The 57,671-nt window shown below is 47.0% G+C and carries 54 protein-coding genes (1 of these 54 running past the window's edge); 21 read left to right on the top strand and 33 right to left on the bottom strand.

What is annotated here, in order from left to right:
- The 16 genes in view from BMZ28_RS15195 to BMZ28_RS15120 are tightly spaced (at most 15 nt apart) and all read right to left on the bottom strand, a layout consistent with a single transcriptional unit that may run on beyond the window.
- Positions 1–758, bottom strand: the 5' portion of a protein-coding gene (locus BMZ28_RS15195; RefSeq protein ID WP_047779442.1) for a beta-ketoacyl-ACP synthase. Its footprint begins 472 nt before the window's first position; 758 of the gene's 1,230 nt are visible here — the first part of the coding sequence; its start codon is at positions 756–758; its stop codon lies beyond the left edge, outside the window.
- Positions 755–1,486, bottom strand: coding sequence for a 3-ketoacyl-ACP reductase FabG2 (locus BMZ28_RS15190; protein ID WP_047779443.1), 732 nt, complete (start codon positions 1,484–1,486; stop codon positions 755–757). Before BMZ28_RS15190 ends, BMZ28_RS15195 begins: the two co-directional genes overlap by 4 nt.
- A complete protein-coding gene (locus BMZ28_RS15185) occupies positions 1,483–1,968 on the bottom strand; it encodes a hotdog family protein (RefSeq protein ID WP_074824502.1) in 486 nt (161 codons plus the stop codon). Before BMZ28_RS15185 ends, BMZ28_RS15190 begins: the two co-directional genes overlap by 4 nt.
- Positions 1,965–3,134 carry a beta-ketoacyl-[acyl-carrier-protein] synthase family protein gene (locus BMZ28_RS15180; RefSeq protein ID WP_074824499.1) on the bottom strand — a complete coding sequence of 390 codons (1,170 nt, stop codon included), beginning with the start codon at positions 3,132–3,134 and terminating at the stop codon, positions 1,965–1,967. The genes BMZ28_RS15185 and BMZ28_RS15180 overlap by 4 nt, the downstream gene beginning before the upstream one ends.
- The gene (locus BMZ28_RS15175) at positions 3,131–3,709 is read right to left on the bottom strand and encodes a DUF3261 domain-containing protein (protein ID WP_074824495.1); all 579 of its coding nucleotides are present in this window, start codon (positions 3,707–3,709) and stop codon (positions 3,131–3,133) included. The genes BMZ28_RS15180 and BMZ28_RS15175 overlap by 4 nt, the downstream gene beginning before the upstream one ends.
- The gene (locus BMZ28_RS15170) at positions 3,706–6,030 is read right to left on the bottom strand and encodes an MMPL family transporter (protein ID WP_074824492.1); all 2,325 of its coding nucleotides are present in this window, start codon (positions 6,028–6,030) and stop codon (positions 3,706–3,708) included. Before BMZ28_RS15170 ends, BMZ28_RS15175 begins: the two co-directional genes overlap by 4 nt.
- Entirely contained in the window at positions 6,005–6,631 is a 627-nt protein-coding gene (locus BMZ28_RS15165) for a LolA family protein (protein WP_074824489.1), read from the bottom strand. Before BMZ28_RS15165 ends, BMZ28_RS15170 begins: the two co-directional genes overlap by 26 nt.
- A complete protein-coding gene (locus BMZ28_RS15160) occupies positions 6,628–7,056 on the bottom strand; it encodes an acyl-CoA thioesterase (protein ID WP_047779449.1) in 429 nt (142 codons plus the stop codon). Before BMZ28_RS15160 ends, BMZ28_RS15165 begins: the two co-directional genes overlap by 4 nt.
- On the bottom strand, positions 7,046–8,779 hold the full coding sequence (locus BMZ28_RS15155; RefSeq protein WP_074824486.1) for a glycosyltransferase family 2 protein: 1,734 nt from the start codon (positions 8,777–8,779) through the stop codon (positions 7,046–7,048). Before BMZ28_RS15155 ends, BMZ28_RS15160 begins: the two co-directional genes overlap by 11 nt.
- Positions 8,770–9,114, bottom strand: coding sequence for an ApeI family dehydratase (locus BMZ28_RS15150; protein WP_047779451.1), 345 nt, complete (start codon positions 9,112–9,114; stop codon positions 8,770–8,772). The genes BMZ28_RS15155 and BMZ28_RS15150 overlap by 10 nt, the downstream gene beginning before the upstream one ends.
- The gene (locus BMZ28_RS15145; protein WP_074824482.1) at positions 9,111–10,490 is read right to left on the bottom strand and encodes an AMP-binding protein; all 1,380 of its coding nucleotides are present in this window, start codon (positions 10,488–10,490) and stop codon (positions 9,111–9,113) included. Before BMZ28_RS15145 ends, BMZ28_RS15150 begins: the two co-directional genes overlap by 4 nt.
- A complete protein-coding gene (locus tag BMZ28_RS15140) occupies positions 10,457–11,047 on the bottom strand; it encodes a COG4648 family protein (RefSeq protein ID WP_047779453.1) in 591 nt (196 codons plus the stop codon). Before BMZ28_RS15140 ends, BMZ28_RS15145 begins: the two co-directional genes overlap by 34 nt.
- 15 nt (positions 11,048–11,062) lie before the next feature.
- Positions 11,063–11,311, bottom strand: coding sequence for an acyl carrier protein (locus BMZ28_RS15135; protein ID WP_047779454.1), 249 nt, complete (start codon positions 11,309–11,311; stop codon positions 11,063–11,065).
- 15 nt (positions 11,312–11,326) lie between these two features.
- Positions 11,327–11,587 carry a phosphopantetheine-binding protein gene (locus BMZ28_RS15130; protein ID WP_047779455.1) on the bottom strand — a complete coding sequence of 87 codons (261 nt, stop codon included), beginning with the start codon at positions 11,585–11,587 and terminating at the stop codon, positions 11,327–11,329.
- Positions 11,587–12,402: a lysophospholipid acyltransferase family protein gene (locus BMZ28_RS15125; RefSeq protein WP_074824479.1), complete on the bottom strand. Its 816-nt coding sequence runs from the start codon at positions 12,400–12,402 to the stop codon at positions 11,587–11,589. The genes BMZ28_RS15130 and BMZ28_RS15125 overlap by 1 nt, the downstream gene beginning before the upstream one ends.
- Positions 12,390–13,115 carry a beta-ketoacyl synthase chain length factor gene (locus tag BMZ28_RS15120; RefSeq protein WP_074824476.1) on the bottom strand — a complete coding sequence of 242 codons (726 nt, stop codon included), beginning with the start codon at positions 13,113–13,115 and terminating at the stop codon, positions 12,390–12,392. The genes BMZ28_RS15125 and BMZ28_RS15120 overlap by 13 nt, the downstream gene beginning before the upstream one ends.
- A 364-nt stretch (positions 13,116–13,479) precedes the next feature.
- On the opposite strand from BMZ28_RS15120, the gene BMZ28_RS15115 reads away from it, so the two are divergent.
- The 3 genes from BMZ28_RS15115 to BMZ28_RS15105 all read left to right on the top strand — a co-directional run bounded on the left by BMZ28_RS15115 (position 13,480) and on the right by BMZ28_RS15105 (position 15,789).
- Positions 13,480–13,881 (top strand): hypothetical protein, encoded by a 402-nt coding sequence (locus BMZ28_RS15115; protein WP_053007461.1) that lies wholly within the window; start codon positions 13,480–13,482, stop codon positions 13,879–13,881.
- 79 nt (positions 13,882–13,960) lie between these two features.
- Complete coding sequence (locus tag BMZ28_RS15110; RefSeq protein WP_373876084.1) at positions 13,961–15,052, top strand: methyltransferase; 1,092 nt, start codon at positions 13,961–13,963, stop codon at positions 15,050–15,052.
- A 161-nt stretch (positions 15,053–15,213) separates the two neighbouring features.
- Positions 15,214–15,789, top strand: a complete 576-nt coding sequence (locus BMZ28_RS15105; protein ID WP_074824473.1) for a LemA family protein — start codon at positions 15,214–15,216, stop codon at positions 15,787–15,789.
- A 39-nt stretch (positions 15,790–15,828) separates the two neighbouring features.
- On the opposite strand, the gene BMZ28_RS15100 is transcribed toward BMZ28_RS15105, so the two are convergent.
- Positions 15,829–16,668 carry a tetratricopeptide repeat protein gene (locus BMZ28_RS15100; RefSeq protein ID WP_126468217.1) on the bottom strand — a complete coding sequence of 280 codons (840 nt, stop codon included), beginning with the start codon at positions 16,666–16,668 and terminating at the stop codon, positions 15,829–15,831.
- Positions 16,669–16,865: 197 nt separating this feature from the next.
- Between BMZ28_RS15100 and BMZ28_RS15095 the strand changes: the two genes are divergently transcribed.
- From BMZ28_RS15095 to BMZ28_RS15080, 4 genes are all read left to right on the top strand, one after another.
- The gene (locus tag BMZ28_RS15095) at positions 16,866–17,735 is read left to right on the top strand and encodes an AraC family transcriptional regulator (RefSeq protein WP_074824470.1); all 870 of its coding nucleotides are present in this window, start codon (positions 16,866–16,868) and stop codon (positions 17,733–17,735) included.
- Positions 17,736–17,915: 180 nt separating this feature from the next.
- Positions 17,916–19,076: a serine hydrolase domain-containing protein gene (locus tag BMZ28_RS15090; protein ID WP_074824468.1), complete on the top strand. Its 1,161-nt coding sequence runs from the start codon at positions 17,916–17,918 to the stop codon at positions 19,074–19,076.
- A 137-nt stretch (positions 19,077–19,213) separates the two neighbouring features.
- Positions 19,214–20,248, top strand: coding sequence for a hypothetical protein (locus BMZ28_RS15085; protein WP_126468218.1), 1,035 nt, complete (start codon positions 19,214–19,216; stop codon positions 20,246–20,248).
- Complete coding sequence (locus BMZ28_RS15080) at positions 20,248–20,820, top strand: LemA family protein (RefSeq protein WP_074824463.1); 573 nt, start codon at positions 20,248–20,250, stop codon at positions 20,818–20,820. Before BMZ28_RS15085 ends, BMZ28_RS15080 begins: the two co-directional genes overlap by 1 nt.
- 327 nt (positions 20,821–21,147) lie before the next feature.
- On the opposite strand, the gene ggt is transcribed toward BMZ28_RS15080, so the two are convergent.
- The 6 genes from ggt to BMZ28_RS15050 form a co-directional block, all read right to left on the bottom strand.
- Positions 21,148–22,857 (bottom strand): gamma-glutamyltransferase, encoded by a 1,710-nt coding sequence (ggt, locus tag BMZ28_RS15075; protein ID WP_232036624.1) that lies wholly within the window; start codon positions 22,855–22,857, stop codon positions 21,148–21,150.
- Between the two features lie 268 nt (positions 22,858–23,125).
- A complete protein-coding gene (locus BMZ28_RS15070) occupies positions 23,126–23,524 on the bottom strand; it encodes a GFA family protein (RefSeq protein WP_074824459.1) in 399 nt (132 codons plus the stop codon).
- Between the two features lie 102 nt (positions 23,525–23,626).
- Entirely contained in the window at positions 23,627–24,613 is a 987-nt protein-coding gene (gene rlmF / locus BMZ28_RS15065; protein WP_074824456.1) for a 23S rRNA (adenine(1618)-N(6))-methyltransferase RlmF, read from the bottom strand.
- 144 nt (positions 24,614–24,757) lie between these two features.
- Complete coding sequence (locus tag BMZ28_RS15060; protein WP_074824453.1) at positions 24,758–25,150, bottom strand: hypothetical protein; 393 nt, start codon at positions 25,148–25,150, stop codon at positions 24,758–24,760.
- Positions 25,131–25,691 carry a LemA family protein gene (locus BMZ28_RS15055; protein ID WP_074824450.1) on the bottom strand — a complete coding sequence of 187 codons (561 nt, stop codon included), beginning with the start codon at positions 25,689–25,691 and terminating at the stop codon, positions 25,131–25,133. The genes BMZ28_RS15060 and BMZ28_RS15055 overlap by 20 nt, the downstream gene beginning before the upstream one ends.
- A gap of 12 nt (positions 25,692–25,703) precedes the next feature.
- Positions 25,704–26,747: a hypothetical protein gene (locus tag BMZ28_RS15050; RefSeq protein WP_074824447.1), complete on the bottom strand. Its 1,044-nt coding sequence runs from the start codon at positions 26,745–26,747 to the stop codon at positions 25,704–25,706.
- 556 nt (positions 26,748–27,303) lie between these two features.
- On the opposite strand from BMZ28_RS15050, the gene BMZ28_RS15045 reads away from it, so the two are divergent.
- The 3 genes from BMZ28_RS15045 (at position 27,304) to BMZ28_RS15035 (ending at position 32,438) form a co-directional block, all read left to right on the top strand.
- Positions 27,304–28,470, top strand: a complete 1,167-nt coding sequence (locus BMZ28_RS15045) for a M20 aminoacylase family protein (RefSeq protein ID WP_047779467.1) — start codon at positions 27,304–27,306, stop codon at positions 28,468–28,470.
- A 68-nt stretch (positions 28,471–28,538) separates the two neighbouring features.
- Positions 28,539–29,885, top strand: a complete 1,347-nt coding sequence (locus tag BMZ28_RS15040; RefSeq protein ID WP_047779468.1) for an MFS transporter — start codon at positions 28,539–28,541, stop codon at positions 29,883–29,885.
- Between the two features lie 465 nt (positions 29,886–30,350).
- Positions 30,351–32,438, top strand: a complete 2,088-nt coding sequence (locus tag BMZ28_RS15035) for an OPT family oligopeptide transporter (RefSeq protein ID WP_047782424.1) — start codon at positions 30,351–30,353, stop codon at positions 32,436–32,438.
- A gap of 280 nt (positions 32,439–32,718) precedes the next feature.
- On the opposite strand, the gene BMZ28_RS15030 is transcribed toward BMZ28_RS15035, so the two are convergent.
- The 7 genes from BMZ28_RS15030 to rpmH form a co-directional block, all read right to left on the bottom strand.
- A complete protein-coding gene (locus BMZ28_RS15030) occupies positions 32,719–33,129 on the bottom strand; it encodes a DUF2628 domain-containing protein (protein WP_047779469.1) in 411 nt (136 codons plus the stop codon).
- 300 nt (positions 33,130–33,429) lie between these two features.
- Positions 33,430–34,011 (bottom strand): YdcF family protein, encoded by a 582-nt coding sequence (locus BMZ28_RS15025; protein WP_047779470.1) that lies wholly within the window; start codon positions 34,009–34,011, stop codon positions 33,430–33,432.
- A gap of 215 nt (positions 34,012–34,226) precedes the next feature.
- Positions 34,227–35,591: a tRNA uridine-5-carboxymethylaminomethyl(34) synthesis GTPase MnmE gene (mnmE, locus tag BMZ28_RS15020; protein ID WP_047779471.1), complete on the bottom strand. Its 1,365-nt coding sequence runs from the start codon at positions 35,589–35,591 to the stop codon at positions 34,227–34,229.
- Between the two features lie 105 nt (positions 35,592–35,696).
- Positions 35,697–37,343, bottom strand: coding sequence for a membrane protein insertase YidC (gene yidC, locus BMZ28_RS15015; RefSeq protein ID WP_074824445.1), 1,647 nt, complete (start codon positions 37,341–37,343; stop codon positions 35,697–35,699).
- A gap of 2 nt (positions 37,344–37,345) precedes the next feature.
- A complete protein-coding gene (yidD, locus tag BMZ28_RS15010) occupies positions 37,346–37,606 on the bottom strand; it encodes a membrane protein insertion efficiency factor YidD (RefSeq protein ID WP_071845422.1) in 261 nt (86 codons plus the stop codon).
- Positions 37,570–37,935 (bottom strand): ribonuclease P protein component, encoded by a 366-nt coding sequence (gene rnpA, locus BMZ28_RS15005; protein WP_071845425.1) that lies wholly within the window; start codon positions 37,933–37,935, stop codon positions 37,570–37,572. Before rnpA ends, yidD begins: the two co-directional genes overlap by 37 nt.
- A gap of 17 nt (positions 37,936–37,952) precedes the next feature.
- Positions 37,953–38,093, bottom strand: a complete 141-nt coding sequence (rpmH, locus tag BMZ28_RS15000; protein ID WP_047779474.1) for a 50S ribosomal protein L34 — start codon at positions 38,091–38,093, stop codon at positions 37,953–37,955.
- Between the two features lie 905 nt (positions 38,094–38,998).
- Between rpmH and dnaA the strand changes: the two genes are divergently transcribed.
- The 5 genes from dnaA (at position 38,999) to chrA (ending at position 46,735) form a co-directional block, all read left to right on the top strand.
- Positions 38,999–40,387 carry a chromosomal replication initiator protein DnaA gene (gene dnaA / locus BMZ28_RS14995; protein ID WP_074824443.1) on the top strand — a complete coding sequence of 463 codons (1,389 nt, stop codon included), beginning with the start codon at positions 38,999–39,001 and terminating at the stop codon, positions 40,385–40,387.
- A 5-nt stretch (positions 40,388–40,392) separates the two neighbouring features.
- A complete protein-coding gene (gene dnaN, locus BMZ28_RS14990; RefSeq protein ID WP_047779476.1) occupies positions 40,393–41,493 on the top strand; it encodes a DNA polymerase III subunit beta in 1,101 nt (366 codons plus the stop codon).
- A gap of 24 nt (positions 41,494–41,517) precedes the next feature.
- Positions 41,518–42,603 carry a DNA replication/repair protein RecF gene (recF, locus tag BMZ28_RS14985; RefSeq protein WP_047779477.1) on the top strand — a complete coding sequence of 362 codons (1,086 nt, stop codon included), beginning with the start codon at positions 41,518–41,520 and terminating at the stop codon, positions 42,601–42,603.
- Between the two features lie 19 nt (positions 42,604–42,622).
- Positions 42,623–45,043, top strand: coding sequence for a DNA topoisomerase (ATP-hydrolyzing) subunit B (gene gyrB / locus BMZ28_RS14980; RefSeq protein ID WP_074824440.1), 2,421 nt, complete (start codon positions 42,623–42,625; stop codon positions 45,041–45,043).
- 486 nt (positions 45,044–45,529) lie between these two features.
- Positions 45,530–46,735 (top strand): chromate efflux transporter, encoded by a 1,206-nt coding sequence (gene chrA / locus BMZ28_RS14970; protein ID WP_074824437.1) that lies wholly within the window; start codon positions 45,530–45,532, stop codon positions 46,733–46,735.
- Positions 46,736–46,990: 255 nt separating this feature from the next.
- On the opposite strand, the gene BMZ28_RS14965 is transcribed toward chrA, so the two are convergent.
- Positions 46,991–47,914 carry a LysR substrate-binding domain-containing protein gene (locus BMZ28_RS14965; protein ID WP_074824434.1) on the bottom strand — a complete coding sequence of 308 codons (924 nt, stop codon included), beginning with the start codon at positions 47,912–47,914 and terminating at the stop codon, positions 46,991–46,993.
- Positions 47,915–48,355: 441 nt separating this feature from the next.
- Here BMZ28_RS14965 and BMZ28_RS14960 point away from each other — a divergent pair, with 441 nt between their 5' ends.
- From BMZ28_RS14960 to BMZ28_RS14950, 3 genes are all read left to right on the top strand, one after another.
- The gene (locus BMZ28_RS14960; RefSeq protein WP_047779482.1) at positions 48,356–49,519 is read left to right on the top strand and encodes a M20 aminoacylase family protein; all 1,164 of its coding nucleotides are present in this window, start codon (positions 48,356–48,358) and stop codon (positions 49,517–49,519) included.
- A 2-nt stretch (positions 49,520–49,521) separates the two neighbouring features.
- Positions 49,522–50,865, top strand: a complete 1,344-nt coding sequence (locus BMZ28_RS14955) for an anaerobic C4-dicarboxylate transporter family protein (protein WP_074824432.1) — start codon at positions 49,522–49,524, stop codon at positions 50,863–50,865.
- Between the two features lie 71 nt (positions 50,866–50,936).
- Positions 50,937–52,484 (top strand): amidase, encoded by a 1,548-nt coding sequence (locus BMZ28_RS14950; protein ID WP_164720424.1) that lies wholly within the window; start codon positions 50,937–50,939, stop codon positions 52,482–52,484.
- Positions 52,485–52,529: 45 nt separating this feature from the next.
- Here the strand turns inward: BMZ28_RS14950 and dsdC are convergent, their stop codons facing one another.
- Complete coding sequence (gene dsdC / locus BMZ28_RS14945) at positions 52,530–53,474, bottom strand: DNA-binding transcriptional regulator DsdC (RefSeq protein ID WP_074824427.1); 945 nt, start codon at positions 53,472–53,474, stop codon at positions 52,530–52,532.
- Positions 53,475–53,702: 228 nt separating this feature from the next.
- On the opposite strand from dsdC, the gene dsdX reads away from it, so the two are divergent.
- The gene (gene dsdX, locus BMZ28_RS14940) at positions 53,703–55,040 is read left to right on the top strand and encodes a D-serine transporter DsdX (RefSeq protein WP_047779485.1); all 1,338 of its coding nucleotides are present in this window, start codon (positions 53,703–53,705) and stop codon (positions 55,038–55,040) included.
- An 81-nt stretch (positions 55,041–55,121) separates the two neighbouring features.
- Entirely contained in the window at positions 55,122–56,453 is a 1,332-nt protein-coding gene (dsdA, locus tag BMZ28_RS14935) for a D-serine ammonia-lyase (RefSeq protein WP_074824425.1), read from the top strand.
- 117 nt (positions 56,454–56,570) lie between these two features.
- Here the strand turns inward: dsdA and BMZ28_RS14930 are convergent, their stop codons facing one another.
- Complete coding sequence (locus tag BMZ28_RS14930; RefSeq protein WP_074824423.1) at positions 56,571–57,053, bottom strand: anti-virulence regulator CigR family protein; 483 nt, start codon at positions 57,051–57,053, stop codon at positions 56,571–56,573.
- A 422-nt stretch (positions 57,054–57,475) separates the two neighbouring features.
- Here BMZ28_RS14930 and BMZ28_RS14925 point away from each other — a divergent pair.
- Positions 57,476–57,671: helix-turn-helix domain-containing protein (locus tag BMZ28_RS14925; RefSeq protein WP_139211646.1), on the top strand; the 196-nt coding region annotated here is incomplete at its 3' end.

The following is a 57,671-nucleotide window of genomic DNA, read 5'->3' as shown; positions in this document are numbered from 1 at the left end:
GTCGCTCCGCGAGCCTGAGCATGTTCCAGCTCTTCCAGAATCAACGTTCCGGCCCCTTCACCGATTACCAGACCATCTCGCTTAGCATCAAAAGGGCGTGGTGATAGTTCCGGTGAATCGTTCATTTGGCTGGTGGCAAATAGCGTATCAAACACCGCGGCCTCAGAAGGACAAAGTTCTTCAGCCCCACCCGCCACCATGACGGTTTGGTAACCGTGACGGATGGCCTCATAAGCATAGCCTATGGCCTGACTACCAGAGGTACAGGCGCTGGAGGTTGGAATAACTCGGCCACGCAGGCCAAAGAACAGTCCGGTATTGACTGCGGAAGTATGCGGCATCATTTGTACATAGGTGGTGGCGGTGATGCTGTAGACGTTTTTATCATTTAGCATGGTACCGAATTCACCGACCTGTTTGGTGCTGCCGGTTGACGATCCGTAAGCGATGCCGGTACTGCCGTCGGTTAATACATCATTACCCAGCAGTCCTGATTGTTCTAGTGCCAGCTCGGTGGCACGAGTGGAAAGTAGAGACACCCGCCCCATTGAGCGAATTTTTTTGCGCGTGTAGTGTTCCGGCAGGGTGAAGTCACAAACTGGCGCACCGAGCAGGGTATTCAGCCCTTCAAACTCTTGCCAGGCTGGCATAAAACGAATCGCGTTTTTTTGCTGTTTCAGGTTGGCTGAAACCGTTGGCCAATCGTGCCCTAATGCGGTTACTCCGCCCATCCCTGTAATGACGACTCGACGAGTCATACCATACCTCCATTGATTGAAATAACCTGACGCGTGACATAGGCTGCGATATCAGACATTAAGTAGCTGGCTAATCCGGCGACCTCTTCGGTGTTCCCCATACGTTTTAGCGGAATCATGCGCATGGCTTCATCCAACGCGATCTGTTCCATATCGAGAATGCCGGTATCAATCAAGCCCGGAGCAATGCAATTTACCGTGATTTTACGTTTGGCTAACTCTATCGCCAACGCTTTAGTGGCACCAATGATACCGGCTTTGGCGGCGCTATAGTTAACCTGACCGCGGTTGCCGGTAATACCGGAAACAGATGATAGGGTAATAATACGCCCGCCTTTACGCAACCCGATCATCGGCATGATGCAGGGATGAATAACGTTATAGAAGCTATCAAGATTGGTATGGATCACGCCATCCCAGTCGCTATCCGTCAGGGCGGGAAACGCGCCGTCACGGATAATGCCAGCGTTATTAACTACGCCGTAGTATGCGCCGTGCTGCTCAATATCTTGTTCTATTTGTTGGCGGCACTGTTCGCGCTGACTAATATCGAAATTGATTAAACGGCCTGTGCCGCCTGCCGCTTCAATGTGTTGCAGAGTTTGCTCAGCCCCGGCTTTATCACTCAGATAATGAACAACAAGCGTAAATCCATCTTGCGCCAGACGGCAGGCAATGGCTTTGCCGATTCCTTTACTTGCACCGGTAACTAAAACGGAACGGGTCATAAGATAGCATCCTCAACGTTAGGTTGTTGTATTAACCGGGCGATTTCCTGATTATCTGGCTGATAAACGTTCAGCTTCGCCTGAGTAACGGTTTCTCCGTTTATCTCTAGTCGGCAGTCGAAGCTGGCAAGCTTATCATCCTGCAATAGCATAGTGGCATATACCCTGAGTAGGCTGCCATTAGGGTATTCATTCAGCGTTGATTTAAAGGCTCGGCTGCCTAATAACATGCCCAGTCGAGGAGTCTGGTTGTTTTGTATTCCATGCCAACCGCTCCAAACGCCAATCGCCTGAGCCATAATTTCAATAGCGAACCAGGCTGGCAGGGCATTTTGGCCGTTAAGATACGGGGATAAAATGCCGTCAGGGTTGACGCTGACTTCACAAATTGTGCTGTCATCGTCAACGGCACATACGGTCTCCAGAAAAACCATCGGAGACTCGTGGGGTAGATAATATGCGGCGGGGTGAAAGTTGTTCATCCGGCTTCTCCCAAAAGTACGCAGGCGTTATTACCGCCAAAAGCAAATGAGTTTGAAATAATCGTTTTTTTAGTTAGCTTTTCTGGGCTGGTGAGTAAATGAATATCGGCAATAGCCGCATCTTTGGCCGAGGTGGAAAAGTCCTGAACCGGCAAGGTCAGATCCCGGTTTAGGATTAACCAGCACAGAATAGCCTCGGTAATTCCGGCAGCCCCCAGCGTGTGCCCGGTCAGATGTTTGGTGGAGCTACAGGGTACCGTTGAGCCAAATACTCGGTTAACCGCCATTCCTTCGGCCAGATCGTTTAACTGCGTAGCGGTGCCGTGCAGATTGATATAACCAATGTGATGGGGTTCCAGCCCCGCCTGATCCAGCGCCATTCTCATGGCTCTCTCCGCTCCTTCTCCTTGAGGGTGAGGGGCTGACATATGCCAGGCATCGGATGATTCACCCATGCCTAATAGGGCAACTTTGGCCGGTTGGCGAGTTAATAGTACCAGACCCGCGCTTTCACCAATGTTAATGCCATTACGCCCTTCGGCAAACGGCACACAACGTTGGCTGGAAATCGACTCTAAACTGTCGAAGCCGTTAATCGCCATTCTGCACAGGCTATCGGCTCCGCCAACCAGCGCCGCATCGGCCAGTCCTGCCATGATTAACCGATAGCCGCTGATTATTGCCCGTACGCTGGAGGAGCAGGCCGTTGATAGGGTATAAGCCGGACCATTGAGCCCCAGTAGCGCGGCCAGAAACATGGCGGGATCGCCGAGTTCCTGCTGCTGATAGTGATAATGTTTGGGAAGTTGATCGCAAACTAATTGATGGTTCACCGCCAGTTCACCTTCATGGATACCTGAAGTACTGGTGCCCATAACCACAGCAATACGCTCTGGCCCAAATTGAACAATAGCTTCATCGAGCTGTGGTTGAATTTGGCTCAGAGCCGCCATCAGCAGGCGGTTGTTGCGTGAGTCATGGCGAGCTAACTCGGGTGGAACCTGTGGTAACGGGGTATTGACCTCCCCAACCCAGGTCGATTTTTGGTTTAATAGCCAGCTATCGCTTGGTTTCAGGCCTGAATTGCCCTGACTGAGGTTATCGCTGATTTGTTCCAGCGAGTCTCCCAGTGAATTAACCAGCCCAGCGGCGGAAAAGTAGATCATGACGGCGTATCCACATTTTGTATAGTAATTTGATAACCGAAATGGTGCTGAATGATAGCGACGGGCTCACGCTGTCCTTGGCTATTCTGGTAGTGAATTTCACTTATCGTCTGGTTTTTGGCATCGGTCAGAATCCGCTTATTATCTTGATCGGTTAGCTGCCACCCTTCAGGTAACTGGGCTTGCCAGTCGCTGATTGACCAGTAGCTTAGCATAATATCAGCTAATACCTGTTCGGCAGGGGGCAGTTGCGGTAGCGCAAGAGACTGTTCGGTGTGAATTCCACTGCCGTCATAAGTGACTTTAAACAGGCGAATCCCGACCGGTGACAGGGCGGCTAGGGTGATTTTTTCCCCATCTGCGTCCAGCATGACCAGTAAGGATTGCTGTTTACCATCGACGGTCGCCGTTAGCAGCTGTTGGTGGTGCAGCGGGGTTTTCAAGCTGGGGGCAGGTAGAGTGACTTTCGTCCCCCGTTTTAGCCATGCTTGAGGTTGGCTTTGATCCTGATTAAGCGTACAGCCACCAAGCAGCAGTATCAGAAAGGCGGCAATAATGCCGGTTTTTATTCTCATGATGATTTCCTGATTTCAGTACGTTTGGGTAGAGCCAGTGGCGATAGAACAAATGCGGCAAAAATACCGCCGCTGAGCACCAGACCAAATCCGGCAATTGCCTGTGTTCCGCTGGCGGCCAGCAGCCCAAAGCTTAATTCGGTGGTCAGTGCCGCCATCAAAATAGACAGCATCGAGGTGGACGGCGTACCGGCGGGATTGCTGAAAAACAACGTGTAGTCGATACCGATACCCAGCACTAATATCAGCGCCAGCAGTGAGAACAGATTTAGCGTTTGCCCGCTTAAGCTCAGCACCGCCAACCCAATACCCAGAGAGAGAACCGTTGGGATAATGCAGCGCAGCCCCTGTCTTAGGCCAAAGCGCCATAAGAACAGGGCGGCGATTACTAATACTGTTGCGGCTAACAGCGTGGTCAGGTGCTGACGATACACCGAGAACAGCGTCGAGAACTCGGTATGTTTATCTACCCAGTGTACGCCAGTACTGTTTAACGCCAACTGTTGTAATGCTGCTGGATTGGTTACGCCATTCACCGGCACCAACACCGCCGATTGACCATCGTCCAGACTAAGCCATAACAGGCGCCAGCCCTCGCTGGAGACGCTACTTAGCCACTGCTTAATCGTAACGGGTGATTGGTTAATCTGCGGTTCAGTAACGTTCAATCCGGCCTGTTGTAAACGGGCAATAGCTAAAGGTGCCTGCTGTTTTAGCAGATCGAGATTACGTTGCTGCCTTTGTTCAGATGGAAACGGAAACCATCGGTATCCGGCAATCCAGCCTGACTTTTGGGCGTTATCCAGACTGCTTTCCAGCGCTTCCAGCCGTTGTAGGGTTTGTTCTGCGGAGTCGCCGTAAACCATAAACCATTTTTGATCGCTGTGTTGCCCGGTGAGCGAAGCGATCTGCTGCTCCTGCTGCTGGAATTCAGGGGGAAGGGCTTGCAGCTTGCGGATATCATCATCCACTTTCAACAGGGAAAAGCCGATGATGGTGATCAGCACCGCCGCCAGTGGAATACCGATACGTACTCGGTTGTCATTTTGCCAGCGGAATAACCAACGGGTGATAAAGCCGATGCGGATATGACTGCGTACCGGCAAATGGCGTGATAACCACGGATACCAGCAAATCACGGTTAAGAAAGCACCGCTCAGGCCAGCAGCGGCAAAAATGGCTAACTGTTGTAAACCGGGGAATGGTGCGATAAACAGCAGCAGATAGGCGATAGAGCTGGAAATAACCGCTAATAATAGTGCGGGAAACAGCTTTTTCATACTGGCTAACGGCGATTCATCATTGCCGTGCATCATACGCTCGGTGAGATAATGCAGAGCGTAATCAATGGAAATACCCACGACGCTGGTGCTCATCACCAACGTCATCACATGGACTTCACCGAAAATTGCAAATACCGCGACGCTGCCGCTGATGGCGCCGATCGTGAGCGATAGCAGGGTTAGCCACAGCGGTTTCAGGGTGCGGAAAACGTAAAGGATCAGGATGATAATGCCTAAACCGGAGACGCTACCGATGGTGGAGATATCTTGCTGTGCCTGCTGACTGGCATAGTCGCTGTAAAATAATGTGCCACGTTGCAGGAGTTCGGCTCCCGGCCATTTTTGCTGTAGCTGTTGTTTGAGCTGTTGTAGTTTTTCCACCGTTTGGCGGGCGCTCTGAATATCGTAAGAAGAGGCACTTAGCTCACCATGCAGCAGATACCAGGTTCTTCCTTGTTTATCCTGACTGGTTAGCCAACCGTTATTCAGGCGCAATGGGCCGCTGTTTTGTTGCTGGCTCATCTGGGCTGAACGCATGGTTAGCAGCGGATCGCTGTTAAGTTCTTTGGCGCTGACTCCGGCAAACGGTGAGTAAACCTGGCTGAGCACCCAGTCAGACTGGGCGGATGCATCTCCACTCAGTCGCTGGCGGCTGGCGGTGTCCAACAGCGGGTAGCGGCGATCGAAAAAGAACTTACCCCATTCTTGCTGGCGCTGCTCGGTCATTTGGCCAGCCACTTCACGAAAGGCGGTTAGCTGTTCTAATTGTTGCTGCCACCAGATTGCTGGCGCACTGTCTTCTCCCTGTGGAGGGCTAACCAGCCAGACCATCTGCCGGTCAAGGCGTTGATTAAAGCCCTCTTCCAGCGCCGGAGGGATATCCTGGCTATGCTCTTTTGGCAGCAACGCCATCACGCTGCTGTTTAGCTTGCTGTGGGGTAAAATCAGCGCCAGCGTCAGCAGCAGCCCGATGACGCAAACCAGCCAACCCAGCGCGATGCGGCGATGTACTTCAGGACGAAAAATGGTGTTCTTCATCTGGCGTCAGCGTCGTAGGTTGAGTTTTTTGATCGAAGAAGCGAATGCGGGTGTTATCCCCCTGCATATCATCGATAGCAATGGTATTGAGGAACTGTTCCCCGTTAAGCGTAATTTGGCGGAACAGTTTGTTCAGCGGCATGGTGGTTGGTTGTAGCGTTAACTGCCAGCCGCCGTTGCCCAAATCGCTAAAATTGAGCCTGAAGTTTTGCTCTAAAGCCTGTCGATCGGCATGAAATAGCGCGGTCAAGATAGCGTTAAACTGAAACATCTGAGGATTGCTGTCGGCAGTGACCACCTGCGGCGGTTGACCGACCATGCTTTGTTCCATCCGGCTTTCATTCATCATCAGTTTCAGAGCAAACGGTTTGGTTTGATTCCATACCAAACCGTGCTGCTGTGCGATAAGCACATTACCGCTGGATTTCAGCGGTTGCGACATACCGTTAATGGTGCGCAATTGTTCAAACTGGGCGCGTAATACGGGTTGATGACTAAAGCGCTGTTGCAAGTCGTCGAGGGAAACTGCCTGAGCAGCCTGACAAATGAACAGAATCAGAGCACCAACCAGCAGGCGGGAGAAATGTATAACCTGACTCATGGCTGTATTCCCAGCTTATCAAACAGGATCTGTGGACTGACGAAACACATTTCGCCATTTTGTTCATTCACCGCTACCTGAATGGTATAGCCTTTAGTGGTTTTCTTGCCGCTGGCGCTATCAAACAGGGTGTAGTCAATACGTAGGCGGTTTTCATATTCGGTTAAACGGGCGTTAACGCGAACCTGCTGCTCAAAATGCAGTGGAGAGATGTATTTCACCCGGGTATCAATAATCGGCCACGCATAGCCGGAGTCGCGCATTTGTCGATAGCCATAGTCAAACTGCTTGAGTAAGGCCTCGCGGGCGACTTCAAAGTAGCGAAAATAGTTGCCGTGCCAAACCACACCCATAGCGTCCGCATCATGAAACGGAATGGTTAGCTCAATATCAACGGATAAACGGGGATCGGAATCAAGATTCATGCGTATCACTCGGTTGCTCTTCCGGCTTGCTGAGCTGCCAGAAATCATAAAAATTAAACCAGTCTAATGGGGACGTGAGACTATAGTGTTCCAGTCTGCTGGCGTAACGCTCAACGGTTTGCTGAATGGCCTGCTGACGATTTTCCCTCGGCAGAATCAACGGGTCGGCAAATTTTTCGAAATGAATGCGAAATTTGCCATCTGGTTTCAGGCCGAACATCAAATAGACCGGGCAGCGCAGCACCGACGCCAAGACAAACGGCCCCAGCGGAAATGGTGCGGGCTTACCGAGAAAATCAGCCCAAATAATACGCTGTTCATTTTGCCGATGATGGTTACTGATCGATGTTCGATCGCCGACGATGGCTACCCATTCTCCGTCATCCAACTTTTGCTTAAGTAGAATAGCGACTTCCGGGCCCCAGCTACTGACCTGAATCATATTAATATTGGAATCAGGATTAATTTCCTGCATAACCTGATTAAAACGTGCGGCATGTTGAGTAAACACCAACGCATTAATTTTTACATCAAAAGAGAGCTCACCCAGCGCGCGACAAACTTCCAGATCGCCTAAATGGGAACCGAGAATTAACGTGCCCTGTTGGCGCTCTAGTTGTTGTAGGCATTGGCCTTTGTCCGGGAAATCAACTTGATCGAGCTTAATATCTCCCAGCCAGCAGGCCAGCTTATCCAACATGGCTTCGCCAAAGCGCATAAAGTGGCGATAGCTGGTTAGGTTGGCTGGCAGCGTTAGCTTTTGGTCGGCGGCGTAGTTTTTCAATCGCTGGAGATAGTGTTCCGAAGCCTGACGCTGTCGGTTTCCCGTTAGCCAGTAAAAACCGATAACCGGATACAGCAGCAGATTAAACGCGCGGCGTCCGAACAGGCGATAGGTTTTGACCATTAACCGAATGCCCCACAGCCCTTTGCGTTCATGCGTTTGTGACCAATGCGTTTCATCTTTAAAGTGGCGCATAATTAGCGATGGCATACGGGGAAGCATGGCGAGAAACAGGCGAGTATGCATCCACGAGAGACGCAGATTATCGCGCCAGACATCAAAGTGCGACAGGCCATCTTCCGGGTAGATCACCTTCGTTGGAATAAAGCGTGACTGTGTACCCTGCCAGTAAAGGCGCACCATGATCTCGGTATCGAAATCCATATGTTGACCGAGGGGAACGCGATCGGCTAACTGCAGCGTAACGTCGATAGGATAAACGCGAAACCCGCACATGCTGTCGCGAATGGATAAAGACAGGGTTTCAATCCATACCCAGATATGGGTGATATAGCGCGAGTAGAGGCGAGATTTGGGCACGCTTTCATCATAAACCGGCTGGCCGGAAATAATATCATCAGGATACTGTTGTGCCTCTGCCAGTAAGCGGGGAATATCATCCAGAAAGTGCTGACCGTCGGCATCCACCTGAACGCCATGGCTGTAACCCTGACGCTGAGCCTCGCGTAGAGCGCTCAGTACCGCCCCGCCCTTTCCCTGATTCTGCCGGTGGCGAACCAGCGTTATCCAAGAGTAAACCGTAGTTAGCCGATCCAATTCATCAGCAGTTTCTTTACGGCTGCCATCATCCACAACGATACAGTTGAGCTGAAAAGCGGCCAACTGTTGCAATACGCTATCCATGGTTGAACCATGGTTATAACAAGGAATAACCAGACAGGGATTAAAGGCCTTATCCGTTGAGTGATTTAATGGCATAGGCTAATCCTGCCGCTGCTGGCGAGGATATCTCCGCAACGGTACTGGAAGCTCAGTTTGGACTTTGCTTCATCCCAGTTAAGGGTGAGGGTGATTTCTTCCGATGGAAATAATGGGCGCTGGAATTTCACTACGTCAAGCGCGCTAAATATTGGCGGTAGATTAAAGAGTTCAGCGCCATAATGCATAACCCAGTGAATTTGGGTTACGCCAGGCAACAGAGCCTGCTCAGGAAAATGGCCTTTAAACCAGAATAGTTCCGGCTGTAATTTAAAATAAAGGGTGGTACTGACGCCGTCGGTTATTTGGCGGGCGCTTTCCTGTGGCAACATCATAAAAACAGTTCCTGTAATTCACTGTAGGCTCGCTTACCTTGCGTATTGAGCGGAATTGCCGACACAATTCGCCAGCGTTTAGGTAAAGCAACCGGTTCAAGCCATTCTCTTAACTGTTGGCGTAAATGTTGGGTTAACGGGTGATCGCCCTGCTGGTGACGCTGTTGGCCGATATTGGTCAGAACAATAGCCGCCGCTAAGAGAGTTCTGCCATTTTGCGTAATGGGGATCACCGCCGCATCGCTGATTTCATCCAGCGAGATTAAACGCTGTTCTACATCCGCCAGAGATATGCGTTTCTCTTCGATTTTAATAATTTTGTCTTTACGTCCGAGCAGATGGAAACCATCGGGCTCAAGGCTAATCAGATCGCCGATGGTACTGCCAGCATCGTTGTTAAACAGCGGAGAAACGACGTTAATTTCACCGTCCGGCTGTCGTGTGATTTGGATACCGTTAAACGGCTGCCAGGGCTGTTGCAGATGCTCTTGACGGCGGTGAGCAATCACTCCGGTTTCACTGGTGCCGTAAATTTCTAGCGGTAGCACGGTCAGACACTGCTTTACCCGCCGGGCCTCGTCGAGGTTTAATGGCCCGCCGGCTGAAACGACCATCGCGCAATTCAACACCCGTAAGCTGCTATCCAAACGTTTTAAATAGGCCGGGCTGGCGATTAAGGCTAGTGGAGTGGTGGCCAGCGGCTGTAACTGCTCGTGGTATTCAGTGAGTTGAGCATTAAACGGCAGTCCCAGCACCAGCGGAAGCAAAATGCGGAAGGTTAAACCATAAAGATGCTGATGGGATACGGTGGCCGCGATCCGGGTGCCGGGTACCAAACTACGCCAATTGTTGGCCAGTAGTTCACTTTCGGCTTCCAGCAGTCGGATAAGTTTATGTACCGCTTTCGGTTGACCGGTGGAGCCGGAAGTAAACAGGATGAGCTCAGCGTTCTCCGGCCATTCAGGTAACTCGATGGCTAATTCTTCTCTATCGTGCGGTGTCGCGGATGACCAAATGGTTGGGCAGCCTATTTGTAATGGTAGATCGCTCAGCAATGCGTCAAAAGCGCCCTGCTGATACTGTTCTTTAAGCTGAGCCTGCCGCAGATGCCCGGGGATTACCGGCGTTTTACCACAATAAATTAAGGCCAGTAAGGCTGCGGAGAACAGATAACTGTCATTAAAGCAGATCGCCCATTGTTGTTCGGGACAGGACTGTAGCTGACGAATCAGTTTTTTTACCCGGAAACGGAATTTAGACAGGGTAAGGCGTTGCTCACCCCGCCAGGCAATCAGTGTATTATGAGGGCGGTTGGCGCTGAGAACATCTTTCAGGCGCAGCGTTATCCGTGGCGCAGCCGTTTTCTGATTATCCATTCCGTACCCATTAATATTCCCATTAAAAAATAGCTGATAGCGCCGTTATACAACGTCCATAGCTTGATGTCGTCATACAGGCAGGTAAAAAGCGCAATGCTGCCGTTGATGATAAAGAACAGGCACCAAACCTGAGTGACTCTGCGGGTATAGCGCACGCCTGCTGGTGGTAAATCAGGCTCGGTTAAACGCGCTAGCCTTTCGACAATGGACGGCGGTCTAAACAGCGACTGGCCAAATAACCCCAGCAGCAGCAAACTGACCACGACCGGATAGTAGAGCAACCAGTGATTCTGTTTCAGCAACCAACTCGCCAGGGCCAGCAAAATGCCCAATAGCGCAAAGGCTTTCATTAGCCAAGAAAGCTGTTTAATTTTTCCCCGGGCTAATACCAAGCGACTGGCAAAAAGCACCACCAGCAGCGGAGCCAGTACCGATGTGCCCCAATAGCTCAGGCCAAAATAGACAGCAAACGGATAGCCGATAACGGCCAGTGCCGTTAACCCCTGAATGATAAAGGCGAGGTGAAACCGAGGCCGCCCACTGCGGTTAATCATCGGCAGCCCCAGAAATTACTTATTCTGTAGCAGTTGATCGACGGCATTGACCACATCTTCTACCGTACGTACCGATTTAAACATTTCTGGATTAATTTTCTTACCGGTCATTTTTTGTAAGTAAACCACCAGATCAACGGCATCAATGCTATCCAGCTCCAGATCTTCGTACAGTTTGGCATCCAAAGTGATATCGTCGGCATTCGTTTCGAAAAGCTTCACCATGATCGCTTTGACTTCTTGATAAATTTGCTGTTTATCCATTATTCAATACCTTGATTATTTGTCGCGTTGTGAAGCGATCAGTTCGGAAAGTGAGGCGACGGAATAGAAATGTTTGCGGGTATCTTCACTTTCGGCGGAAAGAATCACGCCATAGCGATTTTTAATGGCTAAACCTAACTCTAATGCGTCAATCGAATCTAAACCCAAACCGTCACCAAACAGCGGTGCGGCGGTATCGATATCGTCCGGCGTCATGCCCTCTAAATTAAGGGCATCAATGATAAGGGCTTTAATTTCGTTATTTAAAACATCCATTATTTTTTCTCATTAGTTTGAACGGGCTCTGGTATGAGCTTTTGGTTTAAAGTTTGCGTCAAACGGCGAGCGGCGATAGCAGGCGATGAATCACCATCAGCGGTATAATCCTTTGCGCTAATCTTTTCTTTTACTACAATTTGAAACCGTGGTTTCACGGGGGGGATATTATACCACTTTCCCTGTTTCGTCAGCATTGGCTGGTCACAATGAATGGTGACTAACCGAATATCCGCATGGCAACGCAAAGCAATATTGGCCGCGCCTCGCTGTAGATGCATGGTTTGTCCCGGCGTTGTTCGTGTTCCTTCCGGGAAAATCAGGATCATGCCGTTAGAGTCCAGTATCTGTTGGCACTGCGGCAGCAAAATATCAGATTCTGAATTGGCAATATATCCGGCGGATTTAATCACGCCGCGCATAAAAATATTATCGAGCAATGACTGCTTAACGATGCAGTCACAGCGTGGCATACAGGAAGCCAGAAAGACGTAGTCCAGCAGACTTGGATGATTGGCGACCACAATGCAGCCGGCATCCTGATCGAGTTTGTCTATTCCATCGAAGCGATAGTCTAAAACGCGGAAAAAACGGGTAAGCCAGAGGAACAGCTTGAAGCTGTAGCGAATGCTGTTTTGCGTCAGGATGGTGCAGCGTTGGCGATCTTTGACCACAATACGCAGAGTAGAAAACCAGAAGGTCGACATCATCAGGCCGCCAATACCGAATAGCGTAAAGCAGAATCCGGTGGCAGCAATGCGCCAGAGTCGATTGAAAACGGAAGATTTCCCTTGGGGTTTAATTATTGACGCCATTGCCAGTCAGACCTTGTCCCTTTTAGGGTGAACTGTGGTGCTTTTGCCAGCCAGTGCCGCATAAAATCTATGCTTTGCGGCAACTCAGACGATTCGGTATCCGATAATGGTAGACAAGGCGTTTTACTTAATTGATGGCATTGCAGCTGATTACCGGGCGCTATCAGCAATCCTACTGCATAAGCTGGGATTTGATGGCAAATTTGCGCATGGTAGGCCTGTGGGATAGCACCGTCAAAATCCACCAGCAGCACCTTCTGTGCTCCGTTAGCTAACATCCCCTGAACTTCCAACATCCCCTGCTGAAAACCATCTGCGCCAGCAGCAATGGAGGAAATGGGTAATGGCGCTTTTCCACTGATGGTCAGCAGCCCTGAGGCAGTATTATGTACTGACATGGCAAAGTCGGTCGGGGAGATATCTTGATGCTGACAGAGGTCAGCAATAATTTTATAGGTGCGTTCCAGCTCGCCATGGCGACTAATAAACACCGCGGCATCTGGCTGTTCCTCTAATAGGGTTAATCCAACTTCAACGCTGAGTTGGCTGGGTATACTCATACGACGTGCGGTCATCATCGGAATACGCTGAGCTTTGGGTAGCGGTTCACTCCAGTCCGTATTCGGGCCGGTTGACCAAGCTAACCATTGTTCCGGGGTCGTTAATCCGGGCGCTAATGCACACCAGCTCAGAATATTAAATGAATACGTCATTAATGAAGAATACCTCTTAAAATTCGCCGGTATAATAATACAGATAAGAAACTTTTTACATTAACGGTCGGTAAATTAACGGAAATAATATATAAACGAATTAATATATTTTTGTCAGATATTTATTTATATATTGATATCTTCCAGGTAATTATTGAGGAGAACCCTCTAATATTTATGGCTAATACATAACAAATTCACTGATATATCATTTTTTGTTAGACTAGCGTGCTTTTTTGTTGGCGGTGGCTAAATCCCTCACTATTAGGGTATTATCTAGCCGGTTATAATCGGGACAGCGGAATAATTTGCGTCAGAATCATAGCGTGGTTAGTCCAGTAAAATTCAATGGAGAATAAATGAGATGAATATGAAAAGTTTAAAAATATTATTTGTTAGTATTATTGCCCTTATTTTTATTGCTGGCTGTAGCGGTAACCGTGTGGCGCGTAACCTCACTTCGGATATCAACGGTAGCTTCACGACACAGCAAATTGAAAAAGCGATCATGGACTCAGGTAAAGGCCGCGGCTGGGAAATGAAGAAAATGCGCACCGGTTTGATCACCGGTAAAATTGTGACTCGCGGTAATTCTGCGGAAATTCGCATTCCTTATACTTCATCTCAGTATTCTATTGAGTACGTTGGTAGCCAGAACTTGACGCCAGATACCGACAAAGTGCCGGGTAACTATAACCGTTGGGCAGCGAAGTTAGATCAAGATATTCAGAATAAGCTGTTAGAACAGCAGGCTTTATATAACTAATTTTTAACCATAATAATTTTAATATGTGATGCGGAGATGATTTTATCTCCGCATCTATTTTTTTTATAAGGGAATGTTTTTGGATACCAAAACAGAAGTTGGCTATGGCTATGATAAGGACCCGTTTTCTGCATTAGAAGCGATTACCGAAGCTCAAAAAATTGCTTTTGCCCCCATGTTGTTTCAGGCAGCGCTTAATCTTAGAGATAGCGGCATCCTGACTTTTCTCGACCAAGTGGGTACGCAAGGGGCAACCGCCGATGAAATTACCGATTCCGTACATATCAATCACTATGCTGTTCAACTGCTGCTGGACGTTGGCTTAAGTAGCCGTATCGTTTACCAGAATGAGCAACGCTTCTTTTTGGGCAAAGTAGGACATTTCTTGCTGCATGACAAGATGACACGGGTCAATATGGATTTCAGTCACGACGTTTGCTACCAAGGGATGTTCCATCTGAAAGAGGCGCTGGAGAATAGCCAGCCTTCCGGTCTGAAAGTATTTGGCGATTGGCCGACGATTTACCCTGCACTCAGCGAGTTACCTGAAGCGGCGCGAGAAAGCTGGTTTGCTTTTGACCATTTCTATTCTGATGCGGCATTTAATGCGGCGTTTAAACATATTTTTCCACTGCAGCCTGAGCATATTTATGATGTCGGCGGCAATACTGGAAAATGGGCGCTGTGCTGCGCCAAAAATGATGACAATGTTAAAGTCACGTTGCTCGATCTGCCGCAGCAGATTGCGTTGGCTGAGAAAAATATCGCTGAATCTGGCTATAGTGAGCGGATTAAAGGCTATGGCGTCGACCTGCTAACCGCAGAAAAACTGCCGAATGAAGCAGATGTTTGGTGGATGAGCCAGTTCCTTGACTGCTTTAGCGAAGAGCAGGTGGTGCACATTCTGACCCTGATTCACGATAATATGAAACCGGATGCACAGGTTTGTATTATGGAAGTGTTCTGGGATCGCCAGCCGTTTGAAGCTGGGGCATTGAGCCTGAATGCATCTTCACTTTACTTTACCTGCATGGCAAACGGTAACAGCCGTTTTTATCATTCCCGGGTACTGTATGACTGCTTACGTAAGGCTGGTTTCTACGTAGAGCAGGATATTGATAATTTAGGTTTAGGCCATACTCTGCTGATTTGTAAGAGAATGCCGGACTGATTATCTCTTCAGCTTTGCCGGATAGTTTGTTGTTAATGCGGCTATCCGGCAAATAAAGCCGATTAATACCTATCGTGATAACCGTTTGGCAGAACAGATTTGTTATAGTAGATGATTCTGTTTGAGCAGCGGTTGGCCTAATCGGTTATGGAGCAAGGAATATGGTTCTGATTGTTATTGCAGTCGCGGTTTTTATTGTTGTTGGTATTGGCATATGGGCTGTGAGTGTCTACAACCAGTTGGTGCTGCTGCGCAACAATGTTGATAAATCGTTTGCCAATATTGATGTGATTCTTAAGCAGCGTGCCGACCAGATACCTTCCCTGATTGAGATTACGTCTAAGGCGATGTCTCATGAGCGCGAAATTTTTACCGCTTTAAGTGATGCCCGGAGCGCCTATCTCAATGCTGGCTCTATGCAGAACAAAATTGATGCTTCTAATCAAATCGAAAAAGCATTGAAATCGGTAATTGCCATTGCAGAAAATTATCCGACGTTGATCTCCGGTGAAAGTTTTATTGAACTACAAAAATCGGTGAGTGACATTGAGGATAAAATTGCCCATCGTCGGGAGTCTTTTAATGATTCAGTTAACCTTTACAACATTGGGATTACCGTGTTTCCAGACGTATTGTGTGCCAGATTCTTGAACTATCAGCGGATGCCGCTATTAGCCATTAGCGCTCAAGAAGTCGCTTATGACGGGGTTAAATTTAATCATTCGTCAGGTATTTAATGTCGACCAGTCTGAGACCGGTCGACATCGCCGTCGAGATTATCCGTTGATATAACTCACGATGGCATCCATCAATACCTGAGGTTCCCCTCTGTTCCACGCCTCAATCAGTTCATTGATTTTTTCTTGCTGTGCCGACGTTAATTGGCCGGCGTTGTCGCTTTGCTCAAGCTCATGCGCTGCCATTTGATAGTGCGATAGCAGCAGCTGTTTGAGTTCACTGTCTTCGGTCTGTTCAGACTGTTGAAGTAAAAACTCGTTGCTTAATGTGAGAAGAGCGCAATGAAGTAGGCTGAGTTCAGCTTTACAGGCTGGGTCATCGGTGATGTCAGGATCGAACATATGTGCCATCGTTGAGGCGGCTTCCTGACTGCTTAACTGAAGCGCATTAAAGTATTGGCTCAGCATTTGCGGTATATCTTCTTGCGCTTGATAAAGCTGGGCCAGAGACAGGTAACAGAACGCTAACTGTTCACTGTGCTGCTCAATATTGTCATCCTGTGTATAACGTTCAATCAGCTGTTCAAACAGCTGCGCTGCTTTATCCAGATCTTGGTCGAAGTATTTGCCGTACATATACATCTGCGCTTGGGTGATATAGGCAGGCAGGTAATCGAGAGCCAGCATCTTATCCAGCCACAGCTTGGCATCTTGTGGTCGATCCAGCTCCAGTAAATAGAGGTCGGCCAGCGCCAGCATATAGGTTGGATCGTCAGTTTGTTCAACCATACTGAGAAACAGCTGCTCGCGCATTTCAGCGGGCATATCGTTGGGATCGTTAAATTCAATCGAGCCCAGTTCCGGTAGATTATCGACGTCCAGCGCTTCGATTTCTTCATCGCTTAGCAGGTGCATAGCGGGTGGTGAGGATTTTGTCATTTTGTTGATCTGATCAATTAAAGTTTTTCAGGAATAGCTGGCACCTTACCTGCTTCATATAAACTAAACAATATTCTTGGCTGTTTATCCCGGAATAGAATGCGAATGCCTTGCTAAAATAAAATGGAAAGTCAGCAAGATCGGTCAGGAAGTCTTTTTTGTTCTTATGCATAGTGATCGCCTTGGAGGATGCAGCGATGCACGATGATAAAACTGGCGCTTATGCTAAACGATTCAATCAGGTTTTCGATTATATCGAGCACCATTTGGATAGGACGATCTTGTTGGAACAGTTATGTGAAGTGGCGAAATTTTCGCCTTATCACTTCCACCGCCAGTTTTCCAGCTACTGCGGTATGCCCGTTGGGCGTTATATCCAACTGATGCGATTGAAGCATGCCTCATATCGGTTGGTCTTTAATCCATTGGAAAAAATCATCGATATTGCGTTGGATGTCGGTTTTCAAAATCCAGAATCGTTTAGTCGTGCCTTTAAGCAAGTATTTGGACTAACGCCCAGTCAGTTTCGTCAAAAACCGGCTTGGGTCGCTTGGTCCCAGTGCATTCCAGAACCGAAACGCATAAGGACACAAACGATGAAAGTCAGTATTGTTAATTTTCCCGCAATAGCCGTAGCGATGTTAGCTCATCGTGGGCAATCTGAGCGATTAAACGAAACCGCAGCCCGTTTTATTGAGTGGCGAAAAACCACCGGGCTTTCGCCGGTGAGAACTAGCCAAACCTACGGTATTGCTCCTCACGACCCGCTAACGACCAAGCCAGACGACTTCCGCTTCGATATTTGTGGTTCGGTTGATGCGCTGATTCCAGAGGATAATCCATTTGGCGTGATAAACGGCATAATACCTGCCGGACGTTGTGCGGTAGTGCGTCATCATGGATCACACTGTTCTTTAACCGAGAGTGCACGATATTTGTACCGTGATTGGCTACCGACAAGCGAGGAGGAGCTACGTGACTTCCCGATGTATTTTCATTATTTTAATTTTGTACATGAAGTCGCCATCCATGAACTGCTAACGGATATTTATCTGCCTTTGAAATAGCGCCTGTTTTATGTAAACGCATTTCCTCTTGGTGGGTAGGTTATTCTGCGGGCAGTTAATATATTAGGAAAAAGGTTATTTTTGTTTAGGGAATGATTAAGCAACGCCAGCATAGTTATCAGGAGTGACCTAATATAAATAAATCCCGTGGGATAAATACCGCGGCAGAGGAGACGATGAATGCAACGCTCTTTAGACAATGTCATTGATGATGCTATCAATCCGGGTGATGGTTTAACGCCAACTATCGTTGGTACCGTGGTGCTGGTTTCGCAGTGTGGAAAACGAGTATATCAGCGGGCGGCAGGCTATGCCGATTGGGAAAGTCAGATACCGGTGACGTTGGACACGCTATTTCGTCTGTCATCGGTGACTAAACTATTTACTACGCTGGCGGCTGGTGTATTGCTGGATCAAGGCAAATTAAAGTTGGAAGATAAGGTGACTCAATGGTTACCTTGGTTCACGCCGAAGCTGGCGGACGGTACAGCACCGGATATTACCATCGGTCATCTGTTGTGCCATTCTGCCGGTTTGAATTACGGTTTTTCCGAATCACCGGATGGCCCCTATCATCAGGCTGAAATTTCTGACGGACTGGATAATTCAGGTTTGACGTTGGAAGAAAATCTTAAGCGAATTGCGTCGGTACCGCTGTTGTATCCACCGGGCACGGCTATTCAATATTCAGTTGCTACCGATGTACTGGGCGGCGTGATTGCTGAAGTACATGGTACGGATCTGTCGCAAGCTATCCGTTCTCTGGTGACAGAGCCATTAGGTATTTCCCAGACTGACTTTACCGTTACCGATTCTGACAGGTTAGCAGAGCCTTATGTGAATGACTTCCCACGCCCAAGGCGAATGGGGGAAGATGAGCTGATGGTCGATGAACAAAGCGGTATGCCTGGCGGTATTCATTACTCTCCGGGTCGGGCTTTTGACTCGACAGCATTTCAGTCCGGTGGCGCGGGTATGGTCGGCATGGCTGAGGATGTTGAACGTCTTTTGCAGGTGTTACGCACCGATGGTTATCCGTTGTTCAGTCAAGCTACGCTTAACCAGCTATTGACCGATCGGGCAGGCACTCAGGAAATGAATCCGGGATGGGGATTTGCTTCCAGCTGGCAGGTGTTGAGAAACCCGATGATTGCCGATTCCCCACAGTCACCGGGTACGATTAGTTGGGGCGGGGTATACGGCCATAACTGGTTTATTGATTTTGAACAGAGCTTGAGCGTGGTTATTTTAACCAATACTGCGCCGGAGGGCTTGTTTGGCGAGTTTGTGCAGGATATCCGCGATAGGGTATATACCGCGCTATTGGCAAAAGCGTCGTAAGTTTGGTGAATATTAACGGCCAAAGGACTCCGCGTTCTGCGGCCGTTTTTAATGCGACATTGTTGTTCTAAACCTGACTGGGATAAGATGTCTGTAATATTTCACGTCTCCAGTACAACAGGGATGAATCAGTCAACATGGCAGAATCTAAAAACCGCAACCAAAGGATAGACGCGCTTTTAGCTTCAATAAAAGAAAGGTTGGATGTCGCACAGCATCAAGAGGATTTAGTTCAGGCTATTAAACTGGTTAAATCGTTTGATGGGCCGCTGAAGTTTAGCCATACCAAACCCTATATATGTGCCGTGCTGGCGGTTATCGCTGGGGTGATAATCGGTGGTTATCAGTATCTCTCCTATAACCACCTTAGTAGTCAGGTGGTTATTTTATTAGTGCTGTTGGGCATTGGGGCGATTGCTGCGCTGGTTTATGTTTGGCGTAAAAATAGTTCAATTAGCAAGTTGGCAGATCGGCTGTTTCAAATGGATTTACTGTTTGATAATGGGCTCAGTCAAATAGAGGTCGATCCGGTAGAGCAGGCTGGTGAACTGGCAAGCCGTTTTAATGAGTTTGACCGAGGTAACTACTCTCAGGAAATCCACGGACTATATCAGGGGCATTATCAGGGTAAAGAACATGCCTTTGATTATTACTTCTATCATTTTCACTATGTGGATAAGCGAGTTACGGTGACAACGGATAGTAAAGGACGAGTGAGAACCCGCACTACGTATGACCACTACGATCGTTATGGTATCTATCTGCCTTTTACCTTTATCCGTCATGTGGCTTTAATTGGCAAATCGGTTAGCGGTTTATCGGGGAGTACTTATAAACCCGCCTCGAATAAGTTTAACCGGTTGTACCGGGTGGTGGCCGATAGCGAAATGAACGCTGCTCGCTTTCTTAAACCAAGCGTGGTGATTGCTTGTGAAGAGATTGCTGCGGTGTTTAGTGAGCTAAACTTTGAATTTAACCCGCAGGCTGAGTTGTGTATGTCGTTTCGCGACGATGATGTGATCACCCTGCCAAGAAACAATGACTTTAACTCTCCCGATGGATTTATTCGCGAGGTTAGGCAGCACAATGCCTTGCCTAAGCTGCAAAAAGCGTTAGAGCATATTCATACTCTGATGATTTATTCAGACAGTAACTTCAGGAAAAATAGCTAATGTTAGAATTATGGATTCCCGTAGGTCTTGTAGCGCTGGTGATTATCATCGGCATTATGATTTATAACGGCATTGTTAGCCGAATGAACGCCGTTGCTCGTGCATGGGCTGATGTGGTGGTACAGGAACGTCAAAAGAACAATATCATCCCCGATCTGGAGAAAATTGCTGAGCAATATGGGCAATATGAGCGTTCTATCATGACTCAGGTTACCGAATTGAGATCGTCACTACAGCAGCTGAATGCAGACAATATGGATTTACAAACATTGTCGGATACTCGCACGAAAACCACTAATTTACTAAATGGCTTGTATGCGGTAGCGGAAAATTACCCCGATTTAAAAGCCTCTCAGCTATATAACAACCTAATGTCCGAAATTGCTGAACAACAGGAAAATATCGGTGCGGCGATTCGGATCTTTAACCAAAATGTGGAAGACTTTAATAACGGTATTGAGGTGTTCCCTAACTCATTGGTTAATGGCTGGTTTAATAAAAAACGTAAGTTAAGTACGTTTAGTGATTCGCAGGCGGAAAGTGCGTTTGAGTATAAGCCGGATATTCACTAGGTTAGGGGGTTGGTTAGGTCTTTCTGTAAATTTCGCTGCCAATAGTTCAATGGTTAAATCAGCAATTGCGCAAGCAGCGAGCAAGGGGCGTTGGGGCGAACGCCCCGGAATTTAGGTCGCCTTTGGCGACTTCCCTTCTACACTCGGCTTAAGAACGAGATCCCAGCTTTCGCTGGGATGACAATATAAATAATCGTCAGAAATTCATGCTTATTTTTCTGGGTAGCCTTCAATGTAGGAGGCGTTCGCCTTAACGCCTCCCACTCGCTGCTTGCGCTGTTGTTGATTTAACCACTACGCTATTAGCAGCGAGATTTACCGAGATATTTAATATCCCGCTGCTAAATCATCCTTCGATCTCGGGTCTGCTGCCCCAAATAGCCCTTCCGGCGTCACCACAATACTCTGGGTACTTCCCATCGTTGGTTTAACGCTGACTTTATGGCCTTTTTTCTCCAGCAGGTTAATGGTGTCGGTGCTGATGCCTTTTTCAATGCGGATCTCTTCCGGTAACCATTGGTGGTGAATACGCGGTGCGTTGGTGGCTTCAGCGATGTTCATATTAAACTCAATGGTATTCAGCACAATCTGTAATACCGTAGTGATAATACGGCTGCCGCCAGGACTACCGGTAACCAGAACCACTTTACCGTCTTTAGTGACAATTGTAGGTGACATAGACGAGAGAGGACGTTTGCCTGCTTGAACAGCGTTAGCTTCGCCACCAATCAAACCATAAACGTTAGGCACCCCAGGTTTAGCGGAGAAATCGTCCATTTGATTATTTAGCAAAATACCGCTTTTTCCAGCCACGATACCGCTGCCGAAGTTAGTATTTAAGGTATAGGTTACCGCCACCGCATTACCCTGTGAGTCCACGACAGAAAAGTGTGTGGTTTGGTCGCTTTCATATGGAGCCAGTTTGCCCGGTTTAATGTTGGCAGAAGGGTTCGCTTTATCCATAACGATCTGGCTGGCCAACTGCTTAGCATAGGCTTTACTGGTTAGTGCCTTAACCGGTACTTTGATAAAGTCCGGGTCGCCCAGATATTCTGAACGATCGGCATAGGCGTATTTCATGGCTTCAGACATCACATGAATAGCATCCGCGCTGTTTTGCCCCATGGATTTCAAATCAAAATTTTCCAGAATATTCATGATTTGCACAATATGAATACCGCCAGAAGATGGTGGAGGCATGGAGAAGATTTCATAGCCTTTGTAGGTGCCGGATACTGGCGTGCGTTCTACGGCTTTGTAGTTTGCCATATCTTCTTTGCTAATCAGGCCACCGTGTTGTGACATTTCGGCGACGATTTCATCGGCAATTTTCCCTTTATAGAACGCATCTGGCCCTTCTTTGGCAATCAAACTTAAGCTATGCGCCAGATTAGTCTGAACCAGCGTTTCTCCTTTTTTCCACGGTGTTCCATCGGGTTTAAAGAAGATAGCCCGGCTGGTGGGGTTATTTAGTAATACTTCACGGCCATACACATCCAGATCGTCCGCCAATGCCTCATTAACCGGGAAGCCATCTCTAGCCAGTCTGATAGCCGGTTTAATTAGTTCAGCCATGGGCATTGAGCCATATTCTTTATTGGCCAGAGCAAAACCCGCTACGGTACCCGGTACGCCGGAAGCTAAGTGGCTGGTCAGGGATTTTTTGGCGTCAGCATCGCCTTTTTCATCCAGAAACATATCTCTGGTGGCTTTTGACGGTGCCATTTCACGGAAATCGATGGCGGTAGTTTTACCTTCTTTGGTGCGCAGTAACATAAAGCCACCGCCGCCAATATTGCCCGCCTGTGGATGGGCTACTGCCAGTACATAACCGATAGCAACGGCAGCATCTACCGCGTTACCGCCCTTTTTTAGCACTTCTACACCGGCACGGGTAGCGGTACTGTTAACGGATGAGACCATCCCATTTTTGGCGTAAACCGGGTGGAAGATATCCTCTTCAACGCCGTAGGAAACCACTTTTGCCGCTAGCGAACCCTGCCAAAATAGCAGTAAAGCAATCATGAGATAACGCATGCTGCCTTTTCTTAACCTACTTAGCATAACCATTCCTCTGTCAGTGATGTAATGAGTCTGAAATGTAACAATTAATTTACATTAGTAGATAGTTCAGGCTTTGACCAGCATAGAAAGGGGGTTTATTGGCGGAAAACAGGGGGAATGTCACGTTTCTGAGGAAAATGTTGGTTTTTCCATGATAGCGATATTAAAAAGTAGCCCGACAGCGATCGGGCTAATATCAATTGCTTTAATGAACTGCCTTATGGATTAGGGGAGGCTGCTATTATGGGCGTTCTTCATACTTTGGATTACTGTCGCACAACTCAATCCATTCGGCTTTGGAACCGGTAAAAATATGTATTTTCTCCGTTGGAGAGATAGTGCTGTCCAAGGTTCCGATGCGCAGACGATAGGTTTCCGGTTGGCCATCTCTGGCGCTGTACAGTGGAGAACCACATTCACTACAGAAGAAACGGTGTACGCCCGGCGAAGAACTAAAGCTTTTTAGCTTATCTTTACCGGTGAGCAGGGTAAATTTATCGGAATGGATCGCGGTGGCTGAATTAAATGCCGTTCCGGTTGCTTTGCGACATTTGGAGCAATGGCAGAAGACGATTTGTTTAATCTCTTGATCCAACTGATAAGTTACCGCGCCGCATAAGCAGCTGCCTTTTAACATCATGACCTCCCGATTGCGCATCATTGCGAAACGTCAGAATACACGCTTAATTATTCCGAGAGCAATATGCCGTCGTGCAGTATATAACTCGCGGACGGCTGTCAGTTATGCCTTGTGCCAGTGGGTGGTTATCCATTTTTCCCGCTGCTCATCGGAGAGAAACGTCCAGGCTACAATACGGCTGGCTTTCTGGCCTTGAGCCATATTGATGGTTTTAATCTCGGTGGCGCCGGCATAGCGTAAAGCGTGATAAAGACCGGGTAGCGTGGTCTTTTTGGACACCAGCGTAGTGAACCAGAAACATTGTTGACCAAATTCGGCACTTTCTTGCGCCATTTTGCCGACAAATTGCTCTTCTCCACCCTCACACCACAGTTCATGGTGTTGACCACCAAAGTTCAGCACAGGCTTGGCTTCATCTTCCAGTCGGCCTAAATTACGCAGCTTTTTGCGGCTGACGGCGTCGGCTTCCTGTGCTGAGGCATGGAATGGTGGATTGCACAGAGTGATATCGAAGCGGTCGTTAGCTTTAATCACGCCGTTGAAAATATTCTCACTGTTTTTTTGCAGACGAGCATCGATGCTTTTTGCCAGTTGACGGTTGGCTTGAGCAATCAACTTAGCGCTGCTGACGGCGGTGGGATCGATATCGCTGCCGACAAATTTCCAGCCGTAGCTAACGTGACCAATAATCGGGTAGATGCAGTTGGCACCAACGCCAATATCCAGCGCATGAACCTGATAACCACGAGGGATTTCCCCGTGATTGCTTGCTGCCAGCAGATCAGCCAAGTAATGAATATAGTCGGCTCGACCTGGAATGGGCGGGCAAAGATAGCCGGCGGGTATATCCCACTGTTCTATATGATAGAAATGCTTCAGCAGAGCCTTGTTTAGCACTTTTACCGCCGCCGGATCGGCAAAGTTAACCGACAGATCGCCGTACTTATTGTCAGAAACAAACGGTGCAAGCTCTGCACAACTGGCAATCAGCGCCGGGAAGTCATAACGCTGACGATGCTGATTGCGCGCGTGTAGCTCCGACTTTTCATTGGCAAAGGGCTTTTTAGGGGGAGTATTGGATTGCGTCATAGTCAGGCCAGCTATTAAAAAAGAAAAAGGGTTGGAATAAGGCGCATTGTACGTGAATCTGAGGGAGACGGGCAGAAGAAATCTCAGCGTGACTTTTTCAGCCGGTTAACCCGAGAAATAGTGTGAAAACGGTTGAATAATGGTTTATTTCCTTCTTCTTTTTGGGCTCTGTTTAGATTTTGGCGCTTTTTCTGGTGTGGTTGCGGTAAAGTCGGTCATCCAATTGGCTAATCTGCGGTAATTGAAGGCAACAAATGAAATGCTGGTCAGTATAACAATCAGCCATGAAAGCAAAATATGGATACCGGAAATGCCGGAGAACACGAGAATCATTGACAGACCAAAGCCGGGAAATAGCCCTAATGCTAGACCTCCGCTGATGGTGGCAAAGATCGGTTTAACCAGTGGAAGACGCATAAATAGCCCGATCATGAATGCTGCCAGTAATACACCGAAGGAGGCAACAAAGGCCATCATTGCCGGTTCATTTTCAATATATTGGCTGAAGCCAAATAGCTCAAAGGGTAATGCCAGCATATTCTTTTTCTCCCACTGAAATGTTTAACAGTGACTTGGTGTGATAACCCAGCAGTTTGGCAAAAATAATATTGGGGAATGCCTGAATGCCAACGTTATACAACGTGATGCTCTCATTGAAAAACTCACGCCGATCGGCAATCTTATTTTCCAGTTGAGTGAGACGTTTTTGTAGTTCAGTCAGATTATGTAAGGCTGTTAATTCAGGATAGCCTTCGGCAATCATTAATATCTGTTTGAGTAAATGATCGGTTTGATTAGCCAGACGAACTTTTTGTTCTGACTGGCGGCTGTTTAGGTAACGGCTGCGCATTTGCGCCAGCTGTAAAAACAGTTCGCTTTGGTGTGCCATTGCCGTTTCGGCGATGTTAATCAGTTCGGGAATTTCATTTGCCCGTTGTTTCAGTAAAACGTCAATATTAGCAAAGGCTTTTTCAACATAGTTGTTGAGCATAACAATCTTGTTATAGATGCTAATCAGATAGCGGATTATCAGCAGCACCAGAACCGCAATAATAACAATCGATATTAGTAAATTCATAGCATCCTTTCCCTATCTAATTAGCCAACTGAGAAGGGGGGAGTGATTAAACATTAGCGTAAGCGTGTGGCCGTCGAAGGTATATGGCAGGCTTAATATAATGGCAATAATGAAGGCCGCAACGCCGCAGAAAGTCAGGGCAGATTGCACTAAGGGGCGATTTTTATTCCATTGTGAGACTTTAGTGAATGGTGAGATAGCCAGAATATTTTTAGTGGTGTCTTTCTCAATCACCACTTGATGGCCTTTTTCTGCGGCGGCACCAATCAGCATCATTTCCTCACCGCCAAATAAGGCGTATTCGGTGTAACTACGGTCACCCGATTCACGCTCTGCCGATGGAGAAAAGGAAACCAAAGTCAGCCCATCGGGGATGACCGTAACGCTGCCAGTTTCATCACGGATTTCAAATGGCTGGTAATTTTCTTCGGCAGAAATCAGACGGTACTGTTTTTTTCCTTCTGAATCGCGGCTGATTCGATGTTCGGTGTAGTAGTAGCCAATGCAGTTCTTTTTGCTTAGTGGTGCTTTGATTTGTTGCTTGGCGACAACGTTGCCTTTGATTTCCACCAGACCCATTGCCAGCGAGCGGATTTTTGAGGTAGGCAGAATTTGTTGCAGCTTAAAGAAAGTGCCTTGGGTGGATGGAGCAAGCCAAGAGGCCAGCATGATGAGGAAAAACAGGCCGAAAATGGCAATGGGGCCAAAAGAAAATATCGCAAAGGCGGTAACTAACAGCAGTGAAGAGAAGGCAAGCCAGAGGGAAATTTTAAAATTTGAGACGTTTTTTCTCTTTGCTTCGGCAATTTTTTCTTTTATATCACTCAATATGCGGTAAAAAAATCCCCCTAAAAAGAGCAAAACCAGTAGCCCAAACAGACCGAGGATGGCAAAAAAACCATAGGTTTCATCAATAACTGCCGCGCTAGCCGTAAATAAAGCGGTTAAGGTTGGAATAATCCATGCTCTCTTAAACGACTTGCTATAGACCAGATTAAGTATCAGTGAGAGAAATCCCCCCACGGCAGCACCGAAAAAAGCGATAAAAAATACCATAGGGAGTCCATTCTATTGTAATGGCTTGATTGTAACGTGTGCGGATATTGAAACAAGGGGCATTATTCACCGGGTTGACCTGAATACTATTATTCGTTGCAGTTTATGGATAAATATTCTGCATACGGAATGGTAACAATATATAGATAACGACTTTATGTAATTCTGTCTAATTTGAAAAAACTACTTAACTCGACTGATCAAACAAAAAATTATTTACATAAAATGTTGCGATAGCCTGATTCTGATTAATTATTGTTTTTTAACATTTAGCATAGATTGCTACTCAGTGCGTTATTCCTTCCTTTGATGAATGATATAAATCTGATATTGTCGAAAAAAGACCGGATTAACTGTGTTGTTTATATTTAGGGTATAACCCCGTCAGCGTGTTTTGAAACCACCTATTTTCTATCTTGTCTGAACACAAAAATTCTTTCGGATGATTAACCGTATTTAATCAGCTTATTGTTTGAGATAGCAATGAGACTAACTCATTTCCACTGCTTGTTTTTAGGATGAATTTAAATAGTGGATGTAAATAAAGGACACCATCATGATTGAACAAACCGTCAGGGAATATGAGTCCCTACTATGTGATATTCGCCACCAAATCCATGAACACCCTGAATTGGGATTGGAAGAGATTAAAACCAGTGAATTGGTTGCCCAGAAGTTGACTGAATGGGGTTACCAAGTCCACCGTGGGATGGCGAAAACAGGTGTTATTGGCACGCTAAAAGTAGGCGATGGCAAAAAGACGCTGGGTATTCGGGCTGATATGGATGCTTTACCGATTCATGAGGCCAGTGGTAAACCTTGGTCGAGTAAAATTCCTAATCGTATGCACGCCTGCGGACATGATGGTCACACCACGATGTTGCTGGGGGCGGCTAAATATTTAGCAGAAACCCGTAATTTTAACGGTACCCTGCATCTGATCTTCCAGCCAGCGGAAGAGATGATTAACGGCGGTGAAATGATGGTGCAAGAGGGGCTGTTTGAGCAGTTTCCCTGCGATGCGATTTTCGCTATGCACAATATGCCGGGTTTCCCAACCGGACAATTCCTGTTTCAACCGGGGGCGTTTATGGCCTCGATGGATCAATATCAGGTCGTAGTTCATGGCTGCGGTGGCCATGGTGCCATGCCGAGCAAAGCCATCGACCCGGTGATGGTGGCTTCTTATATCACCACTGCACTGCAAAGTATCGTTTCCCGTAATGTCGATCCATTAGAGGCGGCGGTGATTACCGTTGGCAGTATTATCGCTGGCGACGCCGCTAATGTGATTCCGGATAATGCGGTGATGAAACTTAGCGTCCGTTCGTTGAGCCGTGAAACCCGTGAACTGTTATTGAAACGAATTCCTGCTCTGATTAAGGCGCAGGCGGAGAGTTTTGGTGCGACAGCAGACGTTAATCATATTAACGGTACGCCCGTGTTAATTAACGATGAAGCGATGACCCAATTTGCCTGGCAGGTTGCTAAGCAGCAGTTTGGCGAAGAACGTGCTGTATATGGTGCCAAGCCATTAATGGGCAGTGAAGACTTCTCGTTTATGCTGGATGAGAATCCGAACGGCTGTTATCTGATTGTAGGTAACGGTGAGAAAGGGGAAGGTTCCTGTATGGTGCATAACCCGGGTTATGATTTTAACGATAAATGTCTGGTTCCAGGCAGTGCTTACTGGGGGGCGCTGACTGAAGCTTATTTAAAATAATAAAAACAAATAAATAATATTAAATACCAGCCAAACTCTGGCTGGTTTTTTTAGGAAAAGGAAAATCTATGGCAGATGCAATCTCGTCTACAGAGTCAGAAGCGCTAAAGGCTGATGTGCCGGTCAAGAAGGTTAGCGGGCGTCGCGTTATCTTTGCTTCGGCATTCGGTAATGCGCTAGAGTTTTTTGATTTTGGCGTTTATAACTTTTTTGTGGTGTATATCGGGGTACTGTTTTTCCCGCCGAGCAGCGATCCTAATATCGGTTTACTGTTGGCATTTGCCACCTTTGGCGTTAGCTTTTTTATGCGGCCGTTGGGCGGTATTTTAATCGGTGCCTATGCTGACCGCTTTGGCCGAAAACCGGCCATGGTGCTGACGATTTCATTAATGAGTTTAGGCACATTAATGATTGGTATTGCACCAACCTATGCCAGCGCAGGCTATTGGGGAACCATTACTTTAGTATTGGCTCGCCTGATTCAGGGGATTGCCGCCGGTGGTGAAGTGGGTGCTTCCATGTCAATGTTGGTGGAGTCTGCGCCCGCTAATCGCCGTGGTTTTTACAGCAGTTGGTCGCTGGCAACGCAAGGATTGGCAACCACCTTTGGTGGCTTAGTGGCCTTAAGTTTAAGCGCTTATTTACCGGTGATTACCGGCTCCCCTGATGTCATGTCGGAATGGGGATGGCGGGTTCCGTTCTTTATTGGTGTGGCCTTAGCGCCTATTGGCTGCTGGTTGCGTTTGGGGCTGGAAAACGATGTATTGCCTAAACACACCGGAGCAAAAGGTCAGGTTGAAGTGGTGCGTGAGAGCGCGACGAAATTGCTGGCACAACATAGCCGGGCCATTATTGTCGGTGTATTAATCACCATTGGTAGCACGGTAGCGACCTATATTTCCCTTTACTACTACGGTACTTATGCCGCTAAGTATCTGCATATGGACCAAAACTATGCTTATGCTGCCATGCTATTGGCCGGTGTATTGACGTTTGTCGGCGGTCTGTTGGTCGGTATATTGTGTGATAAGGTCGGGCGTAAAAAGCTGGTGGTAATTTCCCGCGTGGTTATTTTATTGCTGGCTTATCCCTCTTTCTGGTTGTTGGTGAATTACCCTAATCCGGTGCTCTTGCTGTCAGTGGTATTTGTGATGGTGTGCTTTACCACTCTGGGCTCGGTACCGGGGATGCTGGTGATCTCTGAACTGTTACCGAAGCGTATTCGCGCGCTGGGCTTTGCGCTGGTTTACAGCCTCGGCGTCGCCATCTTTGGTGGTTTTGCTCAGTTCTTTGCTACGCAGTCTATTGTCTGGTTGGATAGTCTGACCGCTCCGGCCTGGTATCTGGGAGGCGCAACGTTGCTCTCGATGCTGGCGCTACCATTCTTTAAAGATCCTAAGAATTTGGAAGATTGATGTTCTCCGACCGGGTATTTAGCGGTATCCGGTCGAGTTTTCTATAACTGCTTTCCTGTCCTGCTGTTTTCTCTATCTGAAAAGAGATATCGCCCGAGTTATAACCCGCTTGCTAAGGCTGTGATATCCCATCAAGAAAATAATAATATTATTTATTTTCATTTGGTTATGTTGATTTTGAATCGCGGTTTTCATTTGAAATACAGTCTCTGGAAACAAATGTTAGCTAGCCATATATTCTATTATTGAGATGGCTGTATTAATTATATCTCATAACATTTGTGCAAATATCCAGTAACTTATGCTTCATTAATGAAAATAAGTAGCAGTTCTTTGCGATTATTTCGTTATAATCCCCCCCAATAAAATATGTATGCTGCATTTTATGCTACATATTTATACAGCGTGCCGGTAAGCATCAGGTCGCGTAAAAATAATTTAAGCAAACCTAACAACATGAATGATATGAAAAATACATCACAGCTCCGTGAGCTTACGCTGCGCGGAATTATTATTGGTGCTTTGATTACCGTGGTATTCACCGCATCAAACGTTTATTTAGGGCTGAAAGTTGGATTAACGTTCTCATCAGCCATTCCTGCTGCCGTGATCTCCATGGCCGTGTTACGCCTGTTCTCGAACTCCAACATATTAGAAAATAATATGGTGCAGACTCAGGCTTCTGCCGCGGGTACGCTGTCATCGGTTATTTTTATTCTGCCCGGTTTATTGATGATTGGTTACTGGAATAGCTTCCCTTTCTGGCAAACGCTGCTGATCTGTTCAGCGGGCGGTATGCTGGGGGTGGTGTTCTCGATTCCTCTGCGTCATGCCATGGTGGTAAAGAGTAATCTGCCTTATCCGGAAGGGGTTGCCGCCGCTGAGATTCTGAAGGCGGGCTGTAGTGAGCATGTAGAAGATGGCGATCGGTCATCTAACGATGCGGTCCAGAAAGATGATGTAACAGCCGACAAAGATAGTGGTTTCCGTGACATTTTGTTTGGTGGTTTTATTGCTGCCGCGGTGAGTTTTGCCACTAACGGTTTACGGATTCTGGCTGACGGTGCCAGCTACTGGTTTACCCAAGGCCGGGCTATTTTCCAATTACCAATAGGCTTCTCGTTAGCGTTACTCAGTGCCGGTTATCTCATTGGTATTGCGGCAGGTATCGCTATTTTAATCGGTACACTGATCGCTTGGGGTGTGGCTATTCCGATTATCAGCTCCGGTATGGATGTGCCTGAAGGAAGCTCAATTGGCTCTTTCGCCATGGGATTGTGGAAAGACAATGTACGCTTTATTGGTGCCGGTACCTTAGCGATTGCCGCTATTTGGACCCTATTAACGCTGGTTAAGCCGATTATTGAAGGCATGAAGACCTCTCTACGTGCGCTGAATAAAAATAATACCGGTGACGTGATTCCGAGAACGGAGCTGGATTTGTCGCCGAAGATTGTATTGTTAATCAGTGCGGTGATGTTTCTGGTGCTGATTGGTACCTTCTATTCTTTTGTTGCTGACAGTGGCTTACCTCTGACAACGGCTTGGGGACTGGTGTTAGGTTCCGTTATTTTTGCTTTTGCTATCGGTTTTCTAGTGGCGGCAGCCTGTGGTTATATGGCTGGTTTAGTTGGTTCTTCCGCTAGCCCGATTTCCGGCATTGGTATTATTGCGATCACCGTTATTTCCCTGCTGCTGCTGGTGATGGGCGAGATGAATGGCATGCTGGAAACCGAGAAAGGCACTAATTTTGCCACCGCATTAGCTATCTTTACCACCAGTGCGGTCTTGGCCATTGCGACTATTTCTAACGATAACCTACAGGATTTAAAAACCGGTTATTTAGTTAAAGCCACGCCATGGCGTCAGCAGGTGGCGCTATTAATCGGTTGTATTGTGGGTGCTGCGGTTATTTCTCCGGTGCTTGAGCTGCTATATAACGCTTACGGCTTTACGGGTGCAACACCACGTCCAGATATGGATCCAAGTCAGGTTCTGGCGGCTCCTCAGGCAACCTTAATGACCACGATTGCTAAGGGAATCTTCTCCCATAAGCTGGAATGGACGATGATTAACATCGGTCTGGCTGTCGGGGTTGTTGTGATTATCATTGACGCTTTGCTGGCTAAAAAAGGCAGCAAATTACGCATTCCAGCGCTGGCCGTCGGTATGGGTATCTACTTGCCACCTGCGATCACCGCGCCATTGATTATTGGTTCAGTGTTGTCATGGATTATTACTTCTCAGGTCAAGAAGCGTGCTAAAGCGCAGAATGAGGATTTCAAAACGCTGTTTAAACCGGTTGAACGTAAAGGGGCGCTGATTGCTTCAGGTTTGATTGTCGGCGAGAGTCTGGTTGGGGTGTCATTGGCGGTACTGATTGTTATCAGTATTAGTAATGGCGGCAGTGATGCGCCTCTGGCGCTAACCTCATGGCTGGGGCCGATTTTTGGTGGCTCGGGTATTGTTGAGCAGCTACTGGGGCTGACGGTATTTGTGGTTGTTTGTGTTCTGTTCACCAGACGTGTGCTGGGTGTACTTAAGAGCAAATAAGCCCGCTTGATTTGATGAAAGTTAAGCCCACCCATGATTCATGCGGTGGGCTTTTTTATTGCCCAATGAGCAGAGGGGATAGATTCCCTGAGCTTATGACATATTAGCCGTTGCTGTTAGCCAGTAAGGCTTATTGAATCACCAGGTTGAGCTCTATGACTTAATAATGAATATTATGCTATTGAAATATATTGAAGAGCTGAATGCCTAATTTGGAAAAAATAAAAAACCCACTAATTATTTAGCGGGTTTTTTATTATAACAAATCAGTTTTTCAGTATTAAACTAAACGCATACCTTCAAACGGGTTCCAGCTATCGCTGCCTTTTACTTCTTTTAGATAGTAGGCATAGTTAGCGGTCATTGACCACATCATGGCGCAGGCAATATTAATACCCATATCTACACCGCGTGGTAGATAGAAACCGGTGGCGACTTCTATAATGGCAAGTACAATACCGATACCGATGGTGATACCCAATAACACCAAATTCTTTTTCCATAGGCCCAGTACGAAAAAATAAATAAAGCCAAAAAAGAAGGCGATGAAATTCATATTGAATAAAATGCGACGCATTGGTTTTTCAGCTTTAATAGCGGCTTTATGTTCTGGAGTATCTGGCGCGCCATATTGGTCGAAGAAAGCAAAACGAGTTTGCCATTTTTCTGAATATTTACTTTTGTTATCCATGTTTTAATCCTTGCTTCCTGGGGTATGTAGTCGAACTTAATTTTCTAATCTATATCCATCCAATATGGATACAGGATGGATAATCCTATATTTGAATGAAAAGAGATTCAAGTATAAAAATTAATAATCCTCTTATTTTTATACTATTGAGACACCGGTTTGTTATGGATGTGATTTTTTATTTTTAATAGGTTAATTAAGCATTTTATTAGTGTTAAATAATAAAAATCATCGGTAATTTAGTTATATAAAATGAGTCACAATTAAAAATAATTTATCTTATTATCCATCAGTAAGTTGTTATTGTATGGGATGATCAAATAAAAATGAATTAAGTAAGGCTAATGGTTCTCGGAATAGTGCGCGTCTCTTATCACGGTTTCCTTTGCCTAACGCTGCCGGTAGCCCTGACACGTCCTCAATTCCTGAGCGTTTCGCCAGCATCAGTGAGCGCAGCATATGGAAATCGCTGGTCACAATAACCGTTTTGCCCAGTTCAACCAGCGAACGTGAATAGGTAAACTGATGAGCGGTCCGGGTAGAGCGATCCTCTTCATAAATACGCTGGCTATCAATACCGTGAGTGATTAAGTAGTTTTTCATCACGCTGGATTCTGTGGCGGTTTCTCTTCCCCCTTGGCCACCGCAGACCACCACTCTGGTATTGGGGTTTTCTTTGAGGTAAGGAATCGCCGCATCTAAACGCTCTCGCAGTGTTCGGCTGGGTCTGGCCGGTTCACCAATAACCTGTGCACCAAGAATAATCATAGAATCGGCATTTGGCTCCGGTTCTATAGTTTTATAGCTGGAAATCATCATATTACCGACGACAAAAAGTAACGTCAGTATCAGCAAATTATATTTTATTAATTTTTTAAGCATCGGTTCTGTCCATGAAGAAATGCGAGAACCTGAATGTTAAAGCGATTATGTGAAGTGATGATGAAGCCGGGGGAATAGATATCGATTTGTATTCTTTATGGTTTTTAAATTAAAGACCGAAGAGTATTAATGGCACCATAAATATCAAAAAAACCGATATTGCCACGATGTACTGTGGCTATATCGGCTAATTGTTTTATTGAGTACTGAAAATGTTACTTCCCAATACAAAAACTTGAGAAAATTCGCCCCAGTAAATCATCGGAGGTAAACTCACCGGTAATTTCGCTTAATACCTGCTGCGCCTGACGTAACTCTTCAGCCAACAGTTCTCCGGCACGGGCTTCAACCAATTGCTCCAGACCTTGATCGAGGTGCTGAGACGCGGTTTCCAGCGCCTGTAAATGGCGACGGCGGGCCAGAAATCCCCCTTCGGTATTACTGGTAAATCCCATACTCTCTTTTAAATGGTCGCGTAATACTTGAATACCTTCACCGGTACGGGCTGACAGGCGAATAAGTGAGTGACCATTTACTTCACTGATACCCAGCGACTCTCCGGTCAGATCGGCCTTATTGCGCACCACCGTAATGGGTAATTCCGCCGGTAGCCGCGCCATAAATTCTGGCCAGATCTGTTCCGGTTCGGTGGCATCGGTAGTGGTGCCATCCACCATAAATAGTACCCGATCGGCCTGTTCGATTTCATGCCATGCACGCTCAATACCGATGCGTTCTACTTCATCTCCGGCTTCACGCAGGCCAGCGGTATCGATAATATGCAGAGGCATACCATCAATATGAATATGTTCACGCAGCACGTCACGGGTGGTACCGGCGATATCGGTAACAATCGCGGCTTCTCGGCCAGCCAGCGCATTGAGCAGGCTGGATTTACCGGCGTTGGGACGACCGGCAATCACCACTTTCATCCCTTCCCGTAGTAAGCTGCCCTGACGGGCTTCGGCTCTGACGCCGCTCAGTTCTGCGATAACCTGATGTAGCTGCGCCTCAATTTTTCCATCAGACAGAAAGTCGATTTCTTCATCGGGAAAGTCGATGGCAGCTTCCACATAGATGCGTAAGTGAGTGAGTGCTTCCACTAACTGATGAACGCGGTTGGAGAAGACCCCTTGCAAAGAATTGACGGCAGAGCGCGCTGCTTGTTCGGAGCTGGCATCAATCAGGTCGGCAATGGCCTCGGCCTGTGCCAGATCCAGCTTATCATTCAGAAAGGCGCGTTCGGAGAATTCACCGGGACGTGCAATGCGTATATCCGGCAGTGCCAGAATGCGCTTGAGTATCAGGTCAAGAATGACCGGACCACCGTGGCCCTGAAGCTCCAACACGTCTTCCCCGGTAAAGGAGTTGGGGCCGGGAAAATAGAGGGCAATACCTTGGTCGAGCACGGTGCCGTCTGCGTCACGAAAGGGTAAGTAGTCGGCATAGCGAGGTTGAGGAACTTTCCCCAATAGCTGGATAGCCACTTCACAGGCCTGCTTACCTGAAACCCGTAGAATGCCGACGCCGCCGCGTCCCGGTGGCGTTGCTTGGGCTACGATGGTATCGGTTGTATTCATGTCTGGGCTCTCTGTTTACGTCAAATAACGGAATTTAAAATATTATATAAAAAAGGCGGTCATTATGACCGCCTTTTGTAAAGCATAATACTACGTCAGTGCGGATTAAGAGGCTTTCTTCTCTTTCTTATCGCGACTGTGTAGACCTCTCTTCTCCAGGCCACGGTAGATCAGTTTCTGTTGGATAATGGTAACCAAGTTACTCACGATATAGTACAGAACCAGACCTGATGGGAACCACAGGAAGAACACGGTGAAGATAACCGGCATATAGGTCATGATTTTCTGCTGCATTGGATCTGTCACCGGCGTCGGTGACATCTTCTGGATCAGGAACATGGTTCCGCCCATCAATAACGGCAGAATGTAGTACGGATCCTGTGCAGATAAGTCATGAATCCACAGGGCAAACGGCGCCTGACGCAGTTCAACCGATCCCATCAGCATATAGTACAGTGCCAGGAAGATTGGCATCTGAATGATTAATGGAAGGCAGCCACCCAGTGGGTTAACTTTCTCTTCTTTGTACAGCGCCATCATTTCCTGACTCATGCGCTGTTTGTCATCACCAATACGCTCACGCATCGCCTGTAGTTTCGGCTGTAGCAGCTTCATCTTGGCCATTGAGGTGTACTGTGCTTTAGTCAGCGGATACATGATACCGCGCACAATAAAGGTGATAACAATAATGGAGAAGCCCCAGTTACCGACAAAGCTCTGGATAAACTTCAGCAGTTTGAACAGTGGCTGAGAGATAAACCATAACCAACCGTAATCTACGGTTAAATCAAGATGGTTAGCAACTTCGGCCATTTTGTTCTGAATTTCAGGACCCACCCACAACTGTGCACCCAGTTCTTGAGTCGCACCCGGTTGGATAACCACCGGCGTGTTTCTGAAACTGATAGATGACTGACCATCATCACCGTGAGTCGTAAAGAATGTGCTCTGGCTGTCTTTATTCGGGATCCATGCGGTAGCAAAGTATTGTTGCAACATGGCAACCCAGCCGCCTTTGGTGTCGAGCTTCAGATTTTCATCATTGATGTCATCAAAACTGTATTTCTTGTATTTGTTGTCATCTGAAGAGTAAGCGGCACCGCGGTAGGTGTGCAGCGCAAAGTTGCTGCTACCGTTGTCACGGGATTTTGGCAGTTTAGCGGTTTGCTTTAACTGACCAAACAGCACGACATCCAGCGGTTGCTGACTGGCGTTGTTAACTTGGTAGTCAACGGCAATCACGTACTCACCGCGCTTAAAGACAAACGTTTTGGTGTATTTAACGCCGTTGCTATCGGTGAACGTCATTGGAACGCTCAGTTCCTTTTGACCATCAGCCAGCTCGAATACGTCTTGTGCCGTGGTATATAAAGGACGCGGGCCGTTAGCCGGGTTATCCGGACCATTTTTACCCACCAGGCCACTTAATGCCTGATAAGAAAAGTCTGAGGCTTTTTCCAGCAGTTTAAATGGCTGTGTTGAGCCTAACGTTTCTGGGTAAGCTAACAGATCAGCCGTCTGAATATCGCCACCGCGGGTGTTGATAGTCAGGGATAGCACATCTGTTTTAACGGTAATCAGACTACCTTCACCAGCAGCCAATTCTGACTGGGTTGAGGCAGAACCAGCAGGCGCAGCACTTTGTTGTGCAGTAGGTGCAGGCTGTGGTGCATTATCCGTTTCCCAAGCCTGCCATATTAAAAATGTTACGAACAGCAGGGCGATAAGAAGAAGATTACGTTGAGAATCCATTATTAATGTTCTCTATTATTGTCAGTGTTGTTAGGCGGAACTGGATCATCACCACCCTTGTTTAAAGGATGGCATTTTAATACGCGTTTGATTGTCAACCAACTACCTTTCACTACGCCAAACCTGCGCAATGCCTCAATTCCGTATTGAGAGCAGGTTGGACGGAACCGGCAATGTGGCCCAAGTAAAGGGCTGATTACCAGTTGATAGCCTCGTATCAACATAATCAAGATACGGGTACCTGCCGACAATGACGACGCCATAACTTATCCAATGTTTCTGTCAGCAAGCCATTATCCAGATCGGCAATACCTTTTTTGGCAATCACAATAAAATCCATGGGAGGAAGGTCATGCTGACGCAAACGAAAGCTCTCGCGGGTTAGGCGTTTGATTCGATTACGTTCATGAGCTCGCTTCACGTATTTTTTTGCGACGGTAAGACCAAGACGGGGATGACCCAGCGAGTTCTGTCTGCCAAGAATGGTGATTTGAGGACTACCGGCTCTTTGCGGCTGCTGAAAAACAAATGTGAAAGTACTGGGAGTTAACAAACGTAACTCCCTGGGGAATGCTAGCTTAAGCTTAACCACACAGATGGTTAACTCGATTAACTAGAAACAGTTAAACGAGTACGGCCTTTAGCACGACGACGAGCCAGAACCTGGCGGCCGTTCTTGGTGGCCATACGAGCGCGGAAACCGTGGCTACGGTTACGCTTTAATACGGACGGTTGAAAAGTGCGTTTCATGGCGATCTCTACCTAAATCTTAATTATTACTAATTAGTACAATGCGTTTAGCTACTCGAGGTAAAACCATCGACGCCTCAGTCACAAAGTACAAAGAGGCGGGATTGTAATAATTGTACAGCCCCGAGTCAATTCCGAACGCTTATCTCTGCTTAAAAACTCGTAGTTACCACTACAACCCTCAGTTTTCTCCTGTTTTTTTGATTATCAGGCAGACAAAATGCCGGATAACGCTAAAACCGGATGACTGAGGAGCGAGAAGCGCCACAAGTAGGGCTGAGGATTATACTTGCTCCTTGAAAAATCGCAAGGATCGTGAATAGATCCTTTTCATATATATGCATCATTATCCGAATGCTGCGGATCATCTCTCTCAGTTGGGGTGTGGATCAAATAAGGTGGGTCAAGATCGACGATCTATGGATGGGATCGAAACCGCGATTTGAGAGGAAAGATCAACCGATGAGGCTATCCTGATGAGATTATATTTATCCACAGTAAAAATAGTTACACACTGGTTTTCAACGACTTTTCAACAACGTATTGCAAAATAAGCATAAATTTTACAATATATTATCAATAGTTTTTGATCTAAGTAGCCACTTACCCTCTTTATTCAGGTAAACTCCGCCCTGCCTGTGGATAAAGTTAAGATCTTCTTCATGGAAAGGAAGATCTCTTTGGCGCTTTGCGCTATTATCTATGGGCGCGGATTGCGATCCCTTTGTTGGCGGATCGATTGCGGCAGGATGCTAATACCAGATGACTTTATTCATTATCGGTTTATACATTTCTGGCGCGAATTTCTATATATAAAGCCAAGTTGTACGTGGTAAGGGATAAGACTAAAACCATATCATTCCCTTTTACCTTTTTATTGATCTTTTGTCCGAGTGGAGTTCGCCGTGTCACTTTCTCTTTGGCAGCAGTGCCTTGCCCGATTGCAAGATGAGTTACCTGCCACAGAATTCAGTATGTGGATCCGTCCATTACAGGCGGAGTTGAGTGATGATACGCTCGCTCTTTACGCGCCTAATCGTTTCGTTCTTGATTGGGTTCGTGACAAATATTTAAATAATATCAATGCATTGCTCAATGATTTTTGTGGTGCAGAAGTCCCACAGCTGCGTTTTGAAGTCGGCACCAAGCCGCTAGCACAGATTAATCGCCCGGCTAAAGCCAGCGTTAGTGATAGCAGTCAGAGTAGAACCGGACGCCCGGCGGCGATTCGTCCTAGCTGGGAAAATACCTCAGCGCAGCCTGAGTTGTCTTACCGTTCTGGCGTTAACCCCAAGCATCAGTTTGATAACTTTGTTGAGGGTAAATCTAACCAGCTTGCCAGAGCAGCCGCTCGTCAGGTGGCCGATAACCCTGGTGGAGCCTATAACCCGCTGTTTTTATACGGTGGAACCGGTTTAGGTAAAACGCATTTATTACATGCGGTAGGTAACGGGATTATTGAACGTAAGCCCAATGCCAAAGTGGTGTATATGCATTCTGAACGCTTTGTTCAGGATATGGTTAAAGCGCTGCAAAACAATGCGATTGAAGAGTTTAAACGTTATTATCGCTCTGTCGACGCGTTGTTAATTGATGATATTCAATTCTTTGCCAATAAAGAGCGTTCACAGGAAGAATTCTTTCATACTTTCAATGCCTTACTGGAAGGGAATCAGCAAATTATTCTTACCTCTGACCGTTATCCGAAAGAGATTAACGGCGTTGAAGATCGTTTGAAGTCCCGTTTTGGTTGGGGGCTGACAGTGGCAATTGAACCACCTGAGTTAGAAACTCGGGTAGCGATATTGATGAAAAAAGCCGATGAAAATGATATTCGTCTGCCAGCAGAAGTGGCCTTTTTTATTGCTAAACGCCTGCGTTCCAACGTACGTGAGTTGGAAGGCGCATTAAATCGAGTGATCGCTAATGCCAATTTTACTGGCCGAGCGATTACCATTGATTTCGTACGGGAAGCCCTGCGCGATTTATTGGCGCTACAGGAAAAGCTGGTTACTATAGATAATATCCAGAAAACTGTGGCGGAATATTATAAAATTAAGATAGCTGACCTGTTATCTAAACGACGTTCTCGTTCCGTTGCCCGTCCGCGTCAGATGGCGATGGCGTTGGCAAAAGAGTTGACTAACCATAGTTTACCGGAAATTGGTGATGCGTTTGGTGGCCGAGATCATACCACCGTGCTTCATGCCTGTCGTAAAATTGAACAGTTACGAGAGGAAAGCCACGACATCAAAGAAGATTTCTCTAACTTAATCAGAACACTATCCTCATAAAGCTTATGAAATTTATCATTGACCGTGAACATTTAATTAAGCCGCTGCAGCAAGTTAGCAGCCCGCTGGGTGGTCGCCCTACACTGCCTATTCTCGGTAACCTTCTGATTCAAGTGACGGAAGGCTACTTACTGCTTACCGGTACCGATCTGGAAATGGAGATGGTCGCGCGCGTTACGTTGACCCAGCCCCATGAACCGGGCGCGATTACCGTACCGGCTCGTAAGTTTCTTGATATCTGCCGCGGTTTACCCGATGGCGCAGAGATTAGTATTACTCAGGAAAACGACCGTATTTTGGTACGTTCCGGCCGCAGCCGTTTTTCTCTTTCTACTTTGCCTGCTTCTGATTATCCGAATCTGGATGACTGGAAGAGTGAAGTTGAATTTACTCTGCCCCAGGCAACCTTAAAGCGACTGATTGAAGCCACCCAGTTCTCTATGGCTCATCAGGATGTGCGTTATTACCTGAACGGTATGATGTTTGAAACCGAAGGTGAAGAGTTACGTACTGTTGCAACGGATGGCCACCGCTTGGCGGTTTGCTCAATGTCCGTTGGTCAGAAACTGCCTCCGCATGACGTGATTGTGCCGCGTAAAGGGGTGCTGGAACTGGTTCGCTTGCTGGATAGCAGCAATGGCGATCTGCGTTTACAAATTGGTAGTAATAATATCCGCGCTCACGTTGGCGACTTTATTTTTACCTCTAAACTGGTTGATGGACGTTTCCCTGATTATCGCCGCGTATTGCCGAAAAATCCGGATAAAACGTTGGAAGCCAACTGTGATGAGCTTAAGCAAGCCTTTTCTCGTGCGGCTATTCTCTCTAATGAGAAGTTCCGCGGTGTGCGTCTATATCTGAACCAGAATCAGTTAAAGATTACGGCAAATAACCCGGAGCAGGAAGAAGCTGAAGAGATCCTCGACGTCATTTATGGCGGTACTGATTTGGAAATCGGCTTTAACGTTAGCTATGTGTTGGATGTGCTGAATACACTGAAGTGCGAAGATGTGCGTATGTTACTGACGGACTCTGTTTCCAGCGTACAGCTGGAAGATAGTGCTAACTCCAGTGCGGCTTATGTTGTTATGCCAATGCGTTTATAACAAGCGGAGCATCAGTATCACTGAATGGCTTTAACTCGTTTATTGATTAATGATTTCCGCAATATCGAAATGGCGGACCTTGCCCCGTCCGCCGGCTTCAACTTTTTTGTTGGCCCCAACGGTAGTGGTAAAACCAGCGTACTGGAAGCAGTTTATACGCTCGGTCATGGTCGCGCCTTTCGTAGTTTGCAAACCGGCCGTGTTGTTCGTCATGAGCAGCAAGAATTCGTATTACATGGTAGAATAGCCGGTAATGAACGGGAATTGTCGGTTGGATTACGTAAAAGTCGTCTTGGTGATACTAAAGTTCGTATCGACGGCGGTGATGACCATAAAGTCTCAGAGTTAGCCCAACTATTACCCATTCAGTTAATTACGCCGGAAGGGTTTACCCTGCTAAACGGTGGTCCGAAATATCGACGGGCGTTTTTAGATTGGGGCTGTTTTCATAGTGAACCCCATTTTTTTCATGGCTGGAGCAATCTTAAGCGGTTGCTGAAGCAGCGCAATGCGGCGCTGCGCCAAACTCATCGCTATTCACAAATTCGACCTTGGGATCAAGAGCTTATTCCATTGGCGATGCGTATTAGTGAGTGGCGTGCAGCCTATGCAGAAGCAATTGCACAGGATATTACCGCAACCTGTGCGGAATTTTTACCGGAGTTTAACCTGTCGTTCTCCTTCCAGCGCGGTTGGGATAAAGAGAGTGACTATGGTGAGCTTCTTGAGCGGCAGTTTGAACGCGATCGGGCACTGACTTATACATCTCAGGGCCCGCATAAGGCAGATTTTCGTATTCGTGCGGATGGAACGCCGGTCGAGGATTTGCTATCGCGTGGTCAGCTCAAATTATTGATGTGTGCACTGCGTTTAGCCCAGGGCGAGTTTCTAACCCGCCAGAGCGGACGTCGTTGCCTCTATCTTATCGATGATTTTGCTTCCGAGCTTGATGTTCATCGCCGCAGACTGTTAGCGGATCGTTTAAAAGCTACCGGCGCTCAGGTTTTTGTCAGCGCCGTTAGTGCTGAACAGATCGCTGATATGGTGGACAAAAATGGCAAGATGTTCTCTGTAGAACATGGCAAAATAGAGCATCAACCACAGGATTAATAGTGAGCGAGAAACGCTAATGTCGAATACATATGATTCCTCAAGTATCAAGGTTTTAAAAGGTCTGGATGCGGTACGTAAGCGCCCGGGCATGTATATCGGTGACACCGACGATGGCACCGGTCTGCACCACATGGTATTCGAGGTGGTCGATAACGCAATCGATGAGGCGCTGGCTGGCCACTGTAAAGATATCATTGTGACTATTCACAACGATAACTCAGTTTCAGTGCAGGATGATGGTCGTGGTATCCCTACCGGTATTCACGAAGAAGAAGGGGTATCCGCAGCAGAAGTTATCATGACGGTGTTACACGCCGGTGGTAAGTTCGATGATAACTCGTATAAAGTATCCGGCGGCCTGCACGGTGTAGGTGTGTCGGTGGTAAACGCCCTGTCAGACAAACTTGAGCTGATTATCGATCGCGATGGCAAAAATCATAAACAAATCTATCGCAATGGCGTACCTGAAGCTCCGCTAAAAATCATGGGTGATACCGAGAGAACCGGTACCCGCATTCGTTTTTGGCCAAGTCCAGATACCTTTACCTCTAATCTGGAGTTCCAGTATGAGATTCTGGCGAAACGCTTGCGCGAACTGTCATTCCTGAACTCTGGCGTATCGATCAAATTAAGTGATGAACGCGATGGCAAGAATGACCATTTCCATTATGAAGGTGGTATTAAAGCCTTTGTTGAGTATCTGAATCGCAATAAGACCCCGATTCATCCATCGGTGTTTTACTTCACGCATCAAAGCGAAAAAGATGGCATTAACGTAGAGATTTCTTTGCAGTGGAACGATGGTTTCCAGGAGAACATCTACTGCTTTACCAACAATATTCCACAGCGTGATGGCGGTACTCACTTAGCCGGTTTCCGTGCGGCGATGACCCGTACGCTGAACACCTATATGGAAAAAGAGGGTTACAGTAAAAAAGCCAAAGTCAGTGCTACCGGTGACGATGCCCGTGAAGGCCTGATTGCGGTGGTTTCGGTTAAAGTACCGGACCCTAAATTCTCTTCTCAGACTAAAGACAAGCTGGTTTCTTCAGAAGTGAAATCTGCCGTTGAATCTATCATGGCGGAAAAACTGTCTGAATACCTGTTAGAAAACCCAACCGATGCCAAAATCGTAGTGGGTAAAATTATTGATGCCGCCCGCGCTCGTGAAGCGGCGCGTAAAGCACGTGAAATGACCCGTCGTAAGGGTGCATTGGATCTAGGTGGCCTACCGGGCAAACTGGCTGACTGCCAAGAACGCGATCCGGCACTGTCTGAACTCTACTTAGTGGAAGGGGACTCGGCGGGTGGTTCTGCTAAACAGGGCCGTAACCGCAAGAATCAGGCAATCCTGCCGTTGAAGGGTAAAATCCTTAACGTTGAGAAAGCGCGTTTCGACAAGATGCTTTCTTCTCAAGAAGTAGCGACGCTGATTACCGCTCTGGGCTGTGGTATTGGCCGTGATGAGTACAATCCGGATAAATTGCGCTATCACAGCATTATCATCATGACCGATGCCGACGTCGATGGTTCACACATCCGTACTCTGCTGCTGACCTTCTTCTATCGTCAAATGCCAGAAGTGATTGAGCGTGGCTATATCTATATTGCTCAGCCACCGCTGTATAAAGTGAAAAAAGGGAAGCAGGAACAGTACATCAAAGATGATGAAGCGATGGATCAGTATCAGATTACTACCGCGCTGGACGGTGCTGCTCTGCACGTTAACCCACATGCGCCAGCCCTTGCCGGTGAGCCATTGGAGCGTTTAGTTGCCGAGTATTACAGCGTTCAGAAGATGCTTAGTCGTATGGAGCGTCGTACGCCGCTGGCATTGCTTAATCAACTGGTTTATCAACCAACTCTGTTGGAAGAGACGCTGGCCGATCAGACTAAGACTCAGGCATGGGTTGATTCATTAGTGAATACCCTGAATGAGAAAGAGCAGCACGGCAGTACCTATATCGCTCTGGTGCAGGAAAATACGGAACGCAGTATTTTTGAGCCAACCATTCGTATTCGTACTCACGGTGTTGATACCGATTACTGCCTGAATATCGATTTTGTTCTGGGCGGCGAATACCGCAAGATTTGCCATCTGGGTGAACAACTGCGCGGCCTGGTTGAAGAGGGTGCCTTTATTGAACGTGGAGAGCGTAATCAACCGATCTCCACCTTTGAACAAGCTATCGATTGGTTGGTGAAAGAATCCCGCCGTGGCTTATCTATCCAGCGCTATAAAGGTCTGGGAGAAATGAACCCAGAACAGTTATGGGAAACGACCATGGATCCTGAAGGCCGCCGTATGCTACAGGTAACGATTAAAGACGCCATTGCCGCAGACCAACTGTTCACCACCCTGATGGGCGATGAAGTTGAACCTCGTCGTGCCTTTATCGAAGAGAATGCGCTGAAGGTTGCGAATCTGGACGTGTAGTTTTGTGATCCCATCGACAATGAGATAAAAGGAGCCAATTGGCTCCTTTTGTTTGTTCTTCAATTATTCGTTCCTGAACTTCATTTAACTTGAACAGATGTTTGATGGCTATTCTCAGAGTTCCGGCGAACAACTTGATATAAAATCCAAGTAATTATCGAGTCTAAAGTGATACCAAGCCCAAACATAATGGCTATTCTCTCTAGCGAAGGTATAAAAACTCCACTTTGATAAAGAACAAACGCTGAACCATAAAAAAGCGTATTCACTATCAGTGATTGGTAAAGCATTAAATCAGTTCGACCTATACCATAAAAATAGCTATCAATAACATTATTCAACGCGAAGACAACGTAAAAGCCAACCATTAGCCAGATTAATTTGAGGATTGAGTGCGCATCGCGAGGTATTGTCTAAGCTTAATAATAGTTGAATATTGCTTATTATGTGATGGATCGATCCGTCGCAAATCATGAAGGCAAAAGTATGACCAATTCCCCTATCAATGACAGTAGACCATGGTCGGTATTTCTTGTTTTTTTGCGGCTTGGATTGACTTCTTTTGGTGGGCCCATTGCACATTTGGGCTACTTCCACGCTGAATTCGTTATACGGCGGCGCTGGCTTTCTGAGCGGAGTTATGCGGACTTAGTGGCGTTTTGCCAATTCCTGCCGGGGCCAGCCAGTAGCCAGGTCGGTATAGCTTTAGGACTGTCTCGGGCGGGATATTGCGGGGCGCTGGCTGCTTGGGCGGGTTTCACGCTGCCGTCTGCGATAGCCTTGATCCTTTTTGCGCTCGGTCTTTCCAGCTATGGTGATTACGTCTCGCAGGGCGCATTGCATGGCTTAAAAGTGGTGGCGGTTGCCGTGGTTGCTCAAGCGGTATGGGGTATGGCCCGCAACCTATGCACGGATGGGAAGCGAGTCACCATTATGGCAATTGCTACCTGTGTCGTTTTACTGGTGCCTTCCGCATGGGGGCAGATCGGCGTGATTGTGATGGCAGGCATTGCAGGCTGGTTATTGTTCAAACCCGCGCAAATTATTGAGCATGACCCATTACCTATTACGGTCAGTCTCCGGGCTGGCGTATTTTGGCTCTCGCTGTTCTTTATTTTGCTGATTGGCCTGCCAGTGTTAACTAAACTCATACCCAGTCAAACTATAGCGATGGTGGATTCCTTCTATCGTGCTGGATCGCTGGTATTTGGCGGTGGTCATGTTGTGCTGCCACTACTGCAGGCCGAGGTAGTCCGTTCTGGCTGGGTCAGTAATGAAGCTTTTCTCGCGGGATACGGCGCTGCTCAAGCGGTACCCGGTCCTTTGTTCACGTTCTCCGCATTTCTTGGTGCCTCCATGAATACGGCCTTATCGGGCTGGGTCAACGGCATTGTATGTCTGTTGGCTATCTTTACTCCCTCATTTTTACTGGTTGTTGGGGCACTGCCATTTTGGGAACGTTTACGTTGCAACCTAGGCATCCAAGCCGCTCTGGCCGGAATCAATGCTGCTGTAGTCGGTCTATTGATGGCTGCTCTCTATTACCCCGTATGGACTAGCGCCATCTTTCAACCGCAAGACTTTGGCTTGGCGTTAGTTGCTCTTGTCGCGCTGATGTTCTGGAAGCTCCCACCGTGGCTGGTTGTTATTAGTAGCGGAGTCGTTGGGTGGTTGTTGAGTTTCGCGCTATGAGCTATGAAAAATCGACGATTAACGCAAATCTATGTCGGTATCAGCGTTGAAAATCGAACATCATGATGCCAACGAATATTATTCGTCTCTCAATATGATAGGCCATCTATTTAAATGGTAGAGATGAACAGACTTGGGAGCGGAGTTATTGTTGAATTTATAACTCACCCAGTTGATATGGCCTACCACTAACTTGATTTCGGCCATTTTTTTTGAGCCCTCCTTCAGCACTTAAGCGCCAATGGCGCGAAGAACTCAACCTATAAGAGGCACAGCCTTAAGGGATGATGAACCACATTCCAGCCTAAAGAAATGGATCAACTTCTGTGCCAGAGGCAAAAGAGGGCTGTTTTTTCTGCTAAGAATATAATAGGTGGCGGCAGGAAGGCGAAGGTCAATATTGAGTGGCGTAATGGACAACCCACTTTGAGCGCATTGGTTTAGGTCATACGAAAGAATACTTAAACAATCGGTTTTTTTCAGTAATTCAACGGCGCCCGAGACATGATTAATATAGAAGGGAACTTCTGGATTCAGTCCATTCTTGGTGAGAATATCCAGAATTTTATGATGATATCCTGAACGCGTGATGGGCAGAACCCAGTGCTGATCTTTTAATTGATTAAGAGAGGTGGCGCCAGAAAGGGGATGCTCCTGCCGGGCAAAAATGGCGTAGTTAAGGGTCAGTAGTTCTTCAAAATCAAATTCGCCGTTGTGCATATCTGGATTGGCAGTATTGATGCAAAAATCCAGTTCTCCATTTCTCAAGCTATTCAGTAATGCATCAACCTGTTCTTCATAAATATACAGTTTTGCTTCGGGGTAGGTTTGTCTAAATCTGGCTGCTACTTCAGGAAGAATGCTGAGGGCGATGCTTCCCCCCATACCGATACTGACTGAACCATTAAATTTTTGTAATTGTTGTCGTATGCCATCCTGAGCCAACTCCAGTTCTTTTAGAATCAATTTGGCATGATTGAGGAAATACTCGCCATACACCGTCAGTCTGATACCGCTTGAGCTGCGTTCAATCAGCGACACGCCCATTTGGTCTTCAAGATCTTTAATATTGCGGGTAAGTGCCGGTTGAGAGATGCCCATCGAACGGCTGGCGGCACGAATACTGCCTCTTTCAGCGACTTCTTTAAATGCTTTAAGATGATTCATTTTTACCGACATCAGATACTTTCCTTTTAGATATTATTATTTAATACCTTTTATAATTATTGGAAATACAGTTAAATATCTTCAGAATGAAAAAAGCTCAGATCTGTTGACTACAATACCTTAAATAAATAAACGAATGACGCAACATAATAATATTATTAACTTATTCGTGATTTATATCACACAATGATTCTTTTAAAATAAGCTAACTGTGATTCCCCTCACGGCTGATATATCGACGTTATTTAATCATTTCATTTTAAATCATGCTGTTACTGTGATTTTTGTCTGCTTTTTTCTTTTTTTGCCGATACGGAATAGTTATATCCAAAAAGAAAAAAACATCTTATAGGAAAGAGATAATAAAAATAACATTGCGTTTTATTCCAATGATAAAAATAACGAATGGTCAATATTGGAAATAACCTTTTTATTTTAAATAAGGAAAATAATATGTATCAGGAATTAGACGATTGGTTCGACGATTTAAAAAAAATTCGCCACGATCTACATGCTCATCCGGAAATCGGTTTTGATACCGTTCGCACCAGCGATATTGTTGCCCGCTATTTAACCGAATGGGGCTATGACGTTCATCGCGGTATCGGTAAGACCGGGGTTGTCGGTCAACTTAAATGTGGGTCAGGCACTAAAACCATTGGTCTGCGCGCTGATATGGATGCGCTTCCTATGCAGGAGGTAACGGGGCTGTCTTATGCCAGTACGATCCCAGGAAGCAGCCATTCTTGTGGACATGACGGTAACACCACCATGCTATTGGCTGGTGCTCGCCTATTGGCCAAGCGTAAAAACTTTAATGGGACGCTCAATGTTATTTTTCAGCCGGCTGAAGAAGGACAAGGGGGTAGCGTCGCCATGATTAAGGATCGTCTGTTTGAGCGTTTTCCCTGTGATTATGTTTTTGCGTTGCACAGTATGCCGAATGCAGAAAATAATAAGCTGTTTTACGTACAGCCGGGTGCGGTCCTGTCTTCTTCCGATCGTATTACCATCACAATTAAAGGCTGTGGTGGCCATGGCGCAGAACCCCAGAACACGGTGGATCCGGTGTTAGTCGGCTCAGCAGTTGTTCAGGCACTCCAGAGTATTGTATCGCGCAATACGGCACCCAAAGAGCGGGCGGTGGTCACCGTGGCATCGTTCCTTGCCGGTCGTGAAGGCTCCTATAACATTATTCCTGAAACTGCCCGGCTTTTGCTGAGCGTTCGCTCTATGGATAACGTTGTCAGAACGATGATTCTGCAAAATATTCAACGGATAGCCACCGACGTGTGTCGCGCCTTTGGGGCGGAAGCTGAAGTGGAGCATCACGCCGTTGCCCCTGCCGTGATCAATGATGCATTTGCTGCCAATCTGGCGCGCGAAGCAGCCATCAGCGTTTTTTCTGAAGAAGACTGCCCAGCTTCTTTCCAACCATATATGAACAGTGAGGATTTCGCTTACATGCTGGAAGCGTGTCCGGGCGCCTACGCCATGCTGAATAACGGCAAAACGCCAAACTGCCATCAACCGGACTATGACTTTAATGATGATCTGATTTTACGTGGCGGTGCCTATTGGACAGCCCTGACGGAACGCTATCTTGAGGATAAATAGATATGCTGATGTTAATACTGGAAGTCCTGGTGATGGCCGTATTGGTGATTTATGGCCTGCGGATCGGTGGGGCCCTTGGGGTAGGAATATTATCCATATTGGGCCTGTTTATCATGATTTTTGTGTTTCAGGTGCCAATAGGTAAAGCACCGGTTGTGCCGGTCATGATTATTTTAGCCATTGGTATTGCGGGGGGGTTATTGGAGGCCAGTGGCGGTCTGGATTATTTGGTGCACTATGCAGGTAAGCTGATCGAGAAGAAACCGTCGGCCATTACGTTTGTTTCACCGCTGATTATTTTTGGTTTCGTGTTTGGTATCGGAACGGCCAATATCACGCTGTCTTTAGAGCCAATTATTGCGCGTACCGCCTTACGTGCAGGAATTCGTCCTGAACGTCCGCTGGTGGCCTGTGTTACTACAGCCAATATGGCGTTGGTTTGTTCTCCTGCCGCTTCATCGGCCATTGTGGCATTTGGCTTTTTGAACGGTTACGGCGGCTATACATTTGGTCAGTATCTGATGATTGTTCTACCGGCGGCGCTGATTTCAACGCTGGCCTTAAGCATTTTTATGTCTTTTCGCGGTAAGCCACTTGATAAGGATCCGGTATATCAGCAACGTCTGGCGGAAGGAAAGATTGATGATGATATGCTGCATGATAAATTTGCTGATTCTGAGGTGCCGGTGTTTACCCGCCAGCAAAAGTTGTCGGTACTGGCTTTTCTGGCCAGCGTGGCATTGATCTTGCTGTTGGGTACCAATGAGTCGCTGCTACATAAGCTCACTACGCCGGATGTGGTGAATGGCAAAGAAGTCTTTATGCCAGCAACATCAACCGTGCAGATTTTCATGTTCTTGGCTGCCGCAGCCATTATTTTTATCACTAAAAAGTCCCCGGCGGTTATCTATAAAACGCAAATCTTTACTGCCGCCGTCAGCGCCGCCATTGCCGTGCTTGGGCCCGGCTGGCTGGGGGCAACGATTTTCCAGTCTCCGGATAATGCGCTGGTGCTACAAGAGAGTGTTGGTAGTCTGATTGCCGTTGCGCCTTGGTTTATCGTGATTATTTGTGGCGTGGTGGCGACCTTTGTGATGTCTCAGACCGCCATCATATCCATTATTTATCCATTGGCGCTTGGCTTGGGGGTTCCTCCTGGTTTTATGGCCGCCATGATTCAGGCAGTCAACGTCAATTATTTTATTCCTGCTCAGCCGACGCTGCTGTTTGCCGAGGAAATTGATCCGACAGGCTCCACGCAGAAATACCGATTTTGGTTACCGGGCGTATTCTCGCTGCTGGTTTCCATTACGGTGGGCATGGCGATGTGGAAGTTGGTGCTGTGATATCGGCCAGTCGGTGTTTTTACTGACTGGCAGTCCTCATCTTTTGATTGAGTATAGGAATGGATAAGATTATGGATAAGCCCTCGTTAACGATAATTGGCGCCTTGGCTATGGGTTGTTTTTCAACCGGTGTGGCGGCATTTACCTGGTCTGAAGCAACTATTGAAGATTTACATCAGGCTCTGAATCAACAAGAAATAACCTGTGAAGACGTGGTGAAAGGGTATCTCAAACGTATCGATGCCTTTGATAAAACCGGCCCTGATATTAATAGCATCATTACGGTTAATCCGAAGGCGCTTTCTCTGGCCAGAGAGCGGGATAAACAGCAGGATAAGCATCAAGCATTATTCTGTGTTCCTGTGGTGGTAAAGGACAATATCAATACCAAAGATATGCCGACTTCGCTGGGCTCTTCAGCGTTAAAAGAGAGTCGCCCGCCAACGAATGCCGTAGTAGTTGATAACTTGATCAACGAAGGGGCGATTATTCTGGCTAAAGCCAATCTGGATGAGTTTGCTATTGCGATGTTAGGCCTCTCTTCTGCGGGGGGACAGACGCGAAATCCCTATATTCTGACCAACGGCCCCGGTGGTTCTTCTGGTGGCACTGGCTCAGCGGTATCTGCCAGCTTGGCGATGGTCGGATTGGGCACCGACACCGGTGGTTCTATTCGAATCCCTGCTGCGGTGGCTGGGCTGACCGGCATCCGCCCCAGCCGTGCATTGGCCGATTTACGTGGCGTAGCCCCGCTTTCCATCACTCAAGATACCGTTGGACCCATGTGCAGAAAAGTCGCTGACTGTGCGCGTATTCTGCAATTTACCGAGGCGTGGTCCACGCCTGAGCGTAAGCAGCAAATTAGGGATGCGCTGGCTCGAGATGGTCTGAAAGGCGCGAGAATTGCTTTAATTGCTGGAATGTTCCCTGAGAAAATCGATACCAATCAGCCGTATCATGATGTTATTGATAATGCCCTGAAAGCGATGCGTAGCGCCGGTGCAACCATTGATATTGTGGTGTTACCTGAGCAGGAGGAAATTCTCTCGGGGTTTAAAAGTCTGGCTGGCTATGAAATAAAAGAAGGATTAAACCATTATTTAACGGAATGGCCTTCTGATAAGGATGCTCATATAAGAAGCTACGAGCAGATATTTTCCAGTAAAGGCTATGCTCCAACAACGGAAGAATGGTTGACGCTGTACAATAAGCTGGGGAATAAACGGTATGACGATCCGGTATATAGAAAAAATATTCAGGGGCGACAGGGGTTTATTCGAGCACAGTTGAACCGAGTAATGAATGGCAACGTTCGTTATGATGCGGTGCTTTATCCAACGATTACTGAACTGAATGTTCCCATTGGTCAAAACACCGAAGGACGTAAAAATGTCAGTCTGAGTTCATTTTCTGGCTTGCCTGCCGTTTCATTTATCGCCGGTATGACAGCAGGCGACAATCCTCAGCCTGTGGCATTGGAGTTTTTGGGAAGAGAGTTTTCTGAGCCTGAGTTAATCAGCCTAGTATCAGGTTATGAACTTCATCATCCGGTTCGAGTTGCGCCAAAGAGTACGCCAGAATTGAAAACGTTTGAGATCATGGAAAATAAAGCGCCTTAACCGTGAGCGTTGGGATGTCAGGAGTCATTAAGCGCAGCTGTTTAATTACTCCTGCTTTTCCGCCATGGACTCCAGCCATTGAATAAAGGCATTAATTTTCGGATCCTGCCGTTCCGGTAGGGTTGAAATATAATAGCGTTGCGCGCACTGCACTTCCATTTCAGGAAACGGCATCACCAGTTCATTATTGTTTAACCGCTTATTGACCAGCTTTTTACGCCCCATGGCTACCCCAGCATGGTTGATGGCGGCAATGATGGCTAAATCAGAGCGATCGAATCCCATATTGTGTTGGCCGGCATCCAGAGAGATATCGAAATGCTTGGCCCATGAACTCCACTCATCGGTGTCTGAATCATTACTCCAGGCCTGTCGGTCGTGCAGCAGTGTGCACTGTTTCAGGTGGGTAATATTCCCCATTAGCTGATATTTTTCGGCATATTCCGGGCTGCATACCGGCACCATCGACTCATCCATCAAATGCTGACAGGCCAGTTTGTTGGAGGTCTTATCATCAAAGTAGATTGCCAGATCGATACCGTAGCCGCGAAAATTAACGTTCTCGTTACCGGTCAGAATGTTCAGATTGATCGAGGGATATTGCCGGATGAAGTCTGCCAGTTTGGGAACCAGCCAGCATTGGGCTATCGAAGGGCGGGAATAAACGGTCAGGCTACCGGAAAGTTCCTGATTCTTGATTTCCAGAATTTCCTGATTCAGATACTCAAGGGACGATTTTAACGCCCAGTAAACCCGCTGTCCTTCATCGGTTAATTCAATTTTGCGATGAAAACGCTGGAATAGTTTAAACCCTAGTTCTTCTTCCAGATGGTTAATCCGGTGACTGACCGCACTGGGGCTGAGAGAAAGTTCATCGGCGGCGAGTGCAAAAGAGCAATGGCGAGCGGCTGCCTCAAAAGTGTGAAGTTTTGAGAGTTGATAACCGTTTAGCCGTCGATTGCCAACGATATAGTGGTTTTCAGTATACATAGGTCCCACTCAATAATGTGCGTTTGCCTAGTATATCTGCATAAGCAGGACGATAGGCCTTTAGCATGAATTAATGTGATTCAAATTGCAGTATAAGGTGATTTTTTGACGCATATCACCATTTTGATTCAATCTAGCTCATGCCAAGGCGTGTTTTTATCGTTTGTCAGGCATCACCCTTTCTTATTCAATAGTCGCAGGGTTTACGCTTATAAAAAGAGGTCGGATATGGACTCACAACTCTGGATAATTGGTACGTTATTAACAAGTATTATATTGATTGTTTTCACTATTGTGAAAATGAAGATTCATCCGTTTTTGGCACTGTTACTGGCGAGTTTCTACGTTGGTGCTCTGATGGGCATGAACCCGTTGGATATGGTAAATGCCATTGAAGGCGGCATTGGCGGTACCCTTGGTTTTCTGGCGGCGGTGATTGGTTTAGGCACCATTCTGGGTAAGATGATGGAGATATCCGGAGCCGCTGAGCGTATTGGCATCACTTTGCAAAAGTGTCGCTGGCTCTCCCCTGACGTCATTATGGTACTGGTTGGGCTAGTGTGCGGGATTACCTTGTTTGTTGAAGTTGGTGTGGTCTTATTGATTCCACTGGCTTTCTCCATCGCCAAAAAAACCAATACCTCGCTATTAAAGTTGGCGATTCCTTTGTGTACCGCATTAATGGCGGTTCACTGCATTGTGCCTCCACATCCGGCTGCGTTGTACGTCACCAATAAACTGGGTGCCGATATTGGTTCGGTGATTGTTTACGGTCTGATTGTCGGTTTGTTTGCTTCCCTGATTGGTGGGCCACTATTCCTTAAACTGCTGGGTAATCGTCTGCCGTTTAAAGCGGTACCGGCAGAATTTTCCGATATTGAAGTGCGCAAAGAGGAAGATCTACCGTCTCTGGGCGCCACGCTGTTTACCGTTTTATTGCCTATCGTTTTGATGCTGGTTAAAACGGCGGCGGAACTCAATATGACGAAGGGTACGGCGCTGTATACCGTGCTGGAGTTTATTGGTAATCCGATTACCGCCATGCTTATTGCGGCCTTTGTGGCTTATTACGTACTGGGCATTAAGCGTAATATGGGCATGAGTACCTTACTGGTGAAAACAGAAGAGTGCTTTGGTTCTATTGCTAACATTTTGCTGATTATCGGTGCGGGCGGCGCATTTAACGGGATTTTAAAAGGCAGCGGTTTAAGTGATGGGTTGGCTATTATTTTGTCCAACCTGGATATGCATCCGATTCTACTGGCTTGGTTAGTTGCCATTATTCTTCATGCGGCAGTGGGATCGGCCACCGTAGCGATGATGGGCGCTACCGCCATCGTTTCACCTTTACTCCCTATGTATCCGGAGATCAGCCCTGAGATTATTACCTTAGCCATTGGTTCAGGCGCGATTGGCTGCACCATTGTCACGGACTCCCTGTTCTGGCTGGTGAAACAATATTGTGGTGCAACGTTAAGCGAGACGTTTAAGTATTACACCACGGCAACGTTTATCGCCTCGCTTATCGCATTGGCGGGTACTTTCCTTCTTTCTTACATTGTTTAGCGGAATGGTTTAGCCGTATTGCTTCGCTATGTTTTTAAACGCCGGGTTTAACGGCGTGGTTTAACCGAAAAGAGACATATTATGAAAAACACAGAAATTCAGACACTAATGACCGATTTTCCACTGGTTAAAAAGCTGATTGATTTAGAGGAAGTGACCTGGTTTAACCCTAAAGCCACGACGTTAAAAGAGGGACTTCCCTATGTCGGTTTGAACCATGATAACGTTAAGGATGCTGAACAGCGTTTAGAACGGTTTGCTCCTTACCTGTGTCAGGCATTCCCGGAAACTCAGGCAACCAACGGTATTATTGAGTCTGACGTGGTAGCTATTCCGGCAATGCAAACAACGCTGGAGCAACGTTATGGCGTCGATATCGCCGGTAAAATTCTGCTGAAAAAAGACAGCCATCTGCCTATCTCCGGTTCGATTAAAGCCCGGGGCGGAATTTATGAAGTGTTAACCCACGCGGAAAAGCTGGCGCTGGAGGCGGGTTTACTGCAAGAGAGTGATGATTACAGCAAACTCTTTTCTGATGAGTTCAGACAGTTTTTTAGCCAGTACAGTATTGCGGTAGGTTCAACCGGTAATCTGGGCATGTCTATCGGTATTATGAGCGCTAAATTAGGCTTTAGCGTGAGTGTGCATATGTCTGCCGATGCCCGAGAGTGGAAAAAGCAGAAGCTGCGTTCCCACGGCGTGAATGTCGTGGAATATGAACAAGATTATGGCGTCGCCGTAGCGCAAGGTCGTAAAGAAGCGGAGTCAGATCCGAACTGCTTCTTTATCGATGATGAAAACTCTCAGACACTGTTCCTCGGTTATTCCGTCGCCGGTAGTCGATTGAAGAAGCAGTTTGAGCAAATGAATATTGTGGTGGATGAACAACATCCTCTGTTTGTCTATTTACCTTGCGGCGTTGGTGGAGGCCCAGGGGGTGTGGCATTTGGTCTGAAGCTGGCATTTGGCGATCACGTTCATTGCCTTTTTGCTGAACCAACCCACTCGCCATGTATGCTGCTAGGCGTACATACCGGCCTGCACGATAATATCGCGGTACAGGATCTCGGTATTGATAACGTCACGGCTGCGGATGGACTGGCGGTTGGTCGGGCATCTGGTTTTGTTGGTCGGGCGATGGAACGTCTGTTGGATGGTTACTACACCATCAGCGATCAAGAAATGTACGATCTGCTAGGGTTGCTGAACCGTGATGAAGCTATTCAGTTGGAACCTTCTGCGCTGGCCGGTATGGCTGGGCCGTCAAGGGTGGAGCAAGATGCCGAGTATTTGGCAGATAAGCAACTGACGGCAGAAAAAATGAAAAATGCGACCCATTTGGTTTGGGCGACCGGTGGTGGCATGGTGCCAGCCGAAGAGATGGCTAAATATTTGGCGACCGCTAAGATTTAAGCATTAGTCTGGATAGTAGAAAGGGCAGTGCCATGTTATGGCGCTGCCCTTTATCGTTATATAAATCATAAAAAGGATCGGCGGAAATTTTTATGATTAGATATTTTATATCTGACGTTAGTTAAAGACCCCTTGAAGAATGGTATTAACAATAAGCGTAGTGACGGCCACAAGCACCAAATCGTCACCCACGACATACCATTCATAGCCAGGATAATGAGGTAATTCGTTTAGCATATTGGTTGGCACCATTTTTTTAGCAATGCCAGGAGGTAAGGGCTTACCTCTTGCTAAATTTTTAGCGATACCGGGAGGAAGCGATGAATACCCGGTAAAACCGTAACGTACCGCCAATTCTCTGGCTTGATCAAAGGTCGCTGCGGTATTGCCTGGCCCTTTATTAGTGTGAGCGTTTCCTTTGGCTTTGTTGTTCTCTTTATGCTGACTTTTGCCATGTTGTTTTTGGCCATGGTTTTGCTGATGAGCTTTCCCATTCCCATTCCCATTGCCGTTTCCATGAGGATCTGCGATGGCAGGCATTGATGCTAATGCAAATGGGATTAGTGCAGTCAACACAAAGGCTGTTAGTTTTCGGCTCATTTCTGACATTCTCACTTATGTAGTGTGCAATGTAATAAGTTTAGGACGGTATGTAGAATGATCAACTTTGGGTGTTTTGCCGGGCGAGCAAGGTGTTCAGATTCGTTATGTCAGTGTCAGTAAACGGTTTAGATCAGAAAGGAAGAAAGTAGGTAAGTGACGAATAAAAAGTGGGTAATGAGGTTGATGTTGGTTAAGCTGAATAACGGCGAAAGTTTCGTCCACTATCAGTACAGAGAATAAATTAACGTTGGTGCACGTGGCCGAGCAAAGGGCGTTAGAGCGAACGCTGTATGGACTGGGGACATAGGTAACAGGTGTTCAGGGACATAGGTAACACTTTTTAGAACGTAATCGCTGGTGCTTTTACGTTTTGTTGTTCCATTATCGGCATATCACTATTCCATACTAAGGAGAGTTATATGCCGTGGAATGAGGTTACCATCATGTCTTTAAAAGAAGAGTTTGTTACTCTGGCCACTTTACCCGGGGCGAATATCTCTGAGTTGGCACGGCGATTCTCTATTAGTCGGAAGACGGCTTATAAATGGCTCTCTCGTTACCAGCAACAAGGTCTCCCGGGATTAGCTGAACGTTCACGTAAGCCCTTGTCTTCAC

The sequence above is a fragment of the Pragia fontium DSM 5563 = ATCC 49100 genome (assembly GCF_900112475.1).
GTDB lineage: Bacteria > Pseudomonadota > Gammaproteobacteria > Enterobacterales > Enterobacteriaceae > Pragia > Pragia fontium.
Note: the sequence above shows the minus strand (reverse complement) of the source record. Positions and strands in the feature narration are given on the sequence as shown.

Excerpts from the sequence above, each read along its gene's own strand:
- BMZ28_RS15190 (WP_047779443.1), bottom strand. The coding sequence starts at position 1,486 with ATGACCCGTTCCGTTTTAGTTACCGGTGCAAGTAAAGGAATCGGCAAA.
- BMZ28_RS15185 (WP_074824502.1), bottom strand. The coding sequence starts at position 1,968 with ATGAACAACTTTCACCCCGCCGCATATTATCTACCCCACGAGTCTCCG.
- BMZ28_RS15180 (WP_074824499.1), bottom strand. The coding sequence starts at position 3,134 with ATGATCTACTTTTCCGCCGCTGGGCTGGTTAATTCACTGGGAGACTCG.
- BMZ28_RS15175 (WP_074824495.1), bottom strand. The coding sequence starts at position 3,709 with ATGAGAATAAAAACCGGCATTATTGCCGCCTTTCTGATACTGCTGCTT.
- BMZ28_RS15170 (WP_074824492.1), bottom strand. The coding sequence starts at position 6,030 with ATGAAGAACACCATTTTTCGTCCTGAAGTACATCGCCGCATCGCGCTG.
- BMZ28_RS15165 (WP_074824489.1), bottom strand. The coding sequence starts at position 6,631 with ATGAGTCAGGTTATACATTTCTCCCGCCTGCTGGTTGGTGCTCTGATT.
- BMZ28_RS15160 (WP_047779449.1), bottom strand. The coding sequence starts at position 7,056 with ATGAATCTTGATTCCGATCCCCGTTTATCCGTTGATATTGAGCTAACC.
- BMZ28_RS15155 (WP_074824486.1), bottom strand. The coding sequence starts at position 8,779 with ATGCCATTAAATCACTCAACGGATAAGGCCTTTAATCCCTGTCTGGTT.
- BMZ28_RS15150 (WP_047779451.1), bottom strand. The coding sequence starts at position 9,114 with ATGATGTTGCCACAGGAAAGCGCCCGCCAAATAACCGACGGCGTCAGT.
- BMZ28_RS15145 (WP_074824482.1), bottom strand. The coding sequence starts at position 10,490 with ATGGATAATCAGAAAACGGCTGCGCCACGGATAACGCTGCGCCTGAAA.
- BMZ28_RS15140 (WP_047779453.1), bottom strand. The coding sequence starts at position 11,047 with ATGATTAACCGCAGTGGGCGGCCTCGGTTTCACCTCGCCTTTATCATT.
- BMZ28_RS15135 (WP_047779454.1), bottom strand. The coding sequence starts at position 11,311 with ATGGATAAACAGCAAATTTATCAAGAAGTCAAAGCGATCATGGTGAAG.
- BMZ28_RS15130 (WP_047779455.1), bottom strand. The coding sequence starts at position 11,587 with ATGGATGTTTTAAATAACGAAATTAAAGCCCTTATCATTGATGCCCTT.
- BMZ28_RS15125 (WP_074824479.1), bottom strand. The coding sequence starts at position 12,402 with ATGGCGTCAATAATTAAACCCCAAGGGAAATCTTCCGTTTTCAATCGA.
- BMZ28_RS15120 (WP_074824476.1), bottom strand. The coding sequence starts at position 13,115 with ATGACGTATTCATTTAATATTCTGAGCTGGTGTGCATTAGCGCCCGGA.
- BMZ28_RS15115 (WP_053007461.1), top strand. The coding sequence starts at position 13,480 with ATGAATATGAAAAGTTTAAAAATATTATTTGTTAGTATTATTGCCCTT.
- BMZ28_RS15105 (WP_074824473.1), top strand. The coding sequence starts at position 15,214 with ATGGTTCTGATTGTTATTGCAGTCGCGGTTTTTATTGTTGTTGGTATT.
- BMZ28_RS15100 (WP_126468217.1), bottom strand. The coding sequence starts at position 16,668 with ATGACAAAATCCTCACCACCCGCTATGCACCTGCTAAGCGATGAAGAA.
- BMZ28_RS15095 (WP_074824470.1), top strand. The coding sequence starts at position 16,866 with ATGCACGATGATAAAACTGGCGCTTATGCTAAACGATTCAATCAGGTT.
- BMZ28_RS15090 (WP_074824468.1), top strand. The coding sequence starts at position 17,916 with ATGCAACGCTCTTTAGACAATGTCATTGATGATGCTATCAATCCGGGT.
- BMZ28_RS15085 (WP_126468218.1), top strand. The coding sequence starts at position 19,214 with ATGGCAGAATCTAAAAACCGCAACCAAAGGATAGACGCGCTTTTAGCT.
- BMZ28_RS15080 (WP_074824463.1), top strand. The coding sequence starts at position 20,248 with ATGTTAGAATTATGGATTCCCGTAGGTCTTGTAGCGCTGGTGATTATC.
- ggt (WP_232036624.1), bottom strand. The coding sequence starts at position 22,857 with ATGCGTTATCTCATGATTGCTTTACTGCTATTTTGGCAGGGTTCGCTA.
- BMZ28_RS15070 (WP_074824459.1), bottom strand. The coding sequence starts at position 23,524 with ATGATGTTAAAAGGCAGCTGCTTATGCGGCGCGGTAACTTATCAGTTG.
- rlmF (WP_074824456.1), bottom strand. The coding sequence starts at position 24,613 with ATGACGCAATCCAATACTCCCCCTAAAAAGCCCTTTGCCAATGAAAAG.
- BMZ28_RS15060 (WP_074824453.1), bottom strand. The coding sequence starts at position 25,150 with ATGCTGGCATTACCCTTTGAGCTATTTGGCTTCAGCCAATATATTGAA.
- BMZ28_RS15055 (WP_074824450.1), bottom strand. The coding sequence starts at position 25,691 with ATGAATTTACTAATATCGATTGTTATTATTGCGGTTCTGGTGCTGCTG.
- BMZ28_RS15050 (WP_074824447.1), bottom strand. The coding sequence starts at position 26,747 with ATGGTATTTTTTATCGCTTTTTTCGGTGCTGCCGTGGGGGGATTTCTC.
- BMZ28_RS15045 (WP_047779467.1), top strand. The coding sequence starts at position 27,304 with ATGATTGAACAAACCGTCAGGGAATATGAGTCCCTACTATGTGATATT.
- BMZ28_RS15040 (WP_047779468.1), top strand. The coding sequence starts at position 28,539 with ATGGCAGATGCAATCTCGTCTACAGAGTCAGAAGCGCTAAAGGCTGAT.
- BMZ28_RS15035 (WP_047782424.1), top strand. The coding sequence starts at position 30,351 with ATGAAAAATACATCACAGCTCCGTGAGCTTACGCTGCGCGGAATTATT.
- BMZ28_RS15030 (WP_047779469.1), bottom strand. The coding sequence starts at position 33,129 with ATGGATAACAAAAGTAAATATTCAGAAAAATGGCAAACTCGTTTTGCT.
- BMZ28_RS15025 (WP_047779470.1), bottom strand. The coding sequence starts at position 34,011 with ATGCTTAAAAAATTAATAAAATATAATTTGCTGATACTGACGTTACTT.
- mnmE (WP_047779471.1), bottom strand. The coding sequence starts at position 35,591 with ATGAATACAACCGATACCATCGTAGCCCAAGCAACGCCACCGGGACGC.
- yidC (WP_074824445.1), bottom strand. The coding sequence starts at position 37,343 with ATGGATTCTCAACGTAATCTTCTTCTTATCGCCCTGCTGTTCGTAACA.
- yidD (WP_071845422.1), bottom strand. The coding sequence starts at position 37,606 with ATGGCGTCGTCATTGTCGGCAGGTACCCGTATCTTGATTATGTTGATA.
- rpmH (WP_047779474.1), bottom strand. The coding sequence starts at position 38,093 with ATGAAACGCACTTTTCAACCGTCCGTATTAAAGCGTAACCGTAGCCAC.
- dnaN (WP_047779476.1), top strand. The coding sequence starts at position 40,393 with ATGAAATTTATCATTGACCGTGAACATTTAATTAAGCCGCTGCAGCAA.
- recF (WP_047779477.1), top strand. The coding sequence starts at position 41,518 with ATGGCTTTAACTCGTTTATTGATTAATGATTTCCGCAATATCGAAATG.
- gyrB (WP_074824440.1), top strand. The coding sequence starts at position 42,623 with ATGTCGAATACATATGATTCCTCAAGTATCAAGGTTTTAAAAGGTCTG.
- chrA (WP_074824437.1), top strand. The coding sequence starts at position 45,530 with ATGACCAATTCCCCTATCAATGACAGTAGACCATGGTCGGTATTTCTT.
- BMZ28_RS14965 (WP_074824434.1), bottom strand. The coding sequence starts at position 47,914 with ATGTCGGTAAAAATGAATCATCTTAAAGCATTTAAAGAAGTCGCTGAA.
- BMZ28_RS14960 (WP_047779482.1), top strand. The coding sequence starts at position 48,356 with ATGTATCAGGAATTAGACGATTGGTTCGACGATTTAAAAAAAATTCGC.
- BMZ28_RS14955 (WP_074824432.1), top strand. The coding sequence starts at position 49,522 with ATGCTGATGTTAATACTGGAAGTCCTGGTGATGGCCGTATTGGTGATT.
- BMZ28_RS14950 (WP_164720424.1), top strand. The coding sequence starts at position 50,937 with ATGGATAAGCCCTCGTTAACGATAATTGGCGCCTTGGCTATGGGTTGT.
- dsdC (WP_074824427.1), bottom strand. The coding sequence starts at position 53,474 with ATGTATACTGAAAACCACTATATCGTTGGCAATCGACGGCTAAACGGT.
- dsdX (WP_047779485.1), top strand. The coding sequence starts at position 53,703 with ATGGACTCACAACTCTGGATAATTGGTACGTTATTAACAAGTATTATA.
- dsdA (WP_074824425.1), top strand. The coding sequence starts at position 55,122 with ATGAAAAACACAGAAATTCAGACACTAATGACCGATTTTCCACTGGTT.
- BMZ28_RS14930 (WP_074824423.1), bottom strand. The coding sequence starts at position 57,053 with ATGAGCCGAAAACTAACAGCCTTTGTGTTGACTGCACTAATCCCATTT.